This is a genomic window from Arthrobacter sp. P4_F10 (assembly GCF_056401435.1).
Genome location: NZ_JBFUJJ010000001.1, coordinates 568,022 through 625,692, shown reverse-complemented (window position 1 = coordinate 625,692; position 57,671 = coordinate 568,022). Strand labels below are relative to the sequence as shown.

The following is a 57,671-nucleotide window of genomic DNA, read 5'->3' as shown; positions in this document are numbered from 1 at the left end:
GGATCCACGCGCAGATCCCCGGTTCTCTCATCGCCATCATCATCGCCAGCATCGCCGCCCAGGTGCTGGACCTGCCGGTGGCCCGGATCGGCACCCTGCCCGACACCCTGCCGGCCCCGGTTATCCCCGCCCTGGACTGGGGCACCGTGGCTGCCCTTGCCGGGCCGGCCGCGACCATCGCGGCCCTCGCGGCGATCGAGTCGCTGCTCTCTGCCCGGGTTGCCGCGTCGATCTCCGACACCGGCCCCTACGACGCCGACCGTGAACTCCTGGGCCAAGGCCTGGCCTCCGTCGCATCCGGGTTCTTCGGCGGCATGCCCGCCACCGGGGCCATCGCCCGCACCGCGGTGAACATCCGCTCCGGCGGCAGGACCCGGCTCGCGGCCATCACCCATGCCGTTGTCCTGCTGGCCGTGGTCTACCTCGCCACCGGCCCGGTCTCACGTATCCCGCTCGCCGCCCTCGCCGGGGTACTGATGGTCACCGCCACCCGCATGGTCTCCCCCACCACGCTGCGCAGCGTGATCGGATCGACCCGTGCCGACGCCGTCGTGTTCTTCGTCACCGCGCTGATCACCGTGTCCTTCGACCTCATCGAGGCAGTGGCGATCGGCGTCGCCGTCGCGTCCTTCTTCGCCCTGCGCACCCTGGTCAAGTCCAGCGGCGTCCACCGGGAAGAGATCCCCGGCCCGGTCCAGGACGGGGACGAACACATCGCCGTGTTCCGCCTCGACGGGGCCCTGTTCTTCGCCGCCGCCGAACGCGTCCTGGACCGGGTCAGCGCTATCCGCAACGTCGACGTCGTCATCATCCGCATGTCACAGCTCCAGGTCCTGGACGCAACAGGGGCCAGGGTCATCACCGACATCGTCAACGCCCTCGAACGCCGCGGCATCACCGTACTGATCAAAGGAATCCAGGACCGCCACCTGGCCCTGGTCACCAAGGTCGGCGTCCTGGAATCCCTGCGCCACCACAAACACCTCTTCGCGGAATTGCCCCCGGCCGTGGAACACGCCCGCAGCCACGTCGCCCGCGCCAGGGCCGCCCGCATCGCAGAACTTCCCGCACTCGACAAAGCACCCGACGCCGGCCAGGACCCCGACCGTGGCCCGGTCGCGGCAGCCACTCCCGGCCGCACCACGGTCCGCTGAATGATCAGGAGCATCCTTTGCCGCCAACAGCACCCCTGGAATCCCGGACCGAACCGGACCGCCTGCCGCGATACCTCCTGGGTTTCGGACTGGGGGCCCTTCTGCTGTTCGACCTCCCGGCACTCTTCGCGGGGCCTACGAACCCGGTCTGGCTGGCCGCGGCGGTACTGACCGCCCCGACCGTCGGCATCCGTGCCGGGATCGACGGGTTCCGACGGCGCAACAACTCACCGGGCCGGCCCACAGGGGCAACAGCGCTGCACCCGGGCAGGAGCTCGCCATGAGCGTGGGCGACATGGCACTTCCGGCGTGGAAGTACTCCAGGCCCGGAGGGACCGGGTACCCCGCGGACGCGGAAGCCTGGAACCGCTGGTACACCGAGAACGACCTCAGCTGGGCGCCGGCAAGCTCCTCGGTCCGCGCCATCCTGAACGGGCTTGCCCCCGGACGGGCCCTGGATCTGGGGGCCGGCGACGGCCGCAACGCCGTGTGGCTCGCCGGACGCGGCTGGCACGTGACAGCGATGGACTTTTCCGCCGCAGCCCTGGATATCGGGCGCGGACGCGCCTTCGCCGAAGGCGTCACGGACCTGATCACCCGGTCCGTCGCCGACGTCACCACCTGCGCCCCGGTACGCGGAAGCCTGGACCTTGTTCTGGCCGCCTTCCTCCATCTGCCCGGCCCCGATCTCGATCGCGTCATCGCCCGCAACGCCCCGGGCCTAACCCCCGGCGGGCTGTTCCTGTACATCGGCCACGACCCGGCCGACCCGCGGGAAGGCACCGCCGGAACACGTGACCCGTCCGTGCTGCACCACAGCGCGCGGGTTGCCGCCTGGGCCAGAGCGTCCGGGTTGGAGGTCGAATCAGCAGAAATCCGGTCACGGCCCGTCCCCGGGGCCCGCCGGCCCGCGTTGGACTGCGTGGTCCTGGCCCGCAGCCCGGCCGCGCCGGCACAGTCCCCGCCTACGGCATCGTAAACGCCCAACCCGCACCCACCACCAGGAGAGCAAGAAAACACTGGGGACAAGGAAGCAATGGACTACCACCTGAAAAGTATCGAGGCCGCCGCGGCCCGGGGCGGCTACCTACCAGCGCACGGTCATGCCGTCCCCGCACCCGACTGCACCAAACCGGCTTTGTCCGAACACCACGGTTCCGGAACGGAGGCATCCGGCCTGGTTTTGGCCTTGTGCCGGGCCATGGCCGCCCAAGTGCCGCCCGCCGATGCGGCGGCGGCGGCGGGCATGAGCCTTTCTGAACTTTTCAACACACTGCGGGAACACCCCTGACGGACAGCCCGCTCCCGGAACCTGCACCACCCATCCCCGTACTGCCCGCACTCTGCATTGCCCCGCCTCATAAGTCCCGCCCGACCGGTCCCGATATTCAGGAGCAAAACATGACAGCACCGACCGTGCCCGCACCAAAACCCTCAACAGGCCGGGGCTCCCGGATCGCAGGGGTCGGCTCGTACCAGCCCGCCAGGATCCTGGATAACGAGGAACTGAGCCAGATCGTGGATACCACCGATGAATGGATCCGCAGCAGGGTCGGGATCCAGGAACGCCGCATCGCCGATACCGAATCCGTCGCGGACATGGCCACCCAGGCCGGGCGGGACGCCCTTCAACATGCCGGGATCGAAGCCGCGGATCTGGACCTGGTCGTCGTTGCTACCGTGACCGCACTGGACCGCTCCCCGAGCACCGCCGGGCGGGTCTCGGCCGCGCTGGGTGCCCGGAACCCTGCCGTGTTCGACCTTAACGCCGCCTGCTCGGGGTTCACGCACGCCCTTGCCGTCGCTGACCAGGCCATCCGTTCCGGGGCCGCCAACACCGCCCTGGTCATCGGGGCCGAGAAGCTCAGTGACTTCACGGACTGGGCCGACAGGACCACCTGCGTACTCGTCGGTGACGGTGCCGGCGCCCTCGTGCTCACCGCCTCACCAACTCCGGGGATCGGACCAGTCCACTGGGGATCAGTCCCCGAACTGTCCCACGCGGTCAGGATCGAAGAACCCAAACTCCGTTTCCAGCAGGAAGGCATGTCCGTGTTCCGGTGGGCCATCAGCGAGGCCGCCACGCTGGCCCGGAAAACCTGCGAGATCGCCGGCATCCGGCCGGACGAGCTCGCAGGGTTCGTCCCGCACCAGGCCAACCTGCGCATCATCGAGCCCCTTGCCGATCAACTCGGAATCTCCCGCGAGATCACCGCACGTGACGTCGTCACCTCGGGGAACACGTCCTCGGCCAGTATCCCGATCGCCCTTGCCAAGCTGGTGCGTAGCGGACAGCTTCCGCCCGACAGCCCCGTTCTGCTGTTCGGTTTCGGCGGCGGATTCTCCTACGCCGGGCAGGTAGTCCGCACCCCGGCCACCGGCACCGTGTCCGGAGCCTGAAGCACCTGGCGCCTCGGGCACGGCCGATCGGCCGTTCCCGAACAGGCCGACAACCACGACCTCACACCGCGTCAAAGACAAGGGAAACACCCATGCCACTGCTGGATGAACTTCAGGACACCACGCAAGGCGCTTACGGGTCTGGGCGCCCCAACGACCTGATCGACGGTGACCACGGCGTGACCGGAAGGAACAGGAACGGCCGGGACTGAACGAAGCCGGGCGGTTGTCCGGGCCGGCACAATCTGGTCGTCACCAACCTCGCGGTTTGCCCGGTCCCTGCCCGATGCTCGATGCTCGGTGCCCGGGAGATCATTAGGGTCATGGCGACAGTTTCCGACGAGTTCCGGCGCCCGACAGGGATGACCATGAAGATTTGATCCCCAAGCCGCAGCAGGTCATGCAGTTCCAAGCGCTCCCGGCCATGAAGGAGTAAGCAGCAACACCGCTGTCCACGTCAAGAGAAGGAGCCGCCAAACCAGCCGCCACCAACAAAAATGGGCCCCGCAGGGGCCCATAAAGGAGATTTGTACACATTCAGCGGCCCACAAGCCTCTGAACAGGGAAAACACGTGCCCGAGGTGGGACTCGAACTGCATTCCCTCCCCCGCAAATACTGAACTCCCGCGGAAACATACGGAATCCGGCCGGATCCGACCCCGGTACGACCCAGTCCGAAGCCCAAAGTGTGTACTTTGTACACACTCCAAATTGCCCAGTTCAAAGGACTGCGGCCCCGCTCCCCAATCCGGGGTGCGGCTGTTCTGTATTCTGCGCCAGGAGCCGTCCGGAACGGAATTCCGGTCAGCCGCAGCATCAGGCGCCCTCTGCCGCGGCGGACAGAACGTCCGTTATCGGCGTTCAGGAACTACGTACGGCTCGGGTCACCGTCGAGGGCTGTCTGGCTTCTATTTGCAGTACCGTGACACGAAGGCCCCGCAGCGGGAAGGTCCCACCGCAGTGCCTTCGTGTCACCGTGTGAAGTCGTGTTGCCCTGTGGGATCTTTGTCCCCCTACGCCGGAATAACTGCAGGCGCGGGTTCACGGACCAGTTCGCTTGCGAGGTCGGCGGCCAGATCTTCGACAACCTGCCCGTACAGCAGCGCGCCCTTGGCAGCGCTGGAGCCCGCGGCCGATGACAGGCAACCGGTGGCCGGTGTCCGCTCCGGCACCACCGGGAGCCTGTCGAAGCGCGGCAGGACCGCGGCAGGCCCGTCGACCAGGCGGTCCATGGCAACCCGGGCCGGTTCGAGGTGGAGCATGAGCGAGGTTTCCAGGACCCCGCCGTGCTCGATGTCCCAGCCCGGGAAGCCCTCGGGGTAGACCTGCGTCAGCGTGTCCTGGCTGACAAAGTCCCAGTACGAGAGCAGCAGCACGCTCTGCTCTGCACCGGACTTGATCCCCAGCTCGTCCAGGGCCAGGTCGATTCCCTCATACAGGAACTGGTAGTTCTCGAAGTGGCAGTTGATGAAGACCACGTGCCGGACGCCCTGGTTGAGGAAGGACTTGACCAGGTTGCGCGCCACGCCGATAAGGGTGGCGCCGTCCAGGCTGGTCGTACCGGAGAGGTGGTTGCCGCCGCCGGACTTCTGCTGCGACTTGTACCCGTAGGCGATGGGCTGGGCAACCAGTGCACCGAGCCGCCGGGCGACACCCTCCGCGAAGTGGGAGGACAGGATGGTGTCCGTTCCCAGCGGAAGGTGTGGGCCGTGCTGCTCCAGGGATCCGACGGGAATGAGGACGATCGCCTCTCTGGATGCCAAGGCTTCGCGGTAGGCGAAGGCATCCAGGTCTTCCAGAAATACTGACTTGTCCATGCTGGTGGTGCTCCTCGTTAAGTGCGGTGTGCAGTGTCGCGGCGGCCGCCGCCACCGGGTGTCAGGCGCTGATGATGTTGTGTGCCGGGCCGAAGGGCAATCTTGTGATGTTTCGGCGCCATCGGGGTGATCTCCTGGTCAGAGGCCGGCGGGCGTGGCGGACACGGCGGGAAGGTTGGCCGTCCCGGGGGCGGGTTGGGTGTCGCTGCTCAGGTGCAGGTAGCGGCGGTGGTACCGCGGGCCCATGATGGCGTAGGCTGCGGCGCTGGTCAGACCGCCGGCGAGCCAGGACAGGTCCCAGCCGCCCAGGGCCACGGCGATGGGTCCCTGCATTGCCGGCACCAGTCCGTACATGAAGAGCCAGGTGGCGAAGATGCCGATGAGCAGGGAGGCGATGCCTGCCGGGTTCACGCCGGGCAGGCGTTTGGTGCCGACGGCGTCGAAGAGCCTGTCTGGGTTGCCGGGCCAGCGTTTCTCGATCCAGAAGTAGTGGACCAGCATGACCCCGCCCCAGGCGGCCACCCAGGCGACCAGCCCAATCAGCCATGCGTCCAGCACGGAGGCGAAGTCCTCCTGGAAGATGAAGAATACGACGGCTGCGAGGGAGAACACTCCGACGAACAAGTTCAGCTTGCGGCGGCTGATGTTGATGTCCAGTGCCTGTGTGGCGACGGAAAAGGTGTAGATGTTCAAGATGTTGGTCGCGATCGGGCCGTGCAGCACCATGAGCAGCACGGGGAGGGCCAGCGCACCGAAGTTCAGGACGATGAGTTTGCCGGGGTCAACTTCTCCGGTGTTGGTGGCCAGGCTGGCGCCCAGGATTCCGAGCCAGACCACGGGGATGAACTGGCCCAGCACCGAGGCGAGGTAGACCTTGYGCTTGGGCACCGTGGTGCTGACGAAGCGGGAGTAGTCSGCGGCGTAGGTGAACCAGGTGATGCCCCAGCCGATGCCGATGGCSGTCATGACSGCGCTCATCGCGGCGATGCGTTCCGAGCCTTCCAGGATGTGGCCTGCAGGGCCGGCGTAGGTCCAGTTGATCTTCATGCCGAACCAGGCCACGGCGGACATCACGGTCAGGATGATGATGGTSGGCGGSACGGTCCACTTTTCGAACGCCGCGATCGCTTTGTAGCCGAACCAGGCGATGGCCACCTGTACAGCCATGATGAAGGTGGCGATGCCAATCTTCCAGACGTAGTTCTTGGCCTCCGGATCCACCCACCCCAGGGTTCCGAACAGCGCCATGACCAGATCCAGGATGATCCAGGTGTTCACTGCACACCAGCCGATCACCAGGAGGGCCTGAATGGCCGCCGGCAGGTAGTTGCCGCGCCGGCCAAAGGCGGCGCGGGCCAGCACCATGCCGGTCGCTCCCGTCTTTTGGCCCAGCAGGACGAAGCAGCCGAAGAGCAGCATCCCGATCAGGTTTCCGAGGACAAGAACCGTGACGGTGTCCGCGAATCCAAGGCCGAGCTGGATGCCGAGGGCTCCGAGCACCCAGTTGATCGGGGCGAGGTTAGCGCCGGCCCAGATCCAGAACTGACCGGACACTTTCCGGGTCCGCTGTGATTCGGGAATGGGCTGGAGCCAGGCCTCGTGGTCTACGTGGTCTTCGTTGACCACTTGACCGGCGGGAACCGCTAGGGATTTTTCACGCATTTAAAGCCTCCGGGAGAGGGGGTGATAGGGGGTTTCCTCAAGGTTATGTGGTGCAGGCCACATAACCTAGATGCAATGTGTCTGGATATTCGCCTTGCAACGCGACGGAGTGTAAGTTCCCATCCGCCTTGAAGAGGTCCTTAACCACCCGACCCTGGCGGCTGCACACCCGGTTGTCCGGGCCGCGGCCTTCGCCGTAGCCAGGACCCGGCCCGCTGGATCCAGACGGGGTTGGTGGGCCGCCCACTCCCATGATCGATGCCGGGGCATTCGCCCTGGAACGTTTCGCTGTTCAGTCCCTGGATACGGACCAGTGGCGGAACTTCGTGCGCCAGCAGCTGGGCGCGCTCCTGGACCATGATGCCCAGCGCCACTCGCAGCTCCTAGGCACGCTGGCAATGTGGATGGATTCCGGATGCAACACCGCCCAGGCGGCCAGGGAACTGCACGTGGAACGGCAGTCAATGCACCAACGGCTGCAACGGATCTTCGTACTGTGCGGCGGTGACCCCCGGGTCACGGGCCGGCTGGGCGCATTGCATCTGGCCACCCGGCTTGCGCGGCTCCCCTGAGTGCCCCTGGCGGCACCATAAGTCAGGCAGCTCTCCTGCCGGAGCAGGCTAGCTTTGCTTGCGGTGTTCGGCGCTGCCGGGCGCGCGTCCGCCCAGCCGGGTGGTGACCCGGTGTGCTGCGGCGGCGCACGCGTCGCCCAGGCTTTCCAGCCGTTCCCGGGAGACGCGGAACCGGGGCGCCGGGACCAGGACGGCCGCCACGATGTCGCCGCGGTGGTCGTAGACGGGTGCTGCCACGCCCACTTCGTCAATGGAGGATTCGCCGTAGTTGATGGCCCAGCCCCGGGCCGTCACGTCCTTGAGCTTGATCTGGTAGCCATCCAGGCCTGCCTCATCAAGTCCCGGGTAGTCGATGGCTCCGCTGCGCAGGAGCGTACGGACACGTTCGGCAGGTTGGGCGGAGAGGAAGACCTGCACGGAGGCGCTCATGGCGTCCGTGTACCGGGCGCCCAGCGGGGTGGTGTGTTTGATCTGGTGGTGGCTGGCGATCTGCTCCACGCACATTGACTCGGCGCCGTTCCAGACCATGAGGGCGCTGGTTTCGCCGGTCTGTTCGGTCAGTTCACGCAGGACCGGGTAGGCCACGCGCCGTTCTTCGAGTTCGGCCAGCAGCGGTCCGGCGATGGCGATCAGTCCCAGSCCCAGSCGGAAGCGGCGGGTTTCCGGGTCCCGTTCCACCAGGTGTTCCTGTTCGAAGGTGGCCAGGATCCGGGARACGGTGCTYTTGTGCAGGCCSACCCGGTTGGCGATCTCGGTGACGCCGAGCAGCGGYTCRTCSGSSGTGAAMGTYCGCAGYACGGCGATGGCGTTGACGATGACSGAGGYGCCCTTGGTGTCGCCGTTGCCGTTGATCTCCGGTGATTCTTCTTGATTCATGGTGGTTCCATCATTCCGTACATGGCCCGTAGATGGCCGAAAAGCGGCGCCACGTTGGACGTGGCGCCGCTTCTTCGCGGATCAGGGGCCGGTCAGGCTCCGATGATGTTGTATTCSGGGCCGAAGGGGAACTTCGTGATGTTCTCGGCYCCGTCYTCRCCGACCACCAGGATGTCGTGCTCACGGTAGCCGCCGGCGCCGGGCTGKCCGTCCAGGACCGTGATCATGGGTTCCATGGAGACCACCATGCCCGGTTCCAGCACGGTGTCGATGTCCTCGCGGAGTTCCAGKCCGGCYTCSCGGCCGTAGTAGTGGCTCAGGACGCCGAASGAGTGTCCGTAGCCGAACGTCCGGTTGGCAAGCAGTCCGTGRCCCACGTAGATCTCGTTCAGCTCGGCGGCGATGTCCTTGCAGACAGCTCCCGGCTTGATGAGCTCGAGGCCGCGCTTGTGGACCTCTACGTTGATGTTCCACAGTTCCAGGGAGCGGGCGTCGGGTTCGCCGTAGAACAGGGTGCGCTCCAGTGCGGTGTAGTAGCCGGAGGTCATGGGGAAGCAGTTCAGGGACAGGATGTCGTGTTCTTGGATCTTGCGCGTGGTGGCCCAGTTGTGGGCGCCGTCGGTGTTGATGCCGGACTGGAACCACACCCAGGTGTCACGGATTTCCGAATCCGGGAAGGTCCGGGCGATTTCGTGAACCATGGCTTCGGTGCCGATCAGGGCGACCTCGTATTCGGTGATGCCGGCGGTGATGGCGTTGCGGATGGCTTCGCCGCCGAGGTCGCCGATGCGGGCTCCGTGCTTGATCACCTCGATCTCTTCGGCCGATTTGATCATCCGCTGGCGCATCGCGGCCTGGGCCACGTCCACCAGGGCGGCCCCGGCAAACGCCGCCTGGATCTTGTTCCGGTTGTCCAGCGGGAGCGAATCGTCTTCGACGCCGAGCCGGCGGGGGTTAATGCCGCGGGTGCGCAGCGCCTCCTGGATGGCGAAGATGTAGTTGTCCCGGCGCCAGTCTGTGTACACCACGTTGTCGCCGTAGCTGCGCCGCCACGGCATGCCGGCGTCGATGTTGGCCGTAACAGTCACGGTGTCGTCCTTGGTGACCACCATGGCGTAGGACCGGCCGAAGTAGGTGAAGAGGAAGTCAGAGTAGTACTTGATGGAGTGGTAGCTGGTCAGGACGACGGCGTCCAGGTCCTTCTCGGCCATGATGCGGCGCAGTCCGCCGAGCCGGCGCTCAAATTCGGCGTTGGAAAAGGTCAGCTTTTCCTTCTGCCCGTTGTGCAGGACTTTCAGTCGCTCCAGTTCGGCGATGGATGAAGCGTTGTTGGAGGTTGTGATGGTCATGGTGGTGGTGCCTTTCTGCGGTGCTGTTCTTTGGAGGGGAAAAATTGGGGCGTCGGCCGGCTAGTCGTGGCGCAGCGGTTCCTTGCTGGTTTCACGGGAGAGCACGACGGCGATCAGGGAGATGGCCGCGGCGCCGGACAGATACCAGGCCGGCGCCAGGTCATTGGCTGTCGCGGCGATCAGGAGCGTCGCCATGAACGGCGCAGTGCCGCCGAACAGCGCGTTGGAGAGGTTGAAGCTGACGGCGAAGCCGCTGTAGCGGACACGGGTGGGGAACATTTCCGCCAGGAAGCTCGGAAGCGTGCCGTCATTGAGCGTGAGCATGCCGCCCAGCAGGATCTGCACCAGGACGATCACCAGGAAGTTCCCAGTGCCCAGCAAAGCGAAGGCTGGCACGGTCAGCAGGATGAAGCTCAGGGATGCGGCGATGAGTACCTTTTTCCGGCCGTAGCGGTCCGAGAGCATTCCGGTCAGGAAGATAAACCCGATGTACGTCACCAGGGCGATGGTGGTGGCCAGGAAGGATTCGGYCGCGCCGAGACCGAGTTCCGAAGACAGGTACGTGGGCATGTAGCTCAGGATCACGTAGAACCCGACGGCGTTGAGCAGCACGGCTCCGACGGCTTTCAGCAGCAACCGCCAGTGGTTCCGGAAGAGGCTGGATACCGGGGCCTTGATGGCCTGGTCCTCCTCTGCCAGTTCGCGGAACACCGGTGTGTCTTCCAGCTTGGTGCGGATGTAGCGTCCGATCAGGCCCATCGGGGCGGCGAGCAGGAACGGCAGTCGCCACCCCCAGCTCTGCATCGCTTCGGCGCTGAGCAGGATGGTCAGCAGGCCCGCGAGCAGGGAGCCGAGCAGCAGGCCCGCGGCCGTGCTGGCCGGAACCACCGCAGCGTAGAGGCCGCGTTTGTTGGCCGGGGCGTACTCCACCAGGAAGGCGGACGCGCCGGCGTATTCACCCGAGGCGGAGAAGCCCTGGACGACGCGGACCACCAGGAGAAGGATCGGGGCCCAGATGCCGATGGCGTTATACCCCGGGATGAGGGCGATGCAGAAGGTCGCTCCGGACATGATCAGGATTGACAGGGAAAGCGCGGTCCGGCGCCCCACCCGATCACCAATGTGGCCCCAGACGAAGCCGCCGAGTGGCCGCACCAGGAACGAGATGGCGAACAGGGCGAAAGTCAGCAGAAGCGCGGTCTGGGGATTGGACTCGGGGAAGAAGACCGCGGCGATTGTTGCGGCCAAGTAGCCGTAGACGGCGTAGTCGAACCATTCGACGAAGTTCCCGATGAAACTTGCGGCGACCACCCGCCGTCGGGTCTCCCTGCTGACCACGGGATCTTGCCCGCCCGGGCCCACACGGCCGCTCAACGTGGCCTGTCCGGAGGAAGTACTGCCATGCCCGCTATTCGACTCCGGGCCGATCGACCCCGCAAGTGGGGCCGGGGAGGAAGTTTCGTTACTCATGTGTCCACCAAAGTGTTTTGGGGTTGCAATCAGTGCAACGCTGTTGCACCAGATTAGGCGTGACCTGTGACACAGTCAATGCTTTTTGTTTTTCGATTTACAAATTACTCCGAGGAAACCGCGACAGAGGAGTTCAGCGGACACCTGCCAGGCCGCAGAACGATAGTTGCAGTCAACGAGACTGAGTTGCATTCATTACGCCGTGCGCGCGTCAGCTTGTGAAAAGCTTGAGCCAGGCAGCGGCGCGGTTCCCTCCGGGGCGGCGCGGTGGCACACTTGGGGGACTATCGAGTGACTGGGGGGATCCACGTCAGGAGATCGTTATGGGCATTCTGGTACACGCGCGCACTTCGGACCGCCGGTCGGCGGTAAAGCCATGATGGCCGGGTGGGCCTATCTCATGGCGGGAATCATGACCGTCGACGCGCTCCTGCTTGGCTTGCTCCTGATGAATGTGAAGTGGCCGAAGCGCTGGAAGAAGAACGGCTGAGGCTTCGGGAACGGCCGCCCACGCAAAACGCCCGGCTGGAAGACACCAGCCGGGCGCGTGCGAGATCTACTCTTGACTACCTAAACACCAGCGGTGTCACAATCACCCTGACATCCGCCAGTCGAGTCCACGTTCATTGACCGCGTTTCCCGGTGCGCGGGCCGGCGGCACAGACTCGGTGCAGTCGCAGCTCAGACCCTGCGCTGCATCTCGCCGTCGGGAGCTACCGCGGCGTCAGCCCCGGAATCTTGCTCTGCGACAGATGACGCCCGCAGCGAACGGCCGCTGGTTTCCGGCAGCAGGAAAGCAGCCAGCAGCGCCGCAGCGGCAATGGCCGTGAGGTAGATGGCGGGGGCGAGCTTGTTCCCCGTACTGGCGATCAGGAACGTGGCGACAAAAGGTGCCGTTCCGCCGAAGATCGCGTAGCTGACGTTGTAGGTGATGGCCGAGGCTGTGTACCTGACGGCCGTCGGGAACACTTCCGACAAAAGGACTGCCGTCACCACGTTGGCCGTCACGGCACCCAGGGCCAACAGGAGCTGGCCGGCCAGCGCGTTGCCGAATCCCCCGGTGGAGGCGAGCAGGTAGGCGGGGACCGCCAGGCCGCCTAGAAGGAGGCAGGAAGCCACCATTGTGGTTCGACGACCGACCCTGTCGCAGACCCTGCCTAGGACCGGTGCCATCGCGGCGGCAAACGCCAAGGCGATGACGTTGCTCATGAGGACCTGGTCGGCCGGTAGATGCGCAACCTCCCGCAGGAACGTGGTCATGTACGTGGAGAACGTATAGAAGGACAGCGCCGTCAGGCTGATGTATCCGCCGAGGGCCAGCATGGGATTCCATTGCAGGCGCAGGGTTTGGCGAAGGGGCGCATGTACTGCGGTTGCGCTATTGAGCACTTCCAGAAACATCGGGCTCTCGTCCAGCCTCTGCCGGATGTAGAACGCGACGAGGCCAAGCGGAACCGCCACAAGGAACGGGACGCGCCATCCCCAGCTGTCCATGGCTTCCGCCGGAAGGTTGGCCGTGAGCAGATAGCACAACAGGGCTGCACCGCAGAACGAGGCGAAGGTTGCCGCCGGCATCCAGCTGCTGTAGCGAGACCGTTGATCTGCGGGGGCGTGTTCGATCACGTAGGTGACCGCGCCGGCGTACTCGCCGCCCGCGGACAGACCCTGAACGCTGCGGGCCAAGGTCAGCAACACGGCGGCCCAGATGCCGATGCTGGAATAGGACGGCAGAAGTCCGATGGTCGCGGTTGCGCCGGACATCAGAAGGACCGTCAAGGCAAGAACCTTTTTCCGGCCAATGCGGTCTCCGAGGGCACCGAAGAAGGCGCCGCCCAGGGGTCGCAGGGCAAAGGCGACGGCGAACACGGCGAACGTCTGCAGCAGGCCGGTGATGTGGTCCCCGGCCGGGAAAAACGTTCTTGCGATGACGGGGGCGAGGAATCCGTAGATCGCGAAATCAAACCATTCAACGACGGTGCCGGCAGCGGCGGCGCCGGTGACTTTGCGGAGGGTGGTTTTACTGCTGGGGGTTGCGGTGTAAAGCGTTGTCATGGTGGCTCCCATGGTTGGAAGGGCGTAGTCATTGTTTCGCGGCGAACAGTGCAGAGCGATCCGCGTCCTGGCGTTGTTGCTTTATAGCCAAATTAGTTGGGTCTTATGCGACTGAGATGTGCCGATGTGATACGGCACCGCAAAGCCGATGAGTGCCTCCCGGCAGGGACGAAAAAGGCGGCTTCTCACTGAGGTGAAGATGGCCGCCCTTTTCGGGCGTGCGGGTGGGTTAGGGGGTGGTGGTTTCGCTGAACTTGGGGAGGTTGTTGAGGTAGTCGAGGACGTTGCTGAGGGGTTCGACGTCGCCGAATTTGGAGTCGATGTCGAAGAGGTTCCAGGCGACGGTCCCGGCGACGCGGTCCCCGACGGCTTCGCGGACCACGATGGGGCGGAAGCCTTCGGCGATGGCGTCCTCGACGGTGTGGCGGACGCAGCCGGCGGCGGTGACGCCGGTGATGATCACGGTGTCGATGCGGTTGACGGTCAGGAACTGCTGAAGGTTGGTGCCGGGGAACGCGCTGGCGCGCTTTTTCGTGATGACGAGTTCGCCGGGCTCGGGGGCGATGCGGTCATCGATCTTGACGGCGTCCAGTCCCTCGGCGAGCAGCTCGACCGGGATCTTGGAGGACCAGAGGCCCATGTCGGAGGGCTTGGAGCGGTCGGTGATGTCGTACGCGGTGGTGGTGTAGATGACCGGGATGCCCTTTTCCCGGGCGGCGTCGTTCAGCGCCTGGCAGGCCGGGATGATCGTGTCCATGTTTTCGCAGGTGAAGGCGTGGCCCTCGCGGGTCCAGGCGTTGGCCATGTCGATGTGGATGATGGCCGGCCGGCTGCCGTAGCCGACGCGGCGCTTGAAGCCGAGTTCGTGGTACTGCTCGGTGCCGGCGGCAAAGGCCTTCTCGAGCAGTTCGTTCAGCTGGGTGTTGAGGTCCTGGCTCATGGGTTTCTCCTTGGATTGATTGACGGCGATCCATCACGACTAGTGAGTTGCTTTCGAATCAAATTAGTTGCTGTATGCGCAACTGAGATGTCAGCAATGTTTAATTTGCATTTCGTGCGGAGCCTGAGTCCGGGGACTGCAGGCCCGGCCGCCGATGGAAGTGACCTGGTTCACATTTTGTTGCTGCATGATCAATGTAGTTGCTCGTTCAGCAACTCCACAAGGGTTCTAGCGGATATGACGGCGGTCCGCCGTTTGAGGCAAGGCCCGCCGTCGGACCTATGATTGCTAAATTGGGCCCTCCAATGCGGGCCGCAGACAGATACGACAGACTTAGAAACGGGATGGAACATGGCAGGCAGGCCACGTCAGAGTGACGAAGCCCCTCAGGGCGCCGCGGCGTCATTGCTGAATGGGCTGGGGGTCCTCGAAGCGTTTTCGATCGAAAAACCCGTCCTCGGTGTTACGGAAATTGCCCAGCGTGTCGGCCTGCACAAGAGCACGGTCTCCCGGATTCTGGCGGGACTGGAGAAAGCCCGCTATGTGCAGCGCGATGATGAGACCGGACGTTTTCGCCTGGGCCTCGGGCTCATTGCCCTTTCGGGGCCCTTGCTGGCACAGCTTGACGTGCGCCGGGTGGCCTATCCGGAACTGGAGCGGCTCACCGAGGCCACGCTCGAGACCAGTGCGCTGGCCGTATGGAACGGATCCGAGGCCGTGGTGGTGGAGCAGATTCCCAGTCCGCACCTGGTCAAACACACGGCTGCCATCGGTACCCGGTACAGCAAGTTTGAAAGTTCTTCGGTGCGCATGTTTCTGGCCGACCTGCCAGAGCCGAAGGCAGCCAGCCTGCTCGAGCAGGGGGTGGTTACACTCAAACCAGGCAGTGACCCGGCTCCGGATTTTGCGGAACAGTTGAACGCCAACCGGGAAGCCGGCTACGCCGTCAATGACGGACTCACCACGCCCGAGGAGTTTGGCGTCTCGGCGTTGGTGCGCGATTACAAAGGCGCCGCGGTCGGCTGCATTACGGTTTCAGCACCAAAGTCCCGGGTTCCGGAATCTGTGATCGACGTGCTGGCAGCCAACGTGATGGCCGCCGCCGCCGCCGTCTCGGCCAGGCTGGGCTATCAGGCTCTGGAGCGCCCGGAGGGGGACTCCTAGAGCACCTTCCGGATGGTCTCCTCGAAGCTGGTGACGTGGTGCAGGGCGAGCTCGGCCGCCCTGTCCGCGTCGCCTTCGGCCACCGCCTTGAGCAGCTCCACGTGCTCGTTGACGTGCCCGCTGACCGAGGGGACCTTATCCAGGACCAGGCACCAGATGCGGGTGGCCAGGTTGTCGTAGCGGATCAGTGTGTCTTCCAGGTGCGGGTTGGCAGCGGCCCGGTAGATCAGACGGTGCACTGTCAGGTCGTAGCGCATCAGCTCCCGTGACTCTGCGGGGCTCGGGGYCAGTTCCGCAATGGTCTTGGCGACGTCCAACAGTTCGCGGCGCATGGCGGCGTTGGCCCGCGTTGCCGCCCGGCGCGCCGCCAGCGGTTCCAGCAGTTCCCGGATTTCCGAGACGTCGGCCAGTTCCGTGAAGTCCACGGTGGTGGCAAAGGTACCCCGGCGCGGATAGGAAACCACCAGGTGGTCCACTTCCAGCCGCTTGATCGCCTCGCGCACGGGAGTGCGCCCGAAGCCGAGCTCGGCGGCCAACTGCCCGTCGTTGATGGGTTCGCCCGGGCGGATGTCGAGCATGATCAGCCTGTCGCGCAACTGCCGGTACGCGGCCTCGGCCTGGGACAGGACTTCGTCTTCTGCGGGCGGCAAGACAGTCAGTGCATTCACAGCTCGGCTCCGTTCCTGGTTTCCAAACGGAAGCCCGGTTCCACTTGGCTTCCGGCTATTGACTCCGGTGTGATTCCAATCATAGCATTGACCTCACACTGATATATCAGTCATAACAACAGTGGTATTTCAAAGGAGCAACCGTGGTTGAGCAGTTGAACGAGCGACTTTCCGTAGTCGATCCCGAGGTCGAACAGGCCGTGGCGAGGGAACTGACGCGCCAGCAGTCCACCCTTGAGATGATTGCGTCCGAGAATTTCGCCCCTGCGGGGGTCATGGAGGCGCAGGGTTCGGTGCTCACCAACAAGTACGCCGAGGGCTACCCGGGCAAGCGCTACTACGGCGGCTGCGAGCACGTCGATGTGATCGAACAGCTCGCCATCGACCGGGTCAAGGCCTTGTTCGGCGCCGAGTACGCCAACGTGCAGCCCCATTCGGGCGCCCAGGCCAACGCCGCCGCCATGTTCGCTCTCCTGGAACCGGGCGACACCATCATGGGACTGGCCCTGGCCCACGGCGGCCACCTCACCCACGGGATGAAGATCAACTTCTCCGGCAAGCTCTACAACGTGGTCCCGTACCACGTGAGCGAGCACAACCACCTGGTGGATATGGCCGAGGTGGAGGCCCTGGCCCTCGAGCACCGGCCCAAGATGATCGTGGCCGGATGGTCCGCCTACTCCCGGCAGCTGGACTTCGCCGAGTTCCGGCGCATCGCCGACCTCGTGGGCGCCTACCTCATGGTGGACATGGCGCATTTCGCCGGCCTCGTGGCCGCAGGACTGCATCCGAACCCGGTCCCTTACGCCGATGTCGTCACGACCACCACGCACAAGACCCTCGGCGGCCCGCGCGGCGGGGTGATCCTGGGCAAGGAGGAGTACGCGCGCAAGATCAACAGCGCCGTGTTCCCCGGCCAGCAGGGCGGCCCGCTGGAACACGTGGTCGCGGCCAAGGCAGTGGCCTTCAAGATCGCCGCCTCCCCCGAGTTCAAGGCACGCCAGGAACGCACCCTCGAAGGCGCCAAGATCCTCGCGTCCCGGCTCCTGAAGGACGACGTCGCAGCAGCCGGGATCTCCGTGGTCAACGGCGGCACCGACGTGCACCTGGTCCTGGTGGACCTGCGGAACTCGGAACTGGACGGGCAGCAGGCCGAAGACCGGCTGCACCGGATCGGCATCACCGTCAACCGCAACGCCGTCCCGTTCGACCCCCGCCCGCCCATGGTCTCCTCCGGTCTGCGGATCGGCACCCCGGCCCTGGCCACCCGCGGCTTCGGTGCCGCGGAGTTCACGGAGGTGGCAGACATCATCGCCTCCGCCCTCACCGCACAGGCGCCCGGGAACGAACTCAGCGCTGACACAGCCGCCGAACTGCGCGGACGTGTCAGCGCCCTGGCCGCACAATTCCCCCTCTACCCGCACCTTGGCGCCGGCACAGCGGCAACYGGGCTTGAGGCAGAACTGATTGGAGCAGCACAATGACYACCGAGCACCTGCCGGAGCACCCGGACTTCCTCTGGCRCAACCCGGACCCCAAGMMSTCCTACGACGCGGTSATTGTKGGCGGCGGCGGACACGGGCTGGCGACGGCGTACTACCTGGCCAAGAACCACGGGATGACCAACATCGCCATCCTGGAAAAGGGCTGGCTSGCCGGCGGCAACATGGCCCGGAATACCACCATCATCCGTTCCAACTACCTCTGGGACGAGAGCGCGGCGATCTACGAGCACGCCTTGAAGCTTTGGGAGATCCTGCCGGAAGARCTCGAATACGACTTCCTGTTCAGCCAGCGCGGGGTCATGAACCTGGCCCACACCCTGGGCGACGTCCGCGAGAGCGTCCGCCGCGTCGGCGCCAACAAGCTCAACGGCGTGGACGCCGAGTGGCTGGACCCGCAGCAGGTCAAGGAACTCTGCCCCATCCTGAACATCAACGACAACATCCGCTACCCGGTSATGGGCGCCACCTACCAGCCGCGCGCCGGCATCGCCAAGCACGACCACGTCGCSTGGGCGTTCGCCCGCAAGTGCGACGAGCTGGGCGTGGACATCATCCAGAACTGCGAAGTCACCGGCTTCGTCAAGGACGGCAACCGCGTGGTGGGCGTCAARACCAACCGCGGCACCATCAACACCGAAAAAGTSGGCCTGTGCGCCGCCGGGCACAGCTCGGTCCTGGCAGAAATGGCCGGATTCCGGCTCCCCATCCAGTCCCACCCCCTCCAGGCACTGGTATCCGAGCTCCACGAGCCCGTCCACCCCACCGTGGTCATGTCCAACCACGTCCACGTCTATGTCTCCCAGGCACACAAGGGCGAACTGGTCATGGGCGCCGGCGTGGACTCGTACAACGGCTACGGCCAGCGCGGCTCCTTCCACGTGATCGAGCACCAGATGGCCGCCGCCGTCGAACTCTTCCCGATCTTCGCCAGGGCCCACGTGCTCCGGACGTGGGGCGGAATCGTGGACACCACCCTGGATGCCTCCCCGATCGTGGGCACCACCCCGGTGGAAAACATGTTCGTCAACTGTGGCTGGGGAACCGGCGGATTCAAGGGCACACCGGCGGCCGGCCTGACGTTCGCGCACACGATCGCCACCGGAACACCGCACAAACTCAACCAGCCCTTTGCGCTCGAGCGTTTCGAAACCGGCGCCCTGATCGATGAACACGGCGCCGCCGCCGTGGCCCACTAGAAAGGTACGGACATGCTCCTTATCTCCTGCCCCAACTGCGGTCCCCGCGACGAGACCGAGTTCCACTACGGCGGCCAGGCCCACGTGCCCTACCCCGAAAACCCGGCGGAACTCACCGACCGCGAATGGGCTGAGTACTTGTTCTACCGCGACAACACCAAGGGCGCCTTCGCCGAACGCTGGCTGCACAGCACGGGCTGCCGGCAATGGTTCAACATGCTCCGCGACACGCTCACGTACGACATCCAGGCCATCTACCCGATGGGCCAGCTCCGGCCCGCCACGGGACCCACAGCCCCCACTATCACCAGCCCCGTTTCCCCGGAAGGATCCTCCAAATGAGCGCTCAGCCGCAGCCCGCGCGTCTTAGCACCGGCGGACGCATCGACCGCAGCGTCACTTGGCGCTTCACCGTGGACGGCCGGGAGTACACGGGCCACCCCGGCGACACCCTCGCCTCCGCCCTGCTGGCGAACGGCCGGCTGGAGGCGGGCAACTCCCTCTACGAGGACCGGCCGCGCGGCATCATGTCCGCCGGGGTCGAGGAATCCAACGCCCTGGTCAAGATCGCCGCCCGGTTCCCGGGCCACGTGGCCGAGTCCATGCTCCCCGCCACCACCGTGTCCCTCGTGGACGGCCTCAGCGCCGAATTCCTCAACGGGCTGGGAAAACTGGACCCGGACGAGGACCGCGCCGAGTACGACAAGAAATACGTCCACACCGACGTCCTCGTGATCGGCGGCGGCCCCGCGGGCCTGGCCGCCGCGCGGCAGGCCGTCCGCGCCGGCGCCCGGGTCATCCTCATTGACGACCAGCCCGAGCTCGGCGGCTCGCTGTTGTCCGGATCCACCGATCCGGCCCTCGCGGAGAGCATCGAAGGCCAGCCCGCGCTGGACTGGGTGGCCAACGTTGAAGCCGAACTGATCTCCGCGGCCGACTGCACGGTGCTGAACCGCACCAGCGCCTTCGGCTCCTACGACTCGAACTACGTCATTGCGGCCCAGAACCGGACCGACCACCTCCTGACCCCGGCCGCGCCCGGCGTTTCCCGCCAGCGGATCTGGCACATCCGGGCCGCCCAAGTCGTCCTGGCCCCGGGCGCCCACGAACGCCCGCTGGTCCTCGAAAACAACGACCGCCCCGGCATCATGCTCGCCTCCGCGGTCCGCACCTATCTCAACCGCTACGCCGTCGCCGCGGGTTCCCGGGTGGTCATCAGCACCACGAACGACAGCGCCTACGCCCTGGCCGCCGACCTCCGCGCGGCCGGAATCGGTGTAGAGGCCGTCGTGGACGCCCGGCCGCAGCTGAGCGAAACCGCCGCGGCAGCCGCGGCCGCGGGAACGCGCGTGCTGATCGGCAGCGCCGTCGCCAACACCACCGCTGCTGTGTCCGGCGACGGCCGGCTCCTCGGCGTCACCGTCCGGAGCATCAACGACGCCGGCGAGCTCACCTCGGGCATCGAACACCTCGCCTGCGACCTGCTGGCCGTCTCCGGCGGTTGGTCACCGGTGGTGCACCTGCACTCCCAGCGCCAAGGCAGGCTGCGCTGGGACGAAGACCTCGCCGCCTTCGTCCCCCACAGCGTGGTTCCCAACCAGCAGGTGGCCGGATCCGGACGCGGCAGTTACGCCCTGGACGACTGCGTGGCCGAAGGCATCTCCGCCGGGGCCGCTGCGGTCATCGCCGCGGGCTTCGAGTCCGACGCGGAACCGTCTGCGCCGACGCCGCCGCGCGCCGCCGCCCCCACCCGCCAGCTCTGGCTGGTCCCCGGACAGGAAGGCGGCCCGGAAGACTGGCACCACCACTTCGTCGACTTCCAGCGCGACCAGACCGTGGCCGACGTGCTGCGCTCCACCGGGGCCGGCATGCGCTCCGTGGAACACGTCAAGCGCTACACCTCGATCAGCACCGCCAACGATCAGGGCAAGACGTCCGGCGTGAACGCGATCGGCGTGATCGCAGCAGCCCTCAAGCACGGCGGCGGGGAAACGGTTGGGGTAGGCGAAATCGGGACCACCGCGTACCGCGCGCCCTTCACTCCGGTGGCATTCGCTGCCCTGGCCGGACGCCAGCGCGGCGAACTCTTCGACCCTGCCCGCCTGACCTCCATCCACCCCTGGCATGTCGCCCAGGGCGCCCTGTTCGAAGACGTCGGCCAGTGGAAGCGGCCCTGGTACTACCCGCAGGGCAGCGAGGACATGGACACCGCGGTCCTGCGCGAATGCGCTGCCGTCCGGGAATCCGTGGGCTTCATGGACGCCACCACCCTGGGCAAGATCGAGATCCGGGGCAAGGACGCGGGCGAGTTCCTGAACCGCATCTACACCAACGCCTTCAAGAAGCTGGCACCGGGTTCGGCCCGCTACGGCGTTATGTGCACCCCGGACGGGATGATCTTCGACGACGGCGTCACCTTGCGCCTGGACGAGGACCGGTTCTTCATGACCACCACCACCGGCGGCGCGGCCAAGGTCCTGGACTGGCTGGAGGAATGGCTGCAGACCGAATGGCCGGAACTGGATGTGCACTGCACCTCCGTTACGGAGCAGTGGTCCACCATCGCCGTCGTCGGACCGAAATCCCGGGCCGTCCTCGCCAAAATGGCTCCGGAACTGGCAGCCGACGGCGGCCTCGACGCCGAGGCTTTCCCGTTCATGACATTCCGCGAGACCACCCTGGCTTCCGGCGTCCAGGCCCGGGTCTGCCGGATCTCGTTCTCCGGCGAACTGGCCTACGAAATCAACGTCCCGTCCTGGTACGGGCTGAGCACCTGGGAAGCCGTGGAGGCGGCCGGCGCGGAGTTCAACATCACCCCGTACGGCACCGAAACCATGCACGTGCTGCGTGCGGAGAAGGGGTACCCGATCGTCGGTCAGGACACCGACGGAACGGTCACCCCGCAGGATGCCGGCATGGAATGGGTGGTGTCCAAGGTCAAGGACTTCATCGGCAAACGCTCGTACTCCCGCAAGGACGCCGCCCGCACCGACCGCAGGCACCTGGTCAGCGTCCTCCCTGTGGACGGCACCATCCGGCTCCCCGAAGGCACCCAGCTGGTGGAGCAGGGCATCACCGTCAACCCCGCCTACGGCCCCGTGCCCATGCAGGGATTCGTCACCTCGAGCTACCACAGCGCCGCGCTGGGCAGGTCGTTTGCGCTGGCCCTGATCAAGAACGGGCGCAACCGCATCGGCGAAACCCTCGTGGCGGCCGCCGGTGACCAGCTGGTGGACGTCGTCGTCGCAGAAACCGTACTTTTTGACTCTGAAGGGGCCCGTAAAGATGGCTGACACAGCAGCACTCGAAAATTCCAAGAAGATCCAGACCCTCCGGAAGAGCCCGGCGTCGGGCCTATGGGCAGCTTTTGAAGCGGGCTCCGTTGCGGGCACGGTGGAGCTGCGCGAGGTGCCGTTCCTGACCATGGCCGGGATCCGGGTCGATCCCGACGGCGATGCCGGGGAGCGGCTGGGCAAACGCACGGGAGGCCTTCCCGCCGCTTCCGGGGAGGTCCGCAGCAGCGGTGACACCGCGGCGCTGTGGCTGGGCCCGGCGGAATTCCTGCTGGTGGCACCGGCGGAATCCCATGAAAGCCTGGGCGGTGAGCTCCCCCGGACGCTCACCGACGCACTCGGCGACGCCGAGGGCCAGGTGGTGGACCTCTCCGCCAACCGCACCACGCTCGAACTCTCCGGGCCCCGGGCCCGGGCCGTTCTGGAGAAGGGCTGCGCCCTGGACCTGCACCCCCGCGTCTTCACGGCCGGTACGGCGCTGTCCACGGAAATCGGCGGCATCCCCGCCATCTTGTGGAAGACCGCGGAAGAGACCTACCGAATCTTTCCGCGGGCATCCTTTGCGGAGTTCCTGGGCCGCTGGCTCCTCGATGCCATGCGCGAATTTGCGTCCACCGAGGTCCCCTGATGGCACTTAGCGTCCTGGACCTGTTCTCTGTTGGCATCGGGCCGTCCTCCTCCCACACGGTCGGCCCGATGCGGGCGGCCAAGCTCTTCGCCGACGGGCTCAAGAGTGACGGGACACTGAGCTCGACTACCAGAGTCCAGGCCGAGCTGTTCGGTTCCCTGGGTGCGACCGGACGGGGACATGGTTCGGACAAGGCTGTGGTCCTGGGTCTTCAGGGACAGGACCCCGAGACCGTGGACACGGGCACGGCGGATGACCAGGTGGCGGCTGCGGCCCTGGACGCGGAGCTGCAGCTCGCCGGCCACCACCGGGTGGACTTCAACTGGGACGAAGACGTGGTCCTGCACCGCCGCAAGTCCCTCCCGGCCCACCCCAATGGCATGACCTTCCGGGCACTGGACCACTCCGGCGGCGTCCTCAGCGAACGGAGCTTCTATTCCATTGGGGGCGGCTTCGTTGTTGACGGCGATGCCCAGGGCGCTGACCATGTGGTGGCAGACGACACCCTGCTGCCCCACCCCTTCACCACGGCCAACGAGCTCCTGGAAATTTGCCGCCGCGAAAATATGTCCATCTCCGACGTCATGCTCGCCAACGAACTCGTCTGGCGCAGCGAGGCCGAACTCCGGGAAAAACTCCTGGCACTGTGGGCGGTCATGCGCCAATGCGTGGACAACGGCTGCGCTGCCGAGGGCATCCTGCCCGGCGGGCTGAACGTCAAACGCCGCGCCCCGTCCCTGTTCCGGACGCTGGCAGCATCCGCCGTCAGCGCCGAGGCGGATGCCCGGAACCCTTCGCTCGTCCACGTGCCCGCTGACCCGCTGCTCGCCATGGAATGGGTGAACTTGTTCGCCCTGGCCGTCAACGAGGAAAATGCCGCGGGGGGCCGGATCGTCACGGCCCCCACCAACGGCGCCGCCGGAATAGTCCCCGCCGTGCTGCACTATTACGTCAAGTTTGTCCCGGGCGCCGACGACGACGGCGTCGTCCGCTTCCTGCTGGCAGCGGCCGCCGTCGGGATCCTGTTCAAGATCAATGCCTCCATCTCCGGGGCAGAGGTCGGCTGCCAGGGCGAAGTCGGATCGGCCTGTTCCATGGCGGCGGCTGGACTCTGCGAAGTGCTGGGCGGGACCCCGGAACAGGTGGAAAACGCCGCCGAAGTCGGGATTGAACACAACCTCGGCCTGACCTGCGACCCCGTGGGCGGGCTGGTGCAGATCCCCTGCATCGAACGCAACGCCATCGCCAGCGTCAAAGCCATCAACGCCGCCCGTCTGTGCCTCCACGGCGACGGCAGCCACAAAGTCTCGCTGGATAAAGCCATCAAGACCATGCGCGAAACAGGAGCAGACATGAAAACCAAGTACAAGGAAACCTCCCGCGGGGGCCTCGCCGTGAACGTCGTGGAGTGCTGACCATGACCACCGACCAGACACCCGACACCGTGGAGCACGTCCTGACCCTGGACTGCCCGGAAACGCGAGGAATCGTCTACGCCGTGTCCGGCTTCCTGCTGGACCAGGGCTGCGACATCCTGGAAAGCAAACAGTTCGACTCACAGCTGGACGGCCACTTCTTCATGCGGCTCCAGTTCGCGTCGGCCGGAGACCAAACCACGCTGGATGTGCTCAGGGAGGCGTTTGTGCCGGTCGCCGAAAAATTCGGCATGCGCTGGGAGCTGCGGCGGTCCGGGACCAAACGGCGGGTCCTGATCATGGTCTCGAAATTCGAGCACTGCCTCAACGATCTGCTGTACCGGGCACGCACCGGTGAACTGCCCATCGAGATCGTCGGCGTCGTCTCCAACCACCCCGATCACCGTCGGACCGTCGAATGGCACGGCATCCCCTTCTTCCACGTGCCCGTCACCCCGGACACCAAGCCCGCGGCCGAAGAGCGGCTCCTGGAACTGATCGACCGGATGGACGTGGAACTGGTGGTCCTGGCCCGATACATGCAGGTCCTCTCCGACAACCTCACCCGGCAGCTGGACGGCCGCGCCATCAACATCCACCACTCCTTCCTGCCCAGCTTCAAGGGTGCAAAGCCCTACCACCAGGCGCACGCCCGGGGCGTGAAGACGGTTGGCGCCACCGCCCACTATGTCAACGCGGAGCTGGACGAAGGGCCCATCATCTCCCAGCAAGTGGTGGACGTGGACCACACCTTCGGCCCGGACGATCTCGTGGCCGCCGGACGCGATACGGAATGCAAGGCACTCTCAAACGCCGTCCGCTGGCACTGCGAGGGACGCGTCATCCTCCAGGGCAACAGGACAGTAGTGCTGCGTTAGCCGTAACTCCTGTGGAGGTCCGGAGTTTCCCCACCTTTGCCGCCACTTGGCCGGGACCCGCCAGCGTGTTGGGCGGGCACGCCGTCGGAACCGAAGCAAAGGTGGGGAATCCGGGAACAGCCATCGTCGGCGCCGTACGGCTAGTCTTCAACTAGCTGTACCTGTCCCAAACGCCCGGCCACACAGAAACCAGGCACCATGATCCTTACCCCCGAGGACCGCGACGCCCCTGCCGCTCCCGCCTACTTCCTGCGGGGCGCCCTCCTGAGCGATGGTGCCGTTACCCCGGACTCCGTGGTGGCGGTGACCGACGGCCGGATCGCCTACGCGGGACCCAGCGGCGGCTTTGACGCCGGGCAGTTCCCTGGGGCCGAGGAGCTCCCGGTGCCGCAGGGCAGCTCGCTGCTTCCCGGGCTTGTTGACCTCCACTGCCATGGCGCCGCGGGCGGCGGATTCCCAACCGGAGATGACCGGGCCTGCCGGGAGGCGGTGGACTTCCTGCACCGCCACGGGACCACCACCCTGCTGGCCAGCCTGGTCACGGCCCCGGGCGATGAGCTGGTGCGGTCGCTCGGCGTACTCAAGGTCCTGGCGGCCGAGGGACTGATCGCAGGCGTCCATTCCGAGGGGCCCTTCCTCTCCTCCGCCCGCTGCGGCGCGCAGAACCCCCGCTGGCTCCGGGACCCCGATCCTGAACTGCTCCGGCACCTGCTGGCGGCCGCCGGCGGAGCCCTGCAGACCATGACTTACGCCCCCGAACTGCCCGGCGCCAGTGAACTGCTCCGGATTCTCACGGACCACGGAGTCACCCCCTCGCTGGGCCATACTGATGCCGATGCCCACGTAGCGGCCGCCTCGCTGGCGGAAGCCGCTGACCTCATCGGCAGGGCAGCGGCGGGCGGGGTCTTCGGACCGCACGCCCGGCCCACCGTGACCCATCTGTTCAACGGCATGCCTCCCCTGCACCACCGCAGTCCCGGACCCGTTGCCGCGTGCCTGCGTTTGGCGGCGGCCGGCACGGTTGTGGTCGAGCTAGTCGGCGACGGCGTCCACCTCGACCCGGAGACGGTCCGGATGGTGTTTGACCTGGTCGGAGCCGAGGGCATTGCGCTGGTGACAGACTCCATGGCGGCAACCGGGCTGCCCGACGGCGAGTACGAACTCGGCAGCTCGGATGTTGTGGTGCACGACGGCGTGGCCACCTTGCGGAGTAACGGCGCCCTTGCCGGGGGCACGGCGACCCTGCTGGAGGTTGTCCGCGCCACGATCGCGGCGGGCGTGAGTCCTGCCGACGCCGTCATGGCGGCGACCCTGGTCCCGGCCCGTGTCCTGGGTCTGGAAACCGAGATCGGCGGGCTCCGGGCCGGAATGCGCGCTGACGTTATCGCCGTTGACCCGGGCTTCGAACTCGTGACCGTCCTTCGCGGCGGACGGATCCTGCCGGAATGCCGGCGCGTCGCGCAATAGCACCCTAATCCGGCGGCGCTGCGGAAGTTTCGAGCCGTCCGGCTTGTTGTTGTGATTGTGGGTAAAAAAATCTCCGGAAAGGAGCCCGCCATGATCCGCATCGCTATCGTGCTCGGGAGCACCCGGCCCGGACGCCTCGGAAAGGCCGTCGCCGACTGGGTAAGTGCCCGGGCATCAGAACGCGGCGATGCCACCTTTGACGTCCTCGACGTCGCCGACTTCCGGCTCCCGCTTCTCGACGAGCCGCTGCCGCCCTCCTTCGGCCGGTACAGCCAGCCCTACACCAAGGCCTGGTCCGAGGCTGTCGACGGTTTCGACGGCTACATCTTCGTCACCGGCGAGTACAACCACTCGATCCCCGGGGCGCTGAAAAACGCGCTGGACTACCTGTACAAGGAGTGGAACAACAAGGCTGCCGGGTTCGTCAGCTACGGAAGCAGCGGCGGCATCCGCGCCGTCGAACACCTCCGGGGTGTGGCGGCAGAACTGCAGATGGCAGACGTCCGGGCCCAGGTTGCGCTGCCATTGGCCACGGAGTTCGCGAATTACCGCACCTTCATCCCGACGGCGGCCGCCGAGGCGAGTCTGCAGACCTTGTTTGACCAGGTGATCGCCTGGGCCGGCGCGCTGAAGATCCTCCGCCCGGGCCACGCCCGAGGGAAAGAAGACGCCAGCGCCGCCTAGCGGCTGTGCTGACTATCTGCTGCGCAGGCGCGCGGCCTGGCGGGACGGCTGGTCGGGTGTCCCCAACTTGATGGCGCTGTACGCCTAGGAGACTGCTGAACTAATCGGCGGTTGTGGGGCGCGTCGGCTGGACTCGTGGGCCTGGTGGTTAAGACTGGTCTTATGCAGGGACGCGAGGACGCGCAACGCGGGTATTTGGATGTGGAGGCGCTGGCCGGAGAGTTGTTGGCTCCGGGCAGCGTCTTCGCTTTTCTGGCCAAACATCGGGGGCGCCTGTTTCCGGATTCAATGATGGAGGACCTCTTCCCGTCGCGGCGGGGCCGGCCTTCAGTCCCGGCGCCGGTCATCGGCTCGGTGCTGGTGCTGCAGGCATTGCAGGGCCTCTCTGACCGGGAAACCGCCGAGGCTTTGACCTTCGATCTGCGCTGGAAAGCCGCGTGCGGATACGGGCTGACCGATACCGCGTTCCACCCGAGCACGCTGACGTACTGGCGACGGCGTCTGGCCGGATCTGGAAACCCGCACCGGATCATGGAGGCCATCGCCGAAGTCGTCGCGGAAGCCGGAATCCTGAAGGGCAAGCGCCGCAGAGCTGTGGATTCAACAGTCCTGGACGACGCGGTCGCGAGGCAGGACACCATCACGCAACTGATCGCCGGGATCCGCCGCTTCGGCCGTGATGTCCCTGCCGGACTCGGCCTACGGTTCCGGGGAAATGCTCGCCGCTCTCGCCCGCACCGCACATATCCCGGTGATCAAACCATGGCCGCTGCGCCCAGCCGTCGAAGGCGGATTCACCCTCGATGACTTCACCGTCGATGAAGCAGCCGGCACCGCGACCTGCCCGAACGGCATCACCAGGAACATCACCGTCAAACGACGGGTCACGTTCGGCGCCGCCTGCACCGGCTGCCCCCTCCGGGACCGTTGCACCACCTCACCACGGGGACGCAAGATCGAACTCCACGAACACGACGCGTTACTGCGCGAACACCGCCAACGCGCCACGGACCTCGCATTCCAGGACAACTACCGCACGCACCGGCCCATGGTCGAGCGGTCCATCGCCTGGCTCACCCGCGGGAACCGCCGCGTTCCCCACCGCGGCATCACACGGAACAACGCCTGGCTGCAGCTACGGATCGCGGGACTAAACCTGCGACGCCTGCTCACGCTCGGATTGACCGTGAAGAAGGGATCCTGGGCGCTGGGATAACCCACCGCCCGGACCCCGGCCAGCCAATCCCACCACTGGATGACGCCCCACATCTGGGTGCAGAATGAACCCAGCGGGCGGAACGACCCCGTTGTCGCACCTAGAGTGCTGACCAGTACACGCCGCTTGACGGCCATTGGTGGCGTTCCGCCCGCCCCACAACCACGTTGTTCAGCAGTCTCCTAGGCCGGGGTCCCCGTCCTGCGCCGCCGACGACGGACGGGAGGCGCGTCCCCGCCATGTGGTGCCCCGGCATAGGGACTGGGCAGGGGCTCTTTCTGGACCTGAACGGAATCGGGCACCAGGACATGGACCGTGGCGCCGGCGGCTTCCCGTGTAGCTCCGCCCGCGACGCTCCGAAGATAGTCGAGGGCTCCCTCCTCGCTGAGTCCGTACTCCCGCACCAGCGTCCGCAACGCCAGGCCGGCCAGGGCCCGGGAGAGCTGGGCCGAGGACAGATCCGCGCTGCTCCCGGACCTCAGCGCCAACTGCTCAACCAAACGCAGTGCACGGGACAGGTGGCGGGCCAGGCGAGCCGCGGCGGTGATATCTGCGCTGGTGAAGACATGCGGCCACGGCGCGTACAAGTTCACAGCGGCCTGGAATACCGATTGTGGGACCAGCGGAACGGATATGAGGGACCGGGCTCCGAAGGCTGCGGCGGCGCTGGCGTACCCGGGCCAGCGGCGCTCCAGGGAGGTGTCGCCCACGAACACAAATTCACCGCTGCGAACCGCTGTGCGAGCCGGCCCGTCGTCGAAGGATCGCTGCGCCTCATCTGCGGCCCGCGCCGGTTCGCTGCCGGCAGTAAGGGTGAGGGCTTCCGCGGACCCGAGCAGGGTGATTGCCCAGCTGATCCCGCGGCCGGGACCACCGATGTCGTCGACAAACTCACTCACGGCTTCGCTGAGGAAGGCACCGACATCCGGGTCGTTGAAGTGCAACTCCCAGAAGGAGGCATGACGATCCTGCCGGCCGTCTCTTGCAGTTCCTTGGGTCATGTTCCACGCTCGAGATCAAAGCACGCAGCTCACTGCTGAACCGATGAAAACAGCATACGTCCGGGCGGACACCGCCGCGCCATCCATCTGTCAGAGCCGACGATCCCGCCGCCTGTCGCTTGATCCTCGGCTGTTCCGGTGGGCTGTTCCGGTGATTGCAGAGCCCCATCAGCCCCGCGGCGGCCCAGGGAAGTTTTCAACGTCCTTCCCTGGACCGCCCGCCCCGGCTTCAACACCAGTCGCGGAGGACCCGTCCGCCGTGGCACAACCATTTATACCCGCGTTCACCCGGTCCCAAAAGAGCCATTTGGCCCCTGCCGGCCGGCCATGCATTTCCACCCAATTCACCCCCGGCGGATGAGGTCCGCGCCCGCGTCCCGGCGGAGGATGAATACGGCCCCCGATGCTCGGAGCCAACACCCCAGCTGGAAGAGGATCTTCCGATGTCGAAACCCCGCGCTATTCTCTTGGGATTCATCGCACTTGGGACCACCATCGCCCTGCTCACCGGATGCAGCCCAACCAGCCCGCCGGCGGCCACTCCCAGTCCGGCCGTGACCGTCTCAAGCCCCCCGGCAAGCACGTCGCAGGTCTGCGCGGCCATCGATGCCCATGCCGCAGCTCTGGCAGAGTTCAAGTCCACGCTCAAGCCTGATGCCACGATCGAGCAGGTCCGCGCGGCCCAAGATCAAGTCACGAAGACCTATGACGATCTCGTCAAGGCGAGCGAGAACCTCGCCCAGCAGCGGGCGGATGCCGTCAAGGCCGCCGAGGCCAAGTTCAATGCCGCCGTCGCGGCGGTCCCCGACGACGCCACGTTGACCCAGGCAGCTGATTCCCTCCGCGACGAGGCCTCCAACGTCGAGGCCGCGATCCGTGACCTCAGGGCTGAGGTCAATTGCTAGCTGGCAATGCCTGTGACGAAGTTCGTGTTTCAGTCGCCGGTGCGACGACCTCACAAAGGCCGGGCTGAAGGGATTGCGCCCGGTGCAGTACCGTACGCAGTCCCTTCAGCTCCGACTCCTTGGCGAGCAGGTCAGGCGGTGGGCTGGGTCACTTGTTTTCCGGGAGGAACATTGCCTTTTCCAGCGGTGTCACGGTGAGTGATTTGAGCTGGGCAATCCCGCCTTCTGCGAAGAGGGCCATCTTGTCGGCTCCGGCGTTGGGGAACACTTGGTCGGTGATGGTCCGCAGACCGTTCTGGGCGAACACTTCCACCGATGAGCGGTCGAGGTAGATCCGCATGGTGATGTTGCCGTCCTTGTCCAGGGTGACGGGGGCGTCCTCGACGGAAGCGAATGCCGGGTGGAACGCGGTGTTGCCGGAGTTGGTGCGGTCAACGAACATCTTTCCGGTCGTGGCGTCGTAGCCGATAACGGTGGAAGTGTTTGCGTCGCCCAGTACGGTGATGCCGGATTTTTTCGCCGTGCCGGGTGCGAAGGTGATGTCCACCCGCTGGACCTGGCCCGATGCGGAAGCCGGGAGCTGGTGTGTCCCGGCGGGAATCGGTCCGCCCTTCTTATCCTGATAGGAGACTCTCCCGCCCAGTTGTTCCACTTGCTTGACAGCGCTTTGGGTGAGGCGGGGGCCGTCAGGAGTCGTGGTCAGGTTGACCTTGCGGGGAAGTGCCATGGCGCTGCGCCAGGGGCTGGTGGGGATGTCGTTGGCGTAGTCCCAGTTGTTCATCCAGCCGAGCATGACCCGCTTGCTATCGGGCATGTTGGCGAAGGACACGGAGGCGTAGTAGTCGCGTCCGTAGTCCAGCCAGTCATAGGTCTCCAGGGCCGACTGTGCCGGTTTCGAGGAGAGCATGAACTCGTCCGCGAGAATGTGGCCCCAACCGAATCGGTTATTGTCGACCACTTTGATATGTGCTTGTTGGCCAACGAATTCTTTGACATTCCATGATGCCCAGTCGAGCTTTTCACTGTCGTTTCCGGTGGCCGTGCGGACAACTTGTCCGTTGACCACGAGGTTTACCGATTCCTCGTCAGACCGGGGAACGGCCGGGCCGTCAGTCAGCATGACGTGGTCAAGGGTCAGGTGTCCCCACCCGCCGGTGGCCTGGTCAACTACACGCAACTGTGCATTCTGTCCCGCGAACTCGGAGACGTCCCAGCCTTTCCAGTTCAGGATTCCGGAATTGTCTCCTGCGAGGGAGCGGACCACCTTGCCGTTGACGAGCAACTGGGCGGCCAGGATCTGTCCGGAGTCCGCGGAGCGGTTGCCGCCGCCGACCAGCATGCTCATGAAATTCTTGGTGATGGGGAATTCCGGTGATGTCAGGGTGCCCTGTCGGTCATCGCCCGGCGTGTTGCCGGTTTCGAAGGTGTTAATCCGTTTGGCCCCGAGGTAGAAGTCCCCGCCGCTGGTGGAGGGCTGGAAGTTGGGGGTGAGGTCGCCGGTCCCGGTCCAGCCGGTGTCGGCCAGCGATGTCCCGGCGGGAACCTCGAAGCCGTCAAACTTGAGCTCTCCTGCGGGCGGGGTGTTGTCCAGTTTGTCGGAGACGCGGGGGTGCTTGCCGCCGCCCACGAGGAAGTTCAGGTAGTCGTCGGTCACGGTGAAGTTAGGTGACTGCATGGACCCGAGCGGCCAGTCGCCGTCGTTGAACGAATTGATCAGGCCACTGCCGTCAAAGCCGGTCACGGGGCTCTGGCCGGGAAGGGCTCCGTTTGCCGGAGTGCTGCCGAATGGGCCGTTCTTCCAGTTTCCTGGCTCGTTGTTGACGGTCCAGCCGTTGTAAGTTCCGTCGTTGAATCCGGCCAGGACCGTGCCGGGAGGGGGCGTGGCCACGGGTTTGGTGGTTTCGGAGGTGAAGGTGGTGCCGTCGAAGTTCCCCACGAAGTACTGGCCGGCGGAGCCGCCGGCCACGCCGCCGGGATTGATGTTGACCACCATGACCCACTTGACGTTCTTCGGGTCGCCGTCCACGGCGAGGGGAAACAGGTCGGGGCACTCCCACTGCCCGCCGGTGGCATTGGCTGGTCCGAATTCACTCAGTGGGGACCAGTCCTTGAGGTTGGCGGACTTGTAGAGGACGACCTTGTGGTCCGTGGCTTCGACCGCGGTCATGAGCCAGTAGCCTCCGCCGCCGGGCGTGTCGTACCAGGACACCTTCGGGTCACGGAAGTTGGCGGAGTTCCGGTTCAGCACAGGATTGCCGGAGTACTTGGTCCAGGTCTGGCCATCATCGAGGCTGTAAGCCAGTGACTGCGCCTGCAGGCCGCGGTGCGGCGAGGCGTCCTTGTAGGCGCTGGTGTAGATGGCCACGAGCGGAGGGTTCTCTTTCGTACCGAAACCGCTCGTGTTGTCCTTGTCGACAACGACACTGCCCGAGAAGACGTCTTCTTGGGCATCGGTGGAGATCGCCAGCGGCTGCTCCTTCCAGTGGACAAGGTCCTTCGACGTGGCGTGGCCCCAGGACATGTTCCCCCAGGTGTTACCGGAGGGGTTGTGCTGGTAGTACATGTGGTAGACGCCCTTGTAGAAGACGAGCCCGTTGGGGTCGTTCATCCAGTTTTTTGCGGGCGTGTAGTGAATGGCCGGCCGGTAAGGTTCGTCCCCGGGGCCTGTCGCGGCCGATGCCGGCAGGGAACCTGCGAGTGCCGCGGCCAGCGTCAGTCCCGCGAGTGTCAGTGCAGAAACGGCGTGCGTCCTGCGGGTGTTCGTGTTCTTCATTCGCTTGATTCGCCCTTCGTTGCGCGCGTCGTCGATAGACAACGTTGTCAGCTCGAAGGACACTAAGTGATGTCCATCAGACAAGTCAACGGTTTTGGCGGCTCAGGCATGAGGCCGGCCGCGCGCGGCTGAGCCGGGCGAAGCGATGGGCGGGCAGCAGAAAATTCCCTCCCAGCGGTAGGGCTGGAAGGGTTATTTCCGGTAGGCGGCTCCGTTCAGCCCTCTCCGTGGGTCCTGGACGCAGCAGCTCCCGCCGACCGCGGATCGGCTGGATTTGGCTGAGGGCTATTCCAGCGGCAGGAGCCAGGTCAGCTCCGAGGCGTCGCCTTCGATGTGGCGGGCCAGTTCCTCGTTGAATCTGGCGCCGTAATCGGCGCCGATGTGTTCTTCGAACGCGGCTTCGTCGCGGTAGACCTCGAAGACAAAGTACTCCCGGGGGTTGTCTTCCCGGGTGCAGGGGAGGAACAGCTCGTTGCCCGGTTCACGACGGACATGCCGGGTCAGTTCGAGCATCATTTCAGCAACGCGGGCTTCGCTGCCGGGCTTGACGGTGAACTCGGCGTAGAGGGTTTTGGTCATCATGATCCCATTCAGGTTTTTGTGTTTGGCAGATTGTTCAGGAAGGTCCCCCGGCGTCAGGCCGGAGGGCGGAGTTCCCCGGAGCCTCTTTGTACCAGCTCAGACGGGACAACATAGGTATGCGGGGGCTGCTGGTCGCCATCGATCCTGGCCAGGAGCCGCTCTGCTGCCAGCTTCCCGATTCGCTCGGGGTGCTGGGCGATAACTGTCACGCCGGGATCCATCAAGTCGGCAAGCGTGAAGTCATCGAACCCTATCAAGGCCACGCGTTTGCTCAGCCCTAGCTCCCTCAGAGCGCGCATGGCACCGAAAGTGATGAGGTTCTGGCTGGAGAAGATCGCCGTCGGTGGTTCCGCAGCAGTGAGAAGCTCCAACGCGGCCAACCTGGCCGATTCCTCATCGTGCAGGTTTTCACGGACGGGAATCGTGGAGGTGGGAATTCCCTGCCGGCCAATCTCCTCAATGAACCCCCGCCGGCGTTCCCGGGCGGTCTGGATGTCCGTGCGGTCACCCAGATAGGCAAGCCTGGTGTGGCCGCGGCTCATCAGGTGAGCAGCCGCCCTCGCGGAGCCTGCGGCGTTGTCGGTCACGACGGCATCTGCTTCCACTCCTACCGGTTCACGGTCGATGAAGACCAAAGGCAGGTCACGGGAATGCTCCGGGATCACATACGCCTGGCTCCTGGCGATGGGCGTGAGGATGAGCCCGTCGACACGCCGCCCAAGAAATGCCGCCACGATGTCCTGCTCCCGCTGGGGGTCATCATCCAGGCTCGCCGCAAAGACCGCGATTCCCCTGGCCCCAAGAGCATCTTCTATTGCCCGGTTGATCTCGCCGCTGAACGGGTTGGAAACACTCGGCAGCAACAGCCCGACCGAGAGCGTCCTTCTGCCCGCGCGGCGCAGGCTGCCGGCCGCCATGTCCAGGTGGTAGTTGAGTTGTCGTGAAGCGCTGAGCACCTTTTCCCGGGTGGCGTCCGACACGCCAGGTTCGTCGTTGATCACCCGGGACACGGTCTTAATTCCGACGCCGGCAAGGGCAGCCACGTGGCGCATTGTCGGACGACTGGCGGAAAGGGCCGGCTGGCTACGATCGGACATCGTTGTCAAATAAATCGCTCCTTCTAAGTTGCATCTATTGACTCTCCAGTGTGATGCTGATTACATCGTACATGACATCGTTGTCGAGGCCAGTGAGGGCCTCAAACACCAGGAGATTCAATGTTGAGTTCCAAAGCACCCCGTTCAACGGCCACCCGCCTGTTCGCTGCGGGAGCAGTGCTGACCCTGGGAGCGCTCAGTCTTTCAGCCTGTGGTGGAAGTTCCCCGTCCGCCTCATCAACGGGAAGCGCGTCAGGGGACAAGGTCGGCGTCTCGCTGATCGTTAAGACCACGACCAACCCGTTCTTCGTCTCCATGCAGGACGGGGCAAAGAAGGCGGCCGAGGCCGGCGGCGTGGACCTGAAGCTCGCAGCCGGCAAGGCTGACGGCGACGAGGACACCCAGATCCAGGCCATCGAGAACGCCATCTCCAAGGGCGACAAGGGCATCCTGATCACCCCCAACGGTCCGTCCGTAGTGGACGCCCTGAAGAAGGCCAAGGACGCCGGGCTCTTCGTCATCGCCCTGGACACCCCGCCGGACCCGGCCGACGCCGCCGACATCACGTTCGCCACGGACAACTTTGCCGCCGGCGAGCTGATCGGCAAATGGACCGCAGCCCAGCTGGATGGGAAAAAAGCGACCATTGCCCTCGTCGATCTCTTTGACGACAAGGTTGTCTCGGTTGATTACAACAGGGACCAGGGCTTCCTGACCGGCCTCGGTATCGACACCGCGGACAAGAAGAAGAACGGCGACGAAGCCAAGACCGGCAAATACACCGGCGGCAAGGGCGGCGACTACGAGATCGTCGGCAGCCAGGCCTCCCAGGGCGCCGAGGACGGCGGACGCACCGCCATGGAAACCCTCCTCGCCAAGAACCCGAACATCAACGTCGTCTACACCATCAACGAACCTGCCGCGGCGGGTGCTTTCGAGGCCCTGAAGGCCGCCGGCAAGGAAAAGGACGTCCTGGTGGTTTCGGTGGACGGCGGCTGCACCGGCGTGAACAATGTCAAGGCCGGCGTCATCGGCGCCACGGCGCAGCAGTACCCGGTCAAGATGGCCGAACTGGGTGTGAAGGCCATCGTTGACCTCGCCAAGACCGGCCAGAAGCCGGCCAACTCACCGGGGCTGGACTTCTACAACACAGGTGTCGAGCTCGTCACAGACAAGCCGGCCGACGGCGTCAAGAGCATCACCACCACCGAGGCCTCCGACATCTGCTGGGGAAAGTAATCCACCCAGCTTCACTGCGGGGCGGGGAGTCCGGAGCCCGCTACTCGGCCTCCCCGCCCCGCATCTACCGAGCTAGGGCCGCCCTAGCAACCATCACGGAAGATCAGGACCAATCGTGACCCAGCAACAGACCGCCGGCCCGCCCAGCGCCGGGCATGCCGACCTGGCGGAGGAATTCCTTGACCGCCAGACACCGCTCAGCCGGATACGCAATATCCTTCACCGCTACCCCGCCGTCAGCCCCGCTCTCGTACTTCTCATCGCGGTGGTGGTGTTCGGCCTCCTCAATGACAGGTTCCTGCGGGTTGAAAACCTCTCCCTGATAACCCAGCAGGTCTCCGTCGTCGGCACCCTGGCCATCGCCCAGACCCTCATCATCCTCACCGCCGGCATCGACCTCTCCGTCGGTGCCGTCATGATCCTCTCCTCCATGGTCATGGCCCAGCTTGCCGTCAACAACGGACTGCCCGCACCTATTGCCCTGCTCGCAGGCCTCGTCGTCGGACTCGCCGCCGGAGCACTCAACGGATTCCTGGTCACCCGGTTCCGGCTCCCGCCGTTCATCGTCACCCTCGGCACGCTGAACATCTTCATCGCCCTGACACTGCTCTATTCCAACGGAGCGACAGTGCGCGGCTCGGCCATGCCGCCTCTGCTGACCTGGACCGGCACCACATTCCCGCTCGGCCCTGTGCGGATCTCCACCGGCGTCGTCATGATGCTCCTGCTCTACATCGCTGTTGCCTTCATCCTGGGCAAGACGGCCTGGGGCCGGCACGTCTACGCCGTGGGCGATGACAAGGAAGCCGCCCGCCTGGCCGGCATCCCCGTCAGCCGGGTGCTCATGAGCGTCTACCTCGCTGCCGGCGCTGTCCTGGCCGCCGGCGCCTGGATCCAGATCGGGCGGACCAACGCCGCCAGCCCCAACGCCGGCGTAGACCTGAACCTGGACTCCATCACGGCCGTCGTCATCGGCGGAACCAGCCTCTTCGGCGGCCGCGGATCCATCTGGGGATCACTCCTCGGGGCCCTGATCGTAGGCGTCTTCCGCAACGGTCTCTCCCTTGCCGGGCTCGACGTTTTGTACCAGACACTCGCAGTGGGCGTCCTGATCATCCTCGCTGTGTCCATCGACCAGTGGATCCGAAAGGTCAAGTCATGACCATGACAGAATTTACAGCGCCGCACGTCACCACCCGCGAACCCATCCTGCAGGCCCGAAATCTCGTCAAGACCTTCGGCCGCGTCGTGGGCCTCGACGGAGTCAGTCTCGACCTCTACCCGGGCGAAGTCCTCGCGATCATCGGCGACAACGGCGCAGGCAAATCAACCCTGATCAAATGCCTCACCGGCGCCGAAGTCCCGGACACAGGAGAACTCTTCGTCTCAGGACAGCCGGTGCACTTCAAACGCCCTCAGGACGCCCGTGTCCACGGCATCGAAACCGTGTACCAGAACCTCGCCGTCTCACCGGCCCTGGACGTCGCCTCCAACCTATTCCTCGGCCGGGAGGAACGGCGTGCAGGACTCCTCGGGAGCGTGTTCCGGATGCTCGACACCAAAGGTATGCGCCGGAAGGCCAAGGAAGAGCTGACCCGGCTGGGCATCTCCACCCTGCAGGACGTCACAGTGCCGGTGGAGAACCTCTCGGGCGGCCAGCGCCAGGCTGTCGCCGTGGCCCGCGCCGCGGCGTTCGGTTCAAAGGTCGTCGTGTTGGACGAGCCGACGGCGGCACTCGGCGTCCGGGAATCAAACCAGGTCCTGCAGCTGGTCCGGGACCTCCGGGACCGCGGACTGCCAGTCATCCTGATCAGCCACAACATGCCCCACGTATTTGACGTGGCGGACAGGATCCACATCCAACGCCTCGGTAAGTGCGCTGCCACCATCACCCCGCAGTCACACACCATGACCGACGCGGTCGCGATCATGACCGGTGCAGCCACCGCCTGATCACCTGCCGCCCCTATTTTCAGTCCGCGGACCCGGCTGCCGGTCCGCGGACTGAAGCGGCTCTGAACAAGCCCCGCCATCAGCTTCCTACGAGAGACACACCATGGATTACCTCAAAACAGCCCGGCCCGGCGCTCACCATTCCCTCGACGTCATGGTCGTAGGCGAAGCGCTGATCGACGTGGTCACCACGTCGCACGACAAAGTGGAACACCCCGGCGGTTCACCGGCCAACGTCGCCTACGGACTCGGCCGCCTCGGCGTAACAACAGGTCTGCTCACGGCCATTGCCCCGGACGCGCGGGGAGACTCTATCGAAAAGCATCTCAGCAGCGCAGGCGTCATACTTCTGCCCGGATCAAAATCCCTCACCCGGACAGCATCGGCAACAGCAACCCTTGAACCGGACGGCTCGGCCAAGTACGACTTCGACATCATCTGGGACCTTGCCCCAGCAGTCCCCGCCTGCGTCCCCAAAATACTGCACACCGGTTCCATCGCCACTTTCCTCAAACCCGGCGCCGGCGCCGTGAGGTCACTGCTCGAACAGGCACACAGACACTGCATGATCACCTACGATCCCAACATCAGGCCAGCCCTGCTCGGCAGCCATGCAGAAGCGAAGGCCACCTTCGAAGAGCTCGTGCCACTAACCGACGTCGTCAAACTCAGCGACGAAGACGCCCAATGGCTGTACCCGCAAAACAGCCTGGACGAAACCGCAGCCCACATCCTCGGTTTGGGCACCGGGCTTACCGTCATCACCAAGGGCGCCGAAGGCTCACAATTCACCACAACCGCCGCTAACATCAGCATTCCTGCGGTGAAGTCAAAAGTTGCCGACACCATCGGCGCCGGGGACTCCTACATGTCCGCCCTGATCCTGGGCTTTCTCACCCGAGGAACCGAAGGCTTCGCCCCAGCTGTCTTGGAGCAGCTTGGACACACCGCAGCTGCAGCCGCGGCCATTACCGTACAGCGCCCGGGAGCGAACCCCCCGACCCTGGAAGAACTCGACATCGCCGTCGAAGCCCATCCCCTAGCCCAATACGCCGACTCCCGAAGCACGTCGTCAAAATGACCGGTTGCCATATGCGTGGAATCAACCCGAATCAGATCGGCCAGTTCCGCACGGGTCAGTACTTCCCCAAAGGAACCGACTTGTCCGTCTACGGCCCCGAAGACCTTGAACACGTGGCCCAGGAACTCAACGCCCGACCACGCAAAACGCTCGGCTGGGATACCCCGGCCGAGCGCGTGCGTGATCTACTAATGACCGCCTAGCCACCAGCAGTGTTGCAACGACCGCTAGAAACCGCCGACCTCCCGCCGTCGTCCGTTTGCGTTTTATCAGGCGGCGTCGTGGGCGAGGTTGCTGGAGAGCTCGCGGTGGGCGCCGGCCTGGTCCTGGAGCGCCTTGGCCCGGGTCTCGAATACGCCGACGGCGTCTGCGCCGGCGGCAAAGCGCAGCGGCGGCTCGTCCAGTTCGGCGAGCTGRATCAGGGCGTCGGCGAGCTTGGCGGGATCCCCGCCCTGCTGTCCGTCCAGGCTTTGCCAGGCGGCGACGGTCTGGCGGGTGCGCTCGGCGTAGTCGTTGATGGTGGATTCGGCGTAGCTCGTGGATTCCGGTGTGAGCAGTTCGGTGCGGAAGAACCCCGGCTCCACGAGCATGGTGCGGATCCCGAACGGGGCGACTTCGGGGGCCAGGGACTCGGCCCAGCCCTCGACGCCGAACTTTGATGCGGCGTAGGCAGACAGGAACTCCCCGCCTGCGATCCCCGCGGTCGAAGAGATTGTGACCACCAGCCCTGAGCGCTGGGCCCTCAGGACCGGCAGGGCCGCGCGGGTGACGTTCATGGGGCCGAACATGGTGGTTTCGATCTGCGCCCGGAAGTCCTCCGGGGTGATTTCCTCGAAGAAGCCTGCGTAGAAGTTGCCGGCGTTGTTGACGAGCACGTCGATCCGGCCGAACCGGTCGACGGCGGCCTGCACGGCCGCTTCCGCCGCGGCGGGGTCGGTGACGTCGAGCTGCACGGCCATCAGGTTCTCGCTCTGGCCCACGGCCTGGGCGACCTTTTCCGGGTCGCGTCCGGTGGCGACCACCGCGTGCCCGGCGGCCAGGGCTGCCTTCGCGATGTCGGTGCCCATGCCGCGGCCGGCGCCGGTGATGAACCAGACTTTCTTCCCGGGCATGTTTTCCTTCTGGCCTGTCATGTTGTCGTTGTGTTCACTCATGTGACGGTTCTGTCTTTCCTGGGTTGTGTGGCCCCGGCTGCGCGTGGGCGCGCATCTCGGGGACGGTCGATCCACCGGCGGGACCGCCGGTGGTGGTTGTTTCGGGAGGCGTTGCCGCCCAGCTGGCGAGGAACGCCAGCGCGTTTTCGGACCCGGAGCCGGGCTCCGCGGTGAAGGTGAACAGGGTCTGTCCCTCATCTCCGGGAAGGGCCAGCGTCTCGAACTGCAGGGCCAGGTCCCCCGCGACGGGGTGGTGGAAGCGCTTGGTCCCTGTGGTGTGGATCCGCACGTCGTGTCCGGCCCATAGTGCGGCGAACAGCCCGCTGCGTGTGGTCAGCTCCCCGACCAGCTCGTTCAGTGCCCGATCGTGCGGGTTCCTGCCCGCTTCCAGGCGCAGCATCGCCACCGTGGTGGCGGCGATCGCGTGCCAATCGGGGTAGAGGTCACCTGCGTGCGGATCGAGGAAGAGGTAGCGTGCCTGGTTCGGCAGCCGCCCCGGCGTGGCCGGCCCCGACTGTACGGCAGAGTTGAACACCTCCGCGTACAGCGCACGGCCCAGCAAGTTGGCGGCCAGCACGTCCGAACGCCCGTTCTGCACCAGGGCGACCACTCCGGTCATGCCGTCCAGGAGTCGCAACACCCCGGGGCGGACCCGCTGCTGCGTGGGCCGGAGCGGCGCCCGGCGCGACGGTGTGCTGGCCGTCCGCACCAGATCCATCAGGTGCGCCCGCTCGGCGTCGTCCAGCCGAAGGGCAGAGCCGACCGCCTCGAGCACCGCGTCCGAGACGCCGCGCAGGCTGCCGCGCTCAAGCCGCGTGTAGTAGTCCGTGCTCACCCCGGCGAGCTGCGCCACTTCCTCACGGCGCAGGCCTGGCACGCGGCGCAGCTCCCCGTAGCTGGGGATGCCGGCCTGTTCCGGGCTGATCTTCGCGCGCCGCGAGATCAGGAACTCACGGATTTCCTCTTTTCTTTCCACATCCACCACGCTACGCAGGCCGGGCGGCCGGTGGCAGTGTCTATCAGACACCCCCAATCCGGCCAACGTAGCCGAGGGCGCAAGCGATGTCGCCACCCCTCTGTTGACAAATGCAAAACGTTTTGTGTAGCGTAGCTCACACCAGATACAAAACGTTTTGCAAAGGGAAGTCAATGACGACAAAAGTGGGAATACGCGACGTGGCCAAGGCCGCCGGGGTTTCAGTCACCACGGTGTCGCATGCCCTCAACGACGCCACGAGTTTCCGGGTGAAGGCAGCGACGCAGCAACTCGTCCGGGACGTGGCCAGGGATCTTGGGTACGCCCCGAACAAGATGGCCAGCGGACTGCGCAACCAGCGCTCCCAGATCCTTGGGCTGGTGAGCGACGAAATCACCACCACCCCCTTTGCAGGCGCAATGATCCGCGGGGCGCAGGACGCCGCCTATGACCGCGGCTATGTGGTGATGGTGGTCAATTCCGGCCTGGACAGCGAGCTGGAAAAGCGTGAAATCAACATGCTGCGGCAGCACCAGGTGGACGGGGTGGTTTATGCCCGGATGTACCACCAGAGCGTGCGGGTCCCCGCGGAACTGGAGGGCCTTCCCACCGTGCTGTTGGATTCCGTCACTGACAACAGGTCCATTTCCTCGGTTATCCCCGATGAAGTGGCCGCTGCCGAGACGGCCGTTGAAGCAATCATCCAGGCGGGCCACACCCGGATCGGGATGATCAACAACGTGGACGACATCCCCGCCACGCACGGCCGCAGGGAGGGTTTCCTTAACGCTCTCCGGCGGCACGGCCTGGAGCACGACCCCCGCCACTTCGTGATCGGCCAGCCCGAAACCGCGGGGGGCCGCGAGGCCGCGCTGGGGCTTCTCGGTCAGCCCGACCGGCCCACGGCCCTGTTCTGCTTCAGTGACAGGGTTGCCATGGGCGCCTACCAAGCGGCCACGGCATTGGGGCTGCGCATTCCCCAGGACGTGTCCATTGTGGGGATCGACAATCTCGAAATCATCGCAGACGCCCTGTGGCCGGGGCTCACTACCGTCGCCCTTCCCCACTACGAGATGGGCCGTTGGGCGGTCAACCGAGTCCTGGACGACATTGAAAATCCCGGCGCACCGGCAGCCCAGACGCAACTGGAGTGCCCCCTCATTGAGCGGGGGTCCCTCGGCCCGCCGCCAAGTTAGCTGATTGCCGGCAAGAGGCGCCCTCACCGAACCGTTCCACCGCTCCACTGTTCCACTGCCCGGGGACCGCACGAAAAGGGACGCAGCCGTTGCACCGGCCGCGTCCCGCCGGACCCGGGACAATCCCCCACGCCCAAATTCAGCAGAAAGATTGACCATCATGAACAAGCGATTCACCCGGATCCTCGCCACCAGTGTAGCTGCGGCGGCCCTTGTCGGCTCCCTGGGCGCCTGCGGAAAGGGCAGCGCCTCGGCCCCGTCCGCAGGCTCCAACGAGATCACCATGTGGACCCACAACGCGGGCAACCCCGAAGAACTCACGGCGATTGAAAACATCGTGGACTCGTACAACAAGAGCGCCGGCGCCAAGGTCAAGATCAAGGTCCAGGCGTTCCCGCAGGACTCCTACAACGACTCCGTGGTCTCGGCCGCGGCCTCCGGGAAGCTTCCCTGCATTGTTGACATTGATGGCCCCAATGTTCCCAACTGGGCCTGGGCGAAGTATCTGACACCGCTGCAGCTCGACGCGGATGTGTCCAAGAATCTGCCGAGCACGGTGGCCAAATGGGAGGGCGAGACCTACGCCGTGGGCACCTATGACGTCGCGCTGGCGATGCTTGCACGCGCCTCCGACCTCAAGGCAGCCGGTGTCCGCGTCGCCACTGTCGAGAAGCCGTGGACCAAGGACGAGTTCCAGGACGCGCTGAGCAAACTCAAGGCCCTGGGCAAGTGGGAATACCCGCTGGACATGGGTACCGCCGGAACCGGCGAGTGGCTGCCCTACGCCTACTCGCCGTTCCTGCAGTCCTTCGGTGGGGACCTGATCAACCGCGACGGGTTCCAGTCGGCAGACGGCACCCTCAATGGCGACAAGGCCGTCGAATGGGCCCAGTGGTTCCGCGGCCTTGCCGACCAGGGATTCATGGCCAAGAAGAGCGGCAAGGACTCCACCCAGGACTTCCTCAACAACAAGAGCGGCATTCTCTACACCGGCTCCTGGGCCGCGGACAAGGCACGCGCAGCGGTGGGTAAGGACCTCGTGGTCATGCCGTCAGTGGACCTCGGGAACGGCCCCAAGATCGGCGGCGCCTCCTGGCAGTGGGGTGTGACCAGCGGCTGCACCAACTCCGCGGCAGCCATGGACTACCTCTCCTACTCACTGAAGCCGGAAAACCTGGCCGCGGTGGCGAAGGCAACGGGCACCATCCCGGCCACCGACGAGGCCGCCGCACTGATCCCCGCGTACGCCAAGGGCGGCACAAACCGGATCTTCATGGAACTCTCCCGCAACTACGCGGTGATGCGCCCTGAAACCCCGGCCTATCCCTTCATCGCCACCGAATACGGCAAGGCTGTCCAGGACATCCTCGCCGGCGCCGACCCCAAGACGGCGCTGGACAAGTCGGTCAAGGCCATTGACGCCAACATCAAGTCCAACGGCGGCTACAAGAACTAGCCGGCTGCCCGCGGTACGACGGCGGTGCGCAACCGCCGCCGTCGTACCTCCGGCCCTGACTGTCGACGGAGAAAACCATGACAACAACCCAGCTCCCCTCCCCCGGCCGCGGCCTGGCGGATCCGGCCCCGGCCGCACCGCCCAGCAAACCGCGCCGCCGCCCACGCCGCCTGCGCGAACAGATCAGCGGCTGGGGAATGATCGCCCCGGCCGCGGTCCTCCTGCTCGCCTTCGTCTTCCTCCCGGCGATCATGGGCTTCGGCCTGGCATTTACCAACGCCCGGCTTGTTTCCCCGCGGCCCGTTGAGTTCGTCGGCACGGACAACTTCGCGCGGCTCTTCGCGGATCCCACGTTTTGGCGGTCGCTGCTGAACGTCAGCTATTTCGCCGTCGTGGTGGTGCCGGTCCAGTCGGGCCTCGCCCTGGCGATGGCCCTCCTGATCAACAAGAAGTTCCGCGGCGTAAACTTCTTCCGCACCATCTACTTCCTTCCCGTGGTGACGTCCATGGTGGTGGTGTCCCTGCTGTGGATGTTCATGTACCGCAAGGACGGCCTGATCAATGAGTTGCTGTCGACGGCCAGTTTCGGCCTGATCAACGGCCCGGACTGGCTCAACGATCCCGCCACCGCCATGCCGGCCATCATCGCCCTGTCCATCTGGCAGGCCGCGGGTTTCCACATGATCATCTGGCTCGCAGGTCTGCAGAGCATCTCCGGGGAACTGTACGAGGCCGCCCAACTCGACGGGGCCAGCCGCTGGCACCAGTTCCGCTACGTGACCTGGCCCGGCCTCAAACACACGCGCACCCTGGTCCTGGTGACCATCACCATCCAGGCGCTCGGGCTCTTCGACCAGGTCAGCGTCATGACCCAGGGCGGGCCCCTCGATTCCACCACCACCATCATCTACGAGGCGGTGCGCTCCGGCTTCAAGCAGCAGGAGACCTCCTACGCCTCGGCCATCTCGCTCGTGTTCTTCGTGCTCGTGCTGCTGATCTCCGCAGTGCAGCGCTACCTGACCCGAGAGAAGGACTGACGTGAAACAGACACTCAATTCCAAGGGTCTCGGCAGTGCAACGACCATGGCGGTCCGCCTCCTGTTCGCTGCCGTCGCCGCCTTCCCCATCGTGTTCATGATGGTGTCCTCCCTCAAGCCGGACCAGCAGATCTTCGGCGACATGTCCTCGGTGGCAGCGTTCCTGCCGATCGGCAACATTTCGCTGGACAACTACGCAGCCGTGTTCGACCGGGTCCCGGCCGCCCGCTTCCTGGTCAACTCCATCGGCATCTCCGCGGTCACGGTGGTGCTCGGCATCTTCATCAATAGCCTCTGCGCGTTTGCCTTGTCCCGCATGGAGGTCCGCGGCAAGCGGGTGGTGTTCACCGCGATCCTCGCCACCCTCATCGTGCCCTTCCAGACGCTGGCGCTGCCGCTGGTGTGGTGGGTCAACCAGCTGCCGTACTTTGAGCTCAACGGGTTCAGCCTCGAAATCTCAAAGGGCTGGCTGGACACCTACCAGGTCCAGATCATCCCTTTCATCGCCAACGCGTTCTCCATCTACCTGTTCCACCAGTACTTCGAGTCCATCCCGAAGGAACTGGACGAGGCAGCCCGGATCGACGGCGCCGGCTGGTTCACCATCTACCGCAAGGTGGTCATGCCCCTCGCGGGACCGGCCACCGCCACCGTGGCCATCCTGACCTTCCTGCCCGCCTGGAACTCCTACCTGTGGCCGCTCATGGTGGTCCAGTCCGAGGAGCTCCGCCCGGTGATGATCGGCATCCAGTACTTCTTCCAGCTCAACGTCTCCTGGGGCGAGGTGATGGCTTACGCGTCCCTCATCACCATTCCCGTGGTGGTCCTGTTCGTCGCGTTCCAGCGATCCTTCATCAACAGCATCGCCTCCAGCGGCGTCAAGGGCTGACCAGCCTCCTCACGCGAAAGCCTGCAAAGAACCCTCATGAAAACACTCACCGAACTCGACTGCCAGTACCGGCCACAGTGGCACTACTCAGCGGAGCGCAACTGGCTCAACGACCCCAACGGCCTGGTCTACTCCAACGGCACCTACCACCTCTTCTACCAGCACAACCCGCACGGCGCTGAATGGGGCAACATGTCCTGGGGCCACGCCACATCCACGGACCTGCAGCACTGGGACGAGCAACCCGTGGCCATCTGGTGCGATGACCAGGAGGCCATCTTTTCCGGCTCCGCCGTTCTCGATGTCCATAACACCAGCGGTTTAGGCGTCGGCGGAGTGCCTCCGCTGGTGGCCATCTACACCAGCGCGTATTCGCCCGCGTCGCCGCTCGCCGGACGGCAGGCACAGTCCCTCGCCTACAGCACGGACGAGGGCGCCACCTGGACCAAGTACGCCGGGAACCCAGTGCTTGACCGGGCGTCCCCGGACTTCCGTGACCCCAAGGTCTTTTGGCACGACGGTGACGCCGGCAGCTATTGGGTGATGGTCGCCGTCGAGGCTCTCAACCACGAGGTGGTTCTCTACAAGTCGGCGGACCTGTTGTCCTGGGAGTACCTGAGCACCTTTGGCCCCGCGAACGCCACGGGAGGGGTGTGGGAGTGCCCGGACCTGTTTGAACTGCCGGTGGACGGCGATGCCTCAAACACCCGGTGGGTCATGGTGGTAAACCTGAGCCCCGGCGGCATCGCCGGCGGCTCCGGCGGCCAGTACTTCATCGGAACGTTCGACGGCGTGAGGTTCCGTTCCGAAACCACAGTCACCGAAGGCGTGCAGGCCGACGACCGCCGGATGGCCGACTACGGATGGCTCGACTGGGGGCGGGACTACTACGCGGCCGTGTCCTTCAGCAACGTCCCGGACGGCCGGCGGCTCATGATCGGCTGGATGAACAACTGGCAGTACGCCGCCTCAACACCCTCAGACGGCTGGCGCAGCGCGATGTCACTTGTCCGTGAAGTCAGGCTGGTGTCCCGCGGCGGGCGCCCCGTGCTGGTGCAGGAGGCGGTGGACCCGTTCGACAGCGACTGTGCAGAGCCGTTTGCCATGGATCGGCAGCCGTTGGCGGAAGGGGTGACGTGGCTTCCAGCCGAGGCCTGCGGTGATGTGCTGCGAATCGATGCGGAATTCGAGCCGGGCACTGCCAGCAGGGTAGGTCTCGTGCTCCGGGCCGGCAGCGAAACGGACGGTGCATCCGGCTCCAGGTCCGGGCCCGGGGCCGGGGCCGGGGCGCGCATTGTCCTGGCCTACAACTGCCTCACGGCGGAGCTCAGCCTGGACCGGACCGGATCCGGCAACGTGGGGTTCCACGAGGCATTCCCGTCGGTGGAGCGCGTTGCCGTGCCATTGGAGGACGGCCGGCTACGGCTCCGGGTCTTCCTGGACCGCTGTTCCGTCGAAGTCTTCGCGCAGGACGGCCTGGCGACCATCACTGATCTGGTCTTTCCTGCACACGCCGGCAACGCCGTCGGACTGCTGGCCGAAGGCGACGGCGGCACCCTGGCGAGTCTGGCCGTCCTCCGTTGACCATCTAAAGCGTTCAACCTCGACCACGGCCCCGCACACCGGTAGAGTTCCCGCATCTGTTCCGGACACTTCTTGGGGGCCATCGTGCTTAAAGGAATCAGCAGGATGACAGGTGCTGTGGCGGGGCTGGTGCTTTCGCTCGGCATGATCGCACCATCGGTGACGGCAGTGGCCGCGGTGGGCTACGACTTCGATTCTGCCGCCAGCCTGCAGGTGGCGGTCAACAAGCACCGGCAGCTGAACCCGGCTGCTTATGTGCCGGGGCAGCTGGTCAGGGTCCAGGGCGAACGCTTGCGGACGCAGGCCGCGGACGCCTACAAGCAGTTTGCCAGAGCCGCCAAAGCGGCCGGCGTGAACGTCATGCCGATCAGCGGCTACCGTTCGTTCAGCGAGCAGGCCAGCCTCTACGACAGCTACGTGCGCCAGTACGGACAGGCGACGGCAGATACCCTTGCAGCCCGGCCCGGCTACAGCGAACACCAGACCGGCCTGGCGATGGACATCGGCAATGCCAGCGGAACCTGCGCCCTGCAAGCCTGCTTCGCAACTACCCCGGCAGGCCAGTGGGCTGCTCAGCACGGCTGGGAGCACGGATTCATCATCCGATATCCGGCCGGGGCCGGGGCCACTACCGGCTACACCTACGAGCCATGGCATCTGCGCTATGTGGGACGGGCGATCGCCGAGGATATGCATTGGACCGGGATTAGCACCCTTGAGGAGTACTTCGGTCTGGGCGCGGCCCCGGATTATCTCCCGTAATGGACTCGCTCTTCGCCGTCGTGCGGTGCGCTGTGGGCCGCACGTCACCGGTCAGTGTGTGGAGGCCAACCGCCTGTAGCTGAAGGACTTCAGCGTCAGCGCGCCCCCCGCCGTGGCGGCTTTGATGCTCGGCGTCCCCGCGGAGGGGAAAACGAGTGAGGTCATGGTCTTTTCCCCGCCGTTGATGAAAACCTCCACCGAGCTATAGTCGACGAATATCGATAGCTCCACTTTGCCGTCTCGCGCTGGGCTGACTGCGCGCCGCGATGCCCGATAGTCCGGACTGAGTCCGGCCTTGCCGGTGGCGGCAGCATCAGCCTCGCGGGAGATGAATGCCGATTGGTCGGCAAAGTCATATCCGACAGTCGCGAACGTTTCCCCGTCGCTTCCGAGTTCGATCCTCGCAACGGAACCGTCGTCGTCCGCCGTCCGCTCAAGAGTCACATCGAGCCGGTACGCTCCGCCCTCCGGAGCCGGCAACTGTCCTGCGCCGTCCTGTGTTAGCCGGCGTTCCCCGGTCGTTGCCACCGGGCCCTCAATGGACTGCATGGCGGCGGAGGGGCTCGACACAAGGGTCGGCGTCCCCGCGATTGTCTTCAGCCGGATGTCGCGCACCATGGAGTCGGCGCCGCCGTGCCAGTCCTCGGTGGGCAACTGCCGGGCGTACGCCCAGTTGTTCATCCACCCGATAGCGTGCCTGGAGGACATCCGCTGGCCTTCGGTGAGCCTCGGATCGTCCCACGTCACGGCTGCGTAGAAGTCGGAGCCGGCGTCGAGCCACTGATGCGGCCCGCCGGACGGGGTGAAGCGGGTTCCGTCCCACTCGCCAGTCCAGTAGGCAACGCCAGTGGTGAATCCCTCTTCTTTTCCATTCGCGCTGGCGGCAAGGACCCAGGTCCGTTTGGATGGATCACCGTCGAGATCCAGTTGGAAGAGGTCCGGGCATTCGAGGGCGCCAAGACCGGTGCGTTCGACGCCCGAGGCGTAGCGCCAGTCCTTCAGGTCGGGCGAGGTATACATGCCGATTTTGTCGCCTTCGGCCAGGGCCATCACCCATTGGCCGTGGGCTTCATCGCGGATGATCTTAGGATCCCGCCAGTGCGGTTCGCCGGGGTTATCCATGACCGGATTCTGCCTGTACGCGGTGAAGGAGTATCCGTGGTCGGTGGAATAGAACAGGGATTGCCGCTGGATTCCCTGGTCCTGCTGCGTCATGACAGCGATCACGGCTCCTTTGCCAAAGCCGGCCGAGTTGTCATGGTCCACCACGGCGCTTCCGGTCTCGATATCGCCCAGCCCGTTTTTGTACTTGGCGATCGCCACCCCCTCGTCCTTCCAGTGCACCAGGTCTGTGCTGGTCAGGTGGTACCACTCGGTGCCGTTCTCTTTCGGGTAGCCCGCGTTGTAGAGGTAGTAGTAGTGCCACACGCCGTCCAGCAGGATCGGACGCTGCGGATCATTCATCCAGTTCTTCGCGGGCGTGATGTGATAGCTCGGCCGGAACTCGGATGCCCCCTCAGGCCGATCGAAAGCTGAATGCGCCTGCTCGGCCTGGCTCTGGGCGCCCGGACGGGATCCCGTCGCAGGGACCAGCGCCAGCGCGACAAGAACGGCCGCGGCCGCTGCTGCGAGCACAATCCAGATCGTCCGAAGGTTTTTCATGACTCAACATTCCTGTTTCTGGCGGAAGCCATCCCGCCCCATCTATGGCCTGTATATGCGGAGGACGGAAGCGCCCGGAATTCCGGGCGCTTCCGCCTCATGACTGCCTATTGCACTACTTGTAAAGGCCGGCTCCGCCGACGTTGAGGTTCGTGGGCAGGTACCCGAACGGGCCAAGGCCGTTCTGGCCGAAGGTGCGGTCAACTGCCGAAACTCCGTTGCGGAAGTTGATCTTCACGGTGGGCGAGAGTGAACCGCCGCGGACACCGTTCACGTTGTCGATGAAGGACTGCACCAGACCGCCCGGCTGCACGTAGTGCGAGTAAGCCTGGAACTGGCGGCCGTTCTGGAGGGGATTCGGTCCTTCGGGCGCGTTGGCCGGCATGTTCAGGTCCGTGGGGGAAGCCAGAGCCAGGCCGCTGTTGTTCATCGGCTGGTAGTCGGAACGGACACCGTTGCCCACGAAGCCGTAGACGCCGTCGGGGCCACGCATTCCGTCAGCGTAGGTGAACTGGTGGCTGATGGTGAACAGGTAGTACTTGTTCTTGCCGTCCTCGTTCTGGATGAAGATCTGCGGGCGCTCGGTCTGGTCGTTGACGCAGTTGGCGGACAGGATCGGCGGCAGGAAGTGCCACTTGGTCAGGTCCTTGTTGTCCGCGACGGCCAGGCCGACATTGGCGGTCTGGAACCAGGAACCGGTCGTGGTGTTCACAGTGTTCGTGGATTCGGCATTCGGATCGCCGGGCTGGTAGCCCAGGTCTTCGTCCTTGCACTTGTAGTCGCCGCGCTTGCCGCCGGTGTTGCCTTCGAAGACCATGAAGGTCTTGCCGGGCTGAGCCGGGTCCGCAAACGTGTACGGGTCCCGGAAGGCAAAGCCCGGGTTCTGCGCCTTGTTCTGGTACATGACACCGTCGGGCTCGAGGAGCTTAGTGTGCTCGAAGCCGTCGAAGCTCACGCCGTTCTGGTCCGCGTGGATGTTGCCCAGCGCCTTGGCAATCACGGCATCAGGGGCGATTCCGCCGCCGCCGGCGTTGCGCTCGGCAACGTCGTAGAACGTGGTTGCCGTGTAGAAGACGTTGACGTTGTCGCCCTGCATGAGACGGGTGGAACCGGACCATTCGGTGTTGCCGATGGAGGTGTTGTCCAGGAACAGGTGTCCACCGTAGTTCCACTTATCCTTGGCCGGGTCGGCGTTGGTCTTGCGGAAGAAATAGCCGATCCGTGCGTTCCAGTGCCGCTGGTCGAAGCCGTATCCGGCGTGGCGATCAGCAACGAGTGAGAAGATGACGTCCCAGCCCTTGTAGCTGATCTGGTTTGCGTTCTCGTCGGTCAGGGACCAGGTGTCCCAAACCCACACGTCGTCGTTCATGGCCGGGAAGTTCTCGGGGATTTCCGGCATGGTGACGTTCGGGCTCATGGAGTTCTGGCCCGGGGACACGGCGGTGCTGCTTTGGGCCATGATCTGCTTGGCATCCGCACGCGTCCACTTGGAGGTGAAGGCTGCGGCGGGATCGAACGACTGCTGGGTGTGCTTCGTGGGCAGGGGGAAGCCGGGCGTCGGAGCCGGCATCTGCCCGCCGCTCGGCGGATCCGAGGGCGTGTTTGCCTGCGCTGACGGAACGGAAAGGAAGACGGAGGCCGCCACGGCCGCCGCCAGTGCCGCGGCGACAGAACGCCACCGCAGCTTCCGGGGTGTATTGGGATGCTCGTGCATTTTTGCTCTTCTCGCGGAGTGAGACCATTCGTGGAAGGCGGGCGTGTGCCCTCATTCCCCGAAACTCCGGCAGCCCCGATGACACCGCAGGCGTCATCGAGGACGCCATTGTGTCGAGGGGCGGGACCTCGGTAGGGCCCCGCCTGATGGCCCGGGAGGGTGCTGACTTCCCGGACGTTCATCACCGTAGACAGTGCTGGCGAGGATTCAAAACCACATTTCAGGCACGAAAGAGGGCCAGAACGTGAGGCATGTAAGCGCTTGCACAACATTTGCGCGCGCGTGCCACGACTCAAATTTTGTGTCAAATGTTTCACAAAAAATATGCTTTATTTTCTAAGTTGCCCGCTGTTCACCCGTTTGTTCCTCCGTAGTCGTGCGCCATTGCGCCCAACAGGGCCGTCTCAGGCCCAACGCAAACCAGAGCCCCCGGCCTAGGCCGGGGGCTCTGGTTGGACGTCACGTCCAGGCCGACTCAGTGATCTACTGCCACCCGCTTCCGGCTCCGGGAGGGCGCCGCTGCGATGAGCAAGGCTGCAAGCGCCACGGCCGCGCTCAGGATCAGGCCCGGGCGATACTGTTCCAGCATGGCCGCCGCACCCAGGCCGGCGCCGCCGGCGGACGCATTGCCGTGACCGCTGACCATGGCGGTGGTGACGGCGAGAACCAGTGCAGCCCCCACCTGGGTGCTGGTCTGGATCAGGCCGGCCGCCAGACCCTGCTCAGAGTTCCGGATGCCCGCGGTGGCCTGGACGTTGATTGACGGGAAGGCCAGGGCGAAGCCGACACCCAGCAGCAGAACTGAGGGCAGAATGTCCGTCACGTAGTTGGGCGACGTGCCCACCCGCAGAAACAGCAGATAGCCGAGCGCCAGCGAGGACAAGCCGGTCAGGATCAGCCGCGGTGCGCCAAACTTGTCGATGAGCCGGTCAGCGAAAGGTGCGCTCGAGGCCACCAGCAGGCCCGTGGGAAGAAGCGCCAGGGCCATGCCGAGGGGGCTCCATCCCAGCACGGACTGCAGGTAGAGCGTGAGGATGAACTGGAAGCTCAAATATGAGCCGAACAACCCCACGGCGCTGAGGTTCGCCCGCGCCACCCAACCTTCCCTGAGGATGCTGAACCTGATCAAGGGGTGCCTGACGCGGTTCTCGATCACCGCGAAGGCTGCCAGCACCGCTGCCGAGGCCACGAATCCGGCGATAGTTGCCACAGATCCCCAACCGTTCCCGGGTGCCGCGACGAGTGTGTACACGAGCCCCAGCATGCCGGCGGCGAGTGTGACGGCACCCCAGAGGTCGTGCCCGCTGTCATGATTACTGCCCTCGGCCTTGCTGGCGGCGTTGTCCCGCGGGATGTATTTCAGGCCAAGAATCACGACGGCGACCGCCACCGGTACCGAAACCAGGAAGGTCCAGCGCCAGCTCATCGCAGTCATCAGGCCCCCGACGACCAGACCGAGTGAGAAGCCGCTGGCGCCGAAAGTAGTGAAGATGGACACGGCCCGGTTGCGTTCCCGACCTTCCGCGAAGTTGGTGGTGATGATCGAGAACGCGGCAGGAGCGGTGAACGCGGCAGCTAGGCCCTTGAGGAAGCGGGTGCCGATCAGCAGGGCGGGGTCATCCACCAGGCCGCCGAGCAGGGAAGCTGCGGCGAAGACGCTGAGCGCGATCAAAAAGATGCGCCGCCGCCCGAGCAGATCGGCCATCCGGCCGCCCAGCAGAAGAAGGCTTCCGTAACCGAGCACGTAGGCGGAGACGATCCACTGGAGCGACTCGGTTCCCAGGTGAAGTTCAGTGCCGATTGAAGGCAGTGCCACACCGACCATGGACACGTCCAGCGCATCGAGCGCCAAAACGGTGCACAGGACCAGGAGCAGCATCCACTGCGCACGGCTCCAGCGGACGGGAGCAAGCCGGTCTCCGGCAGGTCTTTGAAGAGTGGAAGTTGAGGTCATGGCACTAATTTATATGACACGTCATTGAATGACAAGGAATATTATGACGTGGACTTTTATTTCGCCATGAACTAGAATTTCGGCATGACAACACCGCAGGACCGCCAGCTGGTTGAGCAATGGCGCAGCATCCAGACCACGTACTTCCGCACCGCGGCGGCGATCGACCGCGCCCTTGAGTCGCGGTTCAACATCGGCCTGACTGAGTTTGAAATCCTGGATCTCGTGGCCGAAAGCGAAGACGCAGCGTGCCGGATGAAGCAGCTGGGTGAGCGCACCCCCATGACCCAGAGCGCCATGTCCAAGGTGGTGGATCGGCTCGACAAGGCCGGACTCATTTCCCGCCGCTCCTGCCAAGATGACCGGCGCTCACTCTTTCTGGAACTCACCGACGCCGGCCGTGCGCTCCACCGGGAAGCCGCGATCGAACACCGTGCCCTGCTCAAGGAAAACCTCGCCTGAGCCGGCAGAGCCAGGATTTGCCGCGACGCGACCTCGCTTATCACCTCTCCGTGATGCACACCCATAGCCTGCCCGCATGGGTGGATCACCGCTGCCCCGGTGGCTGGACATGCGAGGATCGGGGTATGGAAAACACCCCCGAGGTCCTCCGCTATGCGGCCTTTTCCACGACGCCAAACGGCGGCAACCCCGCCGGACTGGTGCTGGATGCCAGCCATTTGGACGATGCCGGGATGCTGGCGGTGGCGGCCGCCGTCGGGTATGCCGAAACGGCCTTCGTGACGGAGCCGGGCGTCGGCGGGGACCCGCGCCGGAGCCGGGTTCGGTACTTTTCGCCGATCGCGGAGGTGCCATTCTGTGGCCATGCGACGATTGCGCTGGCCGTTGCGCTGAGCGCCCGCGACGGGGCAGGATCCTTCACCTTTGACACTCCTGTCGGCCCCGTCGTCATCGAAACTGCGGGCGACGGCGCCGACATCACCGCCTCGTTCACCGGGGTTGAGCCACAGCTGGCCGCATTCGATGACGACGTGCTGGCTGACCTCCTGGGCCTGCTCGGCGTCGGGCTGGCCGATCTCGATCCCGCCTACCCGCCGCGGATCGCGTATTCGGGGAACTGGCATCCGGTGCTGGTCTTCGCCGACAGCAACCTTTTCGACTCCTTTGGCTTCGATCCTGAGGGGGTGCGCCAGCTCATGGATGCCCAGGGCTGGGCCGCCACGGTAGCCGTCCTGCACCCGGTGGCAGATGGCGATTTCGAAGCCCGGAATCTGTTCCCCGTGGGAGCCATCACGGAGGACCCGGCAACAGGGGCCGCCGCGGCGGCAGTCGGCGCCTACCTGCGCATCCTGGGCCTGGTGGAGCCCCCGTCGAGGGTCCTGATCCACCAGGGACGGCACGTCGGCCGGCCAAGCGTACTCACAGTGGACATTCCCGCCGCCGGCGGAATAGTGGTCAGCGGCAGGGCCGTCCGGATCCCCGCCGCTACCGGCAGCAGCTGACTTGTTTAGCTGTTGCCGGTGTAGACGAGACTGTCGGGGTCGATTTCGTGAGCCGGGGCATCCGCAAGTCCCTGCGGGGACAGATCCATGTCCATAAGCCCGGGTGGTTGATTGTGGGCCGTGGAATGCCCGGTGGTGGATGTGCTGTGGTTGGTCACGGTGTGCCCCTAATACTTTGTTGGATACAGACCCCGGATGATGCTGCCTGTCATGGGCGGGGTATTTCCATCTGGAACCCGCACCGGCACCGCAGAACACGCGTCCGGAGATAGTCGCCCAGAATATCCGGAGTCCCGGCATGAGTGGAAACCGGCCGGTGCGCGCTGCGCCGCTCGGGGTCCACCGCTGACATCGGCTCCTGGCAGTGGCGGTAGGTCTCGTCCCTATGGACGGCGCCGCTGCTGTTCCCATTCGGCCCCGGGATGGCTGCGAGAAAGGCCGCGGTCGTAGCCACCACGTGCGAGCTGCCGCAGTTCGTGCAGCTAATGGCGGCCGCGAGGATTTCCCGCTGCGGATTCATCGTCGTGACGGAGTCCAGGAGGAGGTGCCGGTCGGTGTCGCATGTCGCACACCATGGCCGGCGGCCTCGGGGCTGGTGGGCATCCCGGGGCAGGTACGTGCTTGACGTGATTGTCATCCGGGTCAGACCAGACCCGGGTAGCTGGCCAGGATGTAGTCCGCTGCGGCCGGTCCTTTCATGCGGAGGCCGTTGCGCTTGGGATGGATCTGCTTCTCCTTCATGGCCGCCCAGAAGGCATCTTCCGGGCGGGGTGTGGCCTGGCTCAGGAAGCACCAGCTGGTGTAGAGGCCGTAGAGGCAGTCCCGGCCCAGGGAGTGGTCGGATGCAGGGTCTTGGGTAGTGGCTTCCTGCAGGAATTGGTCGTATTGAGAAGTTGCCATGAGTGGCTCGTTTCCTCGCGGTGCATTTTGTGCCGCCGTGTGGCTACAGCAGCTAAGCGTCAAGGCCGTGCACGGGGCGCTGAAGCGTGATCCCGGACTCTACGTCACCGCAGATCCGGGGCAAAGCGTTGCTGGGATGGCAATCCGCGTGGCCGCGGAAACCAGACAAAACAACTTCTCTACAGTGTAGACTGTAGGCGTAGACTACACATTAAGCAACCTGCTTATTGTCTTGGAAATGCGACTTCTCCGCACCGACCCGAACGGAACACCATGTCGCCCGAAGAGCATCCGGCACCCCCAGCGACTCCTGGCAAGAAGGCGCGGCTCAGCCGGGAGCTTGTTCTGTCCGCAGCGCTGGCACTGGTGGACGCCGAAGGACTCGACGCCCTCACCATGCGCAGGCTGGGGCACGAACTCGGGCGGGATCCCATGAGCCTGTACCGCTACGCCGCCAACCGCGCGGCATTGCTGGACGGAGTCTCAGAACTCGTCCTGAATGAACTGGCCATCATTCCCGATGACCCCAACTGGCAGGCCCAACTCCGGCGCATTGCCCACGATCTGCGGCTCCTGGCGCTCCGGCACCCCAACGTAGTGCCCCTCCTCGTGACCCGCCCCCTGTCAACACCGCTGGGCCTCCGGCCGCTGGGGACGCTGCGGCCGCTGGAGCAGATCCTGTCCCTGCTGATCGATGCCGGGTTCGCACCCGACGACGCCCTGCACGTCTACCGCGCCTACTACGGATACCTCTACGGGCACATCCTCAACGAACTGCAGGAATTCGTCGTCGACCCGGACGAAAACGAGGCCCTCCTCCGCCTGGGCCTGCACCGTTTGCCGCCGAAGGACTTCCCCCGCCTCCGCGCCCTCGCCCCCGTCCTCGCCGACTACGACGGGATGGCCGAACTGGACGAAGGAATCACCATCCTGCTCTCGGGCCTCGCAGCCCGCCTTTCACTGCCGGGGGCACCGGCCGGCCCCAGCGATCTCAGCGGGGCTTAGACAGCCGCTCCTTCGCGTGATGGCTTCCTGGCCCGACAGGCACAAGCTCGGTGGCCTGCGCGAGGCCTTCGGTAGGCATCGAGACATACATGCTCTCGGCCCGGCTCACCTGGAATGTCTCATGCCAGATGCCGACGGCGTTGGGGGCCTTTCTTGCCTGGCGGTTGAAAGCAGTCCAGGCTGGCCTGTGCTCGGACTCGGGCGCACTAGCGTAGGCATACAGCTTGTCCAGCGAGTCCCAGTACTGCACGATGACCGGCCCGCCGGCTCCGAGGGCAAATCGAAAACCACGGAGGCCGGACCCCGGCTCCCTGAAGAGTTCTGTCAGCATCCGGGGCATCGCAAGGAAGACCGGCAGCCACAGATCCGGACGCCAGGGACGGTTGATGCGCATGCCGATGAGGAAGACCACCAAATCACCGGAATGGCGGTGCGTGAAACGTCCAGCATTGATGCGTGCCATACTTTTCTCCTAACTAGATACCATCACTCCCCAATATTGGGGAGTACCACTATCTAAGTCAAGGAGAATCTTTGCGCATCTCAGAGCTGGCCGCGGCCACGGAGGTTCCGGTGGCCACCATCAAGTACTACCTTCGGGAGAATTTGCTGCATGACGGCGTGCTGACGTCCGCGACCCAGGCGCGCTACGACGACTCGCATGTCCGGCGGCTGAAGCTCATCCGGGCGCTGATTGGCACCGCCGGGCTCAGCGTCAGCGCCACCCGCGAGGTACTGCTTGGCCTGGAGAATCCGCCAGAGTCCGGCCACGATCTGCTCGGAATCGCGCACCACGCGGTCACCCGGACCGCGCCGGACGACGTCGACCTCTCCTCGGCACAAAAGCTCCTGGACCATTGGGGCTGGGGCGCAGAGACATGC

The 57,671-nt window shown here is 65.3% G+C and carries 49 protein-coding genes and 3 pseudogenes (2 of these 52 running past the window's edge); 32 read left to right on the top strand and 20 right to left on the bottom strand.

Annotation, left to right across the window (positions count from 1 at the left end; translation table 11 throughout):
* From AC1DR1_RS02890 to AC1DR1_RS02875, 4 genes are all read left to right on the top strand, one after another.
* On the top strand, positions 1-1,154 hold the 3' portion of the coding sequence (locus AC1DR1_RS02890) for a SulP family inorganic anion transporter (RefSeq protein WP_476992157.1). Its footprint begins 586 nt before the window's first position; the window shows 1,154 of its 1,740 coding nt (coding positions 587-1,740); the start codon falls outside the window, past its left edge; its stop codon occupies positions 1,152-1,154.
* Positions 1,155-1,171: 17 nt separating this feature from the next.
* On the top strand, positions 1,172-1,438 hold the full coding sequence (locus tag AC1DR1_RS02885) for a hypothetical protein (RefSeq protein ID WP_364744536.1): 267 nt from the start codon (positions 1,172-1,174) through the stop codon (positions 1,436-1,438).
* Complete coding sequence (locus tag AC1DR1_RS02880) at positions 1,435-2,133, top strand: SAM-dependent methyltransferase (RefSeq protein WP_364744533.1); 699 nt, start codon at positions 1,435-1,437, stop codon at positions 2,131-2,133. Before AC1DR1_RS02885 ends, AC1DR1_RS02880 begins: the two co-directional genes overlap by 4 nt.
* A gap of 422 nt (positions 2,134-2,555) precedes the next feature.
* A complete protein-coding gene (locus AC1DR1_RS02875; protein ID WP_364744527.1) occupies positions 2,556-3,554 on the top strand; it encodes a beta-ketoacyl-ACP synthase III in 999 nt (332 codons plus the stop codon).
* A gap of 1,013 nt (positions 3,555-4,567) precedes the next feature.
* On the opposite strand, the gene AC1DR1_RS02870 is transcribed toward AC1DR1_RS02875, so the two are convergent.
* Together AC1DR1_RS02870 and AC1DR1_RS02865 are read right to left on the bottom strand one after the other, a co-directional pair.
* Positions 4,568-5,371 carry a creatininase gene (locus AC1DR1_RS02870; protein ID WP_476992156.1) on the bottom strand — a complete coding sequence of 268 codons (804 nt, stop codon included), beginning with the start codon at positions 5,369-5,371 and terminating at the stop codon, positions 4,568-4,570.
* A 138-nt stretch (positions 5,372-5,509) separates the two neighbouring features.
* On the bottom strand, positions 5,510-7,033 hold the full coding sequence (locus tag AC1DR1_RS02865) for a purine-cytosine permease family protein (protein WP_476992155.1): 1,524 nt from the start codon (positions 7,031-7,033) through the stop codon (positions 5,510-5,512).
* A gap of 323 nt (positions 7,034-7,356) precedes the next feature.
* On the opposite strand from AC1DR1_RS02865, the pseudogene AC1DR1_RS02860 reads away from it, so the two are divergent.
* Positions 7,357-7,605, top strand: a pseudogene (locus AC1DR1_RS02860) (helix-turn-helix domain-containing protein); the annotation flags it as partial.
* 48 nt (positions 7,606-7,653) lie between these two features.
* Here AC1DR1_RS02860 and AC1DR1_RS02855 read toward each other — a convergent pair.
* The 5 genes from AC1DR1_RS02855 to AC1DR1_RS02835 all read right to left on the bottom strand — a co-directional run bounded on the left by AC1DR1_RS02855 (position 7,654) and on the right by AC1DR1_RS02835 (position 14,292).
* On the bottom strand, positions 7,654-8,481 hold the full coding sequence (locus AC1DR1_RS02855; protein WP_476992154.1) for an IclR family transcriptional regulator: 828 nt from the start codon (positions 8,479-8,481) through the stop codon (positions 7,654-7,656).
* Positions 8,482-8,573: 92 nt separating this feature from the next.
* The gene (locus AC1DR1_RS02850; protein ID WP_476992153.1) at positions 8,574-9,830 is read right to left on the bottom strand and encodes an aminopeptidase P family protein; all 1,257 of its coding nucleotides are present in this window, start codon (positions 9,828-9,830) and stop codon (positions 8,574-8,576) included.
* A gap of 60 nt (positions 9,831-9,890) precedes the next feature.
* Positions 9,891-11,300: an MFS transporter gene (locus AC1DR1_RS02845; protein WP_476992152.1), complete on the bottom strand. Its 1,410-nt coding sequence runs from the start codon at positions 11,298-11,300 to the stop codon at positions 9,891-9,893.
* Between the two features lie 681 nt (positions 11,301-11,981).
* Positions 11,982-13,352 (bottom strand): MFS transporter, encoded by a 1,371-nt coding sequence (locus tag AC1DR1_RS02840; protein WP_229994909.1) that lies wholly within the window; start codon positions 13,350-13,352, stop codon positions 11,982-11,984.
* Positions 13,353-13,581: 229 nt separating this feature from the next.
* Complete coding sequence (locus AC1DR1_RS02835; protein WP_364746811.1) at positions 13,582-14,292, bottom strand: isochorismatase family protein; 711 nt, start codon at positions 14,290-14,292, stop codon at positions 13,582-13,584.
* A 351-nt stretch (positions 14,293-14,643) separates the two neighbouring features.
* On the opposite strand from AC1DR1_RS02835, the gene AC1DR1_RS02830 reads away from it, so the two are divergent.
* Positions 14,644-15,456, top strand: a complete 813-nt coding sequence (locus tag AC1DR1_RS02830; protein WP_364746810.1) for an IclR family transcriptional regulator — start codon at positions 14,644-14,646, stop codon at positions 15,454-15,456.
* Here AC1DR1_RS02830 and AC1DR1_RS02825 read toward each other — a convergent pair.
* Positions 15,453-16,124, bottom strand: coding sequence for a GntR family transcriptional regulator (locus AC1DR1_RS02825; protein WP_476992151.1), 672 nt, complete (start codon positions 16,122-16,124; stop codon positions 15,453-15,455). The two genes, AC1DR1_RS02830 and AC1DR1_RS02825, sit on opposite strands and share 4 nt — an antisense overlap.
* 143 nt (positions 16,125-16,267) lie before the next feature.
* Between AC1DR1_RS02825 and glyA the strand changes: the two genes are divergently transcribed.
* From glyA to AC1DR1_RS02775, 10 genes and pseudogenes are all read left to right on the top strand, one after another.
* Positions 16,268-17,608, top strand: a complete 1,341-nt coding sequence (gene glyA, locus AC1DR1_RS02820; RefSeq protein WP_364746808.1) for a serine hydroxymethyltransferase — start codon at positions 16,268-16,270, stop codon at positions 17,606-17,608.
* Entirely contained in the window at positions 17,605-18,825 is a 1,221-nt protein-coding gene (locus AC1DR1_RS02815; protein ID WP_476992150.1) for a sarcosine oxidase subunit beta family protein, read from the top strand. The genes glyA and AC1DR1_RS02815 overlap by 4 nt, the downstream gene beginning before the upstream one ends.
* A gap of 12 nt (positions 18,826-18,837) precedes the next feature.
* Positions 18,838-19,167 carry a sarcosine oxidase subunit delta gene (locus AC1DR1_RS02810; protein ID WP_364746804.1) on the top strand — a complete coding sequence of 110 codons (330 nt, stop codon included), beginning with the start codon at positions 18,838-18,840 and terminating at the stop codon, positions 19,165-19,167.
* Positions 19,164-22,118: an FAD-dependent oxidoreductase gene (locus tag AC1DR1_RS02805; RefSeq protein ID WP_476992149.1), complete on the top strand. Its 2,955-nt coding sequence runs from the start codon at positions 19,164-19,166 to the stop codon at positions 22,116-22,118. Before AC1DR1_RS02810 ends, AC1DR1_RS02805 begins: the two co-directional genes overlap by 4 nt.
* Positions 22,111-22,746 (top strand): sarcosine oxidase subunit gamma, encoded by a 636-nt coding sequence (locus AC1DR1_RS02800; protein ID WP_476992148.1) that lies wholly within the window; start codon positions 22,111-22,113, stop codon positions 22,744-22,746. The genes AC1DR1_RS02805 and AC1DR1_RS02800 overlap by 8 nt, the downstream gene beginning before the upstream one ends.
* Entirely contained in the window at positions 22,746-24,161 is a 1,416-nt protein-coding gene (locus AC1DR1_RS02795; protein WP_476992147.1) for an L-serine ammonia-lyase, read from the top strand. The genes AC1DR1_RS02800 and AC1DR1_RS02795 overlap by 1 nt, the downstream gene beginning before the upstream one ends.
* A gap of 2 nt (positions 24,162-24,163) precedes the next feature.
* Entirely contained in the window at positions 24,164-25,039 is an 876-nt protein-coding gene (purU, locus tag AC1DR1_RS02790) for a formyltetrahydrofolate deformylase (RefSeq protein ID WP_229995459.1), read from the top strand.
* A gap of 198 nt (positions 25,040-25,237) precedes the next feature.
* Positions 25,238-26,506: an N-acetylglucosamine-6-phosphate deacetylase gene (locus tag AC1DR1_RS02785; protein ID WP_476992146.1), complete on the top strand. Its 1,269-nt coding sequence runs from the start codon at positions 25,238-25,240 to the stop codon at positions 26,504-26,506.
* A 90-nt stretch (positions 26,507-26,596) separates the two neighbouring features.
* On the top strand, positions 26,597-27,190 hold the full coding sequence (locus tag AC1DR1_RS02780; RefSeq protein ID WP_229995457.1) for an NADPH-dependent FMN reductase: 594 nt from the start codon (positions 26,597-26,599) through the stop codon (positions 27,188-27,190).
* A 162-nt stretch (positions 27,191-27,352) separates the two neighbouring features.
* Positions 27,353-28,406, top strand: a pseudogene (locus tag AC1DR1_RS02775) (transposase).
* 182 nt (positions 28,407-28,588) lie between these two features.
* Here the strand turns inward: AC1DR1_RS02775 and AC1DR1_RS02770 are convergent.
* Positions 28,589-29,407, bottom strand: coding sequence for a GAF domain-containing protein (locus AC1DR1_RS02770; RefSeq protein ID WP_229995456.1), 819 nt, complete (start codon positions 29,405-29,407; stop codon positions 28,589-28,591).
* 443 nt (positions 29,408-29,850) lie between these two features.
* Here AC1DR1_RS02770 and AC1DR1_RS02765 point away from each other — a divergent pair, with 443 nt between their 5' ends.
* Positions 29,851-30,312 carry a hypothetical protein gene (locus AC1DR1_RS02765; RefSeq protein ID WP_476966008.1) on the top strand — a complete coding sequence of 154 codons (462 nt, stop codon included), beginning with the start codon at positions 29,851-29,853 and terminating at the stop codon, positions 30,310-30,312.
* 148 nt (positions 30,313-30,460) lie between these two features.
* On the opposite strand, the gene AC1DR1_RS02760 is transcribed toward AC1DR1_RS02765, so the two are convergent.
* The 3 genes from AC1DR1_RS02760 to AC1DR1_RS02750 form a co-directional block, all read right to left on the bottom strand.
* Positions 30,461-33,085 (bottom strand): GH32 C-terminal domain-containing protein, encoded by a 2,625-nt coding sequence (locus AC1DR1_RS02760; protein WP_476966007.1) that lies wholly within the window; start codon positions 33,083-33,085, stop codon positions 30,461-30,463.
* 285 nt (positions 33,086-33,370) lie between these two features.
* A complete protein-coding gene (locus AC1DR1_RS02755) occupies positions 33,371-33,664 on the bottom strand; it encodes a putative quinol monooxygenase (protein ID WP_476992167.1) in 294 nt (97 codons plus the stop codon).
* A 56-nt stretch (positions 33,665-33,720) separates the two neighbouring features.
* Positions 33,721-34,719: a LacI family DNA-binding transcriptional regulator gene (locus AC1DR1_RS02750; protein ID WP_229995453.1), complete on the bottom strand. Its 999-nt coding sequence runs from the start codon at positions 34,717-34,719 to the stop codon at positions 33,721-33,723.
* A 165-nt stretch (positions 34,720-34,884) separates the two neighbouring features.
* On the opposite strand from AC1DR1_RS02750, the gene AC1DR1_RS02745 reads away from it, so the two are divergent.
* The 5 genes and pseudogenes from AC1DR1_RS02745 to AC1DR1_RS02725 all read left to right on the top strand — a co-directional run.
* Positions 34,885-36,003, top strand: coding sequence for a substrate-binding domain-containing protein (locus AC1DR1_RS02745; RefSeq protein ID WP_476992145.1), 1,119 nt, complete (start codon positions 34,885-34,887; stop codon positions 36,001-36,003).
* 115 nt (positions 36,004-36,118) lie between these two features.
* Entirely contained in the window at positions 36,119-37,165 is a 1,047-nt protein-coding gene (locus AC1DR1_RS02740; RefSeq protein ID WP_476992144.1) for an ABC transporter permease, read from the top strand.
* On the top strand, positions 37,162-37,956 hold the full coding sequence (locus tag AC1DR1_RS02735; protein ID WP_476992143.1) for an ATP-binding cassette domain-containing protein: 795 nt from the start codon (positions 37,162-37,164) through the stop codon (positions 37,954-37,956). The genes AC1DR1_RS02740 and AC1DR1_RS02735 overlap by 4 nt, the downstream gene beginning before the upstream one ends.
* A 103-nt stretch (positions 37,957-38,059) precedes the next feature.
* Positions 38,060-39,037: a carbohydrate kinase family protein gene (locus AC1DR1_RS02730; protein WP_476992142.1), complete on the top strand. Its 978-nt coding sequence runs from the start codon at positions 38,060-38,062 to the stop codon at positions 39,035-39,037.
* Between the two features lie 14 nt (positions 39,038-39,051).
* Positions 39,052-39,240 (top strand): annotated as a pseudogene (locus AC1DR1_RS02725) (IS30 family transposase); the annotation flags it as partial.
* A 66-nt stretch (positions 39,241-39,306) separates the two neighbouring features.
* Here AC1DR1_RS02725 and AC1DR1_RS02720 read toward each other — a convergent pair.
* Both AC1DR1_RS02720 and AC1DR1_RS02715 read right to left on the bottom strand, forming a co-directional pair.
* On the bottom strand, positions 39,307-40,191 hold the full coding sequence (locus AC1DR1_RS02720) for an SDR family oxidoreductase (protein ID WP_476992141.1): 885 nt from the start codon (positions 40,189-40,191) through the stop codon (positions 39,307-39,309).
* Positions 40,184-41,167: a helix-turn-helix transcriptional regulator gene (locus tag AC1DR1_RS02715; protein ID WP_364746793.1), complete on the bottom strand. Its 984-nt coding sequence runs from the start codon at positions 41,165-41,167 to the stop codon at positions 40,184-40,186. The genes AC1DR1_RS02720 and AC1DR1_RS02715 overlap by 8 nt, the downstream gene beginning before the upstream one ends.
* 173 nt (positions 41,168-41,340) lie before the next feature.
* On the opposite strand from AC1DR1_RS02715, the gene AC1DR1_RS02710 reads away from it, so the two are divergent.
* The 6 genes from AC1DR1_RS02710 to AC1DR1_RS02685 all read left to right on the top strand — a co-directional run bounded on the left by AC1DR1_RS02710 (position 41,341) and on the right by AC1DR1_RS02685 (position 48,091).
* Positions 41,341-42,363 carry a LacI family DNA-binding transcriptional regulator gene (locus tag AC1DR1_RS02710; protein ID WP_364746791.1) on the top strand — a complete coding sequence of 341 codons (1,023 nt, stop codon included), beginning with the start codon at positions 41,341-41,343 and terminating at the stop codon, positions 42,361-42,363.
* Between the two features lie 160 nt (positions 42,364-42,523).
* Positions 42,524-43,819 carry a sugar ABC transporter substrate-binding protein gene (locus AC1DR1_RS02705; protein WP_476992140.1) on the top strand — a complete coding sequence of 432 codons (1,296 nt, stop codon included), beginning with the start codon at positions 42,524-42,526 and terminating at the stop codon, positions 43,817-43,819.
* 77 nt (positions 43,820-43,896) lie between these two features.
* Positions 43,897-44,856: a carbohydrate ABC transporter permease gene (locus tag AC1DR1_RS02700; protein WP_364746787.1), complete on the top strand. Its 960-nt coding sequence runs from the start codon at positions 43,897-43,899 to the stop codon at positions 44,854-44,856.
* A gap of 46 nt (positions 44,857-44,902) precedes the next feature.
* Entirely contained in the window at positions 44,903-45,745 is an 843-nt protein-coding gene (locus tag AC1DR1_RS02695; protein WP_364747070.1) for a carbohydrate ABC transporter permease, read from the top strand.
* A 36-nt stretch (positions 45,746-45,781) separates the two neighbouring features.
* Positions 45,782-47,329 carry a glycoside hydrolase family 32 protein gene (locus tag AC1DR1_RS02690; protein ID WP_476992139.1) on the top strand — a complete coding sequence of 516 codons (1,548 nt, stop codon included), beginning with the start codon at positions 45,782-45,784 and terminating at the stop codon, positions 47,327-47,329.
* A 105-nt stretch (positions 47,330-47,434) separates the two neighbouring features.
* A complete protein-coding gene (locus tag AC1DR1_RS02685; RefSeq protein ID WP_364746784.1) occupies positions 47,435-48,091 on the top strand; it encodes a M15 family metallopeptidase in 657 nt (218 codons plus the stop codon).
* 51 nt (positions 48,092-48,142) lie between these two features.
* Here the strand turns inward: AC1DR1_RS02685 and AC1DR1_RS02680 are convergent, their stop codons facing one another.
* The 3 genes from AC1DR1_RS02680 to AC1DR1_RS02670 form a co-directional block, all read right to left on the bottom strand.
* Positions 48,143-49,753: a glycoside hydrolase family 32 protein gene (locus AC1DR1_RS02680; protein ID WP_476992138.1), complete on the bottom strand. Its 1,611-nt coding sequence runs from the start codon at positions 49,751-49,753 to the stop codon at positions 48,143-48,145.
* A 115-nt stretch (positions 49,754-49,868) separates the two neighbouring features.
* A complete protein-coding gene (locus AC1DR1_RS02675) occupies positions 49,869-51,467 on the bottom strand; it encodes a glycoside hydrolase family 68 protein (RefSeq protein WP_229993587.1) in 1,599 nt (532 codons plus the stop codon).
* 475 nt (positions 51,468-51,942) lie between these two features.
* A complete protein-coding gene (locus tag AC1DR1_RS02670) occupies positions 51,943-53,421 on the bottom strand; it encodes an MFS transporter (RefSeq protein ID WP_364746780.1) in 1,479 nt (492 codons plus the stop codon).
* Between the two features lie 84 nt (positions 53,422-53,505).
* Here AC1DR1_RS02670 and AC1DR1_RS02665 point away from each other — a divergent pair, with 84 nt between their 5' ends.
* Together AC1DR1_RS02665 and AC1DR1_RS02660 are read left to right on the top strand one after the other, a co-directional pair.
* Entirely contained in the window at positions 53,506-53,883 is a 378-nt protein-coding gene (locus AC1DR1_RS02665; RefSeq protein WP_476992137.1) for a MarR family winged helix-turn-helix transcriptional regulator, read from the top strand.
* Positions 53,884-54,008: 125 nt separating this feature from the next.
* Complete coding sequence (locus AC1DR1_RS02660; RefSeq protein ID WP_476992136.1) at positions 54,009-54,884, top strand: PhzF family phenazine biosynthesis protein; 876 nt, start codon at positions 54,009-54,011, stop codon at positions 54,882-54,884.
* Between the two features lie 5 nt (positions 54,885-54,889).
* On the opposite strand, the gene AC1DR1_RS02655 is transcribed toward AC1DR1_RS02660, so the two are convergent.
* Entirely contained in the window at positions 54,890-55,042 is a 153-nt protein-coding gene (locus AC1DR1_RS02655) for a hypothetical protein (RefSeq protein ID WP_229993583.1), read from the bottom strand.
* 484 nt (positions 55,043-55,526) lie between these two features.
* Positions 55,527-55,784, bottom strand: coding sequence for a hypothetical protein (locus AC1DR1_RS02650; protein WP_229993582.1), 258 nt, complete (start codon positions 55,782-55,784; stop codon positions 55,527-55,529).
* 273 nt (positions 55,785-56,057) lie between these two features.
* On the opposite strand from AC1DR1_RS02650, the gene AC1DR1_RS02645 reads away from it, so the two are divergent.
* A complete protein-coding gene (locus tag AC1DR1_RS02645; RefSeq protein ID WP_229993581.1) occupies positions 56,058-56,789 on the top strand; it encodes a TetR/AcrR family transcriptional regulator C-terminal domain-containing protein in 732 nt (243 codons plus the stop codon).
* On the opposite strand, the gene AC1DR1_RS02640 is transcribed toward AC1DR1_RS02645, so the two are convergent.
* Complete coding sequence (locus tag AC1DR1_RS02640) at positions 56,776-57,252, bottom strand: DUF4188 domain-containing protein (protein WP_229993580.1); 477 nt, start codon at positions 57,250-57,252, stop codon at positions 56,776-56,778. The genes AC1DR1_RS02645 and AC1DR1_RS02640 overlap by 14 nt on opposite strands.
* Before the next feature lie 71 nt (positions 57,253-57,323).
* On the opposite strand from AC1DR1_RS02640, the gene AC1DR1_RS02635 reads away from it, so the two are divergent.
* A protein-coding gene (locus AC1DR1_RS02635; RefSeq protein WP_229993579.1) for a MerR family transcriptional regulator crosses the window boundary here: on the top strand, positions 57,324-57,671 show its 5' portion. The gene runs 291 nt beyond the window's last position; the window shows 348 of its 639 coding nt (coding positions 1-348); it begins with the start codon at positions 57,324-57,326; its stop codon lies off the right edge, out of view.

Coding starts and splice junctions, on each gene's coding strand:
- AC1DR1_RS02880 (WP_364744533.1), top strand. CDS start 1,435: ATGAGCGTGGGCGACATGGCACTTCCGGCGTGGAAGTACTCCAGGCCC.
- AC1DR1_RS02875 (WP_364744527.1), top strand. CDS start 2,556: ATGACAGCACCGACCGTGCCCGCACCAAAACCCTCAACAGGCCGGGGC.
- AC1DR1_RS02870 (WP_476992156.1), bottom strand. CDS start 5,371: ATGGACAAGTCAGTATTTCTGGAAGACCTGGATGCCTTCGCCTACCGC.
- AC1DR1_RS02840 (WP_229994909.1), bottom strand. CDS start 13,352: ATGACAACGCTTTACACCGCAACCCCCAGCAGTAAAACCACCCTCCGC.
- AC1DR1_RS02835 (WP_364746811.1), bottom strand. CDS start 14,292: ATGAGCCAGGACCTCAACACCCAGCTGAACGAACTGCTCGAGAAGGCC.
- AC1DR1_RS02830 (WP_364746810.1), top strand. CDS start 14,644: ATGGCAGGCAGGCCACGTCAGAGTGACGAAGCCCCTCAGGGCGCCGCG.
- AC1DR1_RS02810 (WP_364746804.1), top strand. CDS start 18,838: ATGCTCCTTATCTCCTGCCCCAACTGCGGTCCCCGCGACGAGACCGAG.
- AC1DR1_RS02805 (WP_476992149.1), top strand. CDS start 19,164: ATGAGCGCTCAGCCGCAGCCCGCGCGTCTTAGCACCGGCGGACGCATC.
- AC1DR1_RS02800 (WP_476992148.1), top strand. CDS start 22,111: ATGGCTGACACAGCAGCACTCGAAAATTCCAAGAAGATCCAGACCCTC.
- AC1DR1_RS02795 (WP_476992147.1), top strand. CDS start 22,746: ATGGCACTTAGCGTCCTGGACCTGTTCTCTGTTGGCATCGGGCCGTCC.
- purU (WP_229995459.1), top strand. CDS start 24,164: ATGACCACCGACCAGACACCCGACACCGTGGAGCACGTCCTGACCCTG.
- AC1DR1_RS02785 (WP_476992146.1), top strand. CDS start 25,238: ATGATCCTTACCCCCGAGGACCGCGACGCCCCTGCCGCTCCCGCCTAC.
- AC1DR1_RS02780 (WP_229995457.1), top strand. CDS start 26,597: ATGATCCGCATCGCTATCGTGCTCGGGAGCACCCGGCCCGGACGCCTC.
- AC1DR1_RS02770 (WP_229995456.1), bottom strand. CDS start 29,407: ATGACCCAAGGAACTGCAAGAGACGGCCGGCAGGATCGTCATGCCTCC.
- AC1DR1_RS02765 (WP_476966008.1), top strand. CDS start 29,851: ATGTCGAAACCCCGCGCTATTCTCTTGGGATTCATCGCACTTGGGACC.
- AC1DR1_RS02760 (WP_476966007.1), bottom strand. CDS start 33,085: ATGAAGAACACGAACACCCGCAGGACGCACGCCGTTTCTGCACTGACA.
- AC1DR1_RS02755 (WP_476992167.1), bottom strand. CDS start 33,664: ATGACCAAAACCCTCTACGCCGAGTTCACCGTCAAGCCCGGCAGCGAA.
- AC1DR1_RS02750 (WP_229995453.1), bottom strand. CDS start 34,719: ATGCGCCACGTGGCTGCCCTTGCCGGCGTCGGAATTAAGACCGTGTCC.
- AC1DR1_RS02745 (WP_476992145.1), top strand. CDS start 34,885: ATGTTGAGTTCCAAAGCACCCCGTTCAACGGCCACCCGCCTGTTCGCT.
- AC1DR1_RS02735 (WP_476992143.1), top strand. CDS start 37,162: ATGACCATGACAGAATTTACAGCGCCGCACGTCACCACCCGCGAACCC.
- AC1DR1_RS02730 (WP_476992142.1), top strand. CDS start 38,060: ATGGATTACCTCAAAACAGCCCGGCCCGGCGCTCACCATTCCCTCGAC.
- AC1DR1_RS02710 (WP_364746791.1), top strand. CDS start 41,341: ATGACGACAAAAGTGGGAATACGCGACGTGGCCAAGGCCGCCGGGGTT.
- AC1DR1_RS02705 (WP_476992140.1), top strand. CDS start 42,524: ATGAACAAGCGATTCACCCGGATCCTCGCCACCAGTGTAGCTGCGGCG.
- AC1DR1_RS02700 (WP_364746787.1), top strand. CDS start 43,897: ATGACAACAACCCAGCTCCCCTCCCCCGGCCGCGGCCTGGCGGATCCG.
- AC1DR1_RS02695 (WP_364747070.1), top strand. CDS start 44,903: ATGGCGGTCCGCCTCCTGTTCGCTGCCGTCGCCGCCTTCCCCATCGTG.
- AC1DR1_RS02690 (WP_476992139.1), top strand. CDS start 45,782: ATGAAAACACTCACCGAACTCGACTGCCAGTACCGGCCACAGTGGCAC.
- AC1DR1_RS02685 (WP_364746784.1), top strand. CDS start 47,435: ATGACAGGTGCTGTGGCGGGGCTGGTGCTTTCGCTCGGCATGATCGCA.
- AC1DR1_RS02680 (WP_476992138.1), bottom strand. CDS start 49,753: ATGAAAAACCTTCGGACGATCTGGATTGTGCTCGCAGCAGCGGCCGCG.
- AC1DR1_RS02675 (WP_229993587.1), bottom strand. CDS start 51,467: ATGCACGAGCATCCCAATACACCCCGGAAGCTGCGGTGGCGTTCTGTC.
- AC1DR1_RS02670 (WP_364746780.1), bottom strand. CDS start 53,421: ATGACCTCAACTTCCACTCTTCAAAGACCTGCCGGAGACCGGCTTGCT.
- AC1DR1_RS02665 (WP_476992137.1), top strand. CDS start 53,506: ATGACAACACCGCAGGACCGCCAGCTGGTTGAGCAATGGCGCAGCATC.
- AC1DR1_RS02660 (WP_476992136.1), top strand. CDS start 54,009: ATGGAAAACACCCCCGAGGTCCTCCGCTATGCGGCCTTTTCCACGACG.
- AC1DR1_RS02650 (WP_229993582.1), bottom strand. CDS start 55,784: ATGGCAACTTCTCAATACGACCAATTCCTGCAGGAAGCCACTACCCAA.
- AC1DR1_RS02645 (WP_229993581.1), top strand. CDS start 56,058: ATGTCGCCCGAAGAGCATCCGGCACCCCCAGCGACTCCTGGCAAGAAG.
- AC1DR1_RS02640 (WP_229993580.1), bottom strand. CDS start 57,252: ATGGCACGCATCAATGCTGGACGTTTCACGCACCGCCATTCCGGTGAT.